Raw genomic sequence first — 57,671 nt, 5'->3', positions numbered from 1 at the left:
CAATGCCTGACTCTGTGATCAATGACATTGAAAATGCTGGCCATAAGATCACAATAACAGACCAACTTGAAGGTAATTTAGATCGCGCAGATATACTCTATCTGACGCGTATTCAAGAAGAACGCTTCCCTTCTCAAGAAGAAGCGAATAAATACCGCGGTAAGTTCCGTTTAAACCAAAGTATTTATACACAACATTGCAAATCAAACACAGTGATCATGCACCCGTTGCCACGAGACTCTCGTGAGCAAGCGAATGAATTGGATAACGATTTAAACGATCATCCAAATCTGGCTATCTTTAGACAAGCCGATAACGGTTTGTTGATCCGCATGGCACTGTTTGCACTGACGTTAGGTGTTGACTCTCAACTTGAGCAATACGAACGTCCAGTTAATTGGTATTCACGAAAAGCTGATATTTAACTCGGCGATAGACTTTTAAGGATTAAAAATGACTCGTTCCGACGAACTATTTGAACAGGCTAAAAAAACCATCCCTGGTGGCGTTAACTCGCCAGTACGTGCATTTTCAGGTGTGGGTGGATCGCCACGCTTTATCGAGAAAGCTGATGGTGCTTATATTTTTGATGCCGATGGCAAAAAATATATCGATTACGTGGGTTCTTGGGGCCCTATGATTTTAGGCCATAACCACCCAAAAATTCGTCAAGCGGTATTAGATGCTGTTGAAAACGGCCTGTCTTTTGGCGCGCCAACTGAACTTGAAATCACGATGGCCGAAAAAGTTATCGAGATGGTTCCGTCAATTGAACAAGTACGTATGGTCAGTTCAGGTACTGAAGCCACCATGAGTGCTATCCGTTTAGCTCGTGGCTTCACTAGCCGTGACAAAATCCTTAAGTTTGAAGGTTGCTACCACGGCCACGCTGACTGTTTGCTTGTTAAAGCAGGTTCCGGTGCACTAACACTAGGCCAGCCAAGCTCTCCAGGTATTCCTGAAGATTTCGCTAAGCACACCCTAACGGCAACTTATAACGATTTAGATTCAGTTAAAGCGATCTTCGAGCAATACCCAGAAGAGATCTCTTGTATCATCATCGAGCCTGTTGCAGGCAACATGAACTGTATCCCGCCAATCGACGGCTTCTTGCAGGGCCTACGTGCTATCTGTGATCAGTACGGCGCATTGATGATTATCGACGAAGTCATGACGGGTTTCCGCGTATCTAAGAGCGGTGCACAGGGTTATTACGGCGTAACACCCGATCTGACTACACTAGGCAAAGTTATCGGTGGCGGTATGCCAGTGGGCGCTTTCGGTGGTCGTAAAGATGTGATGCAGTTTATCGCACCAACGGGCCCAGTTTACCAAGCGGGTACTCTGTCTGGTAACCCAATTGCAATGTCAGCAGGTCTTGCACAGATGGAAGCGCTTTGTGAAGAAGGTGTTTACGAGCAACTGGCTGCTAAGACTGAGTACATTGCTGAAGGCTTTAAAGCTGCGGCTAACAAGCACGGCATTCCAATGGCAATCAACTACGTTGGCGGCATGTTTGGTTTCTTCTTTACTGATGAAGAAACTGTAACTAACTTCGCGCAAGTGACTAAGTGTGATACGGCACGATTTGCTGAGTTCTACCACCTAATGCTAGATGAGGGTGTTTACCTCGCACCTAGCGCTTATGAAGCCGGTTTCCTATCACTTGCTCACGGTGAAGAAGAGCTTGAAGCCACACTAGCGGCTGCGGATCGCGTTTTTGCTAAGCTAGCAAAAAGCTAATTCAAAAAACCAGCCCTGAGTGGGGCTAAGGTTTGATTAAAAGGAACACTTTATAAGTGTTCCTTTTTTATATCCGCTTTAAATAGCGGGGACCTTAAACTCAGTGCCTTGTATTGCAAGCACCACATCTCTTGGCCTTATCTCCACAATTGTCAGCTTGCCTTGAATACTGTCGCCCTCTTGCAGCTCAGCACCATCAACGTTTAACCAACGGTTATCAGCCACACTAGAGTAAACATGGGCACTAATATTAAATTCTGGCACTTGTAGCTGAAGTCCCGCCGGAAGCTGACCATATTTAGGGATGGCATCAGACTTTGCCGTAGTCGGGATAGGATCCAGCTTCTCTTCTGTCACAGGTGTCGCTACCGAGTTGTTGCGCTCAACATCTTTAAGCGCTGCTTCAAATGCTGCTAATAAATTATTCTTGTTTTCAGGCTCACTACGCTCTAACCCGACATCATTAGCGGCATTCTCGACTTGATACTTAAGTGACTCAAGCAGCTCGTCACCACGCTTATTGCTATTAGCCCCTAGAATAATCGGCTCCTCTGCATTAATTTGCATTGAGCTAGCCTCTTTAATCTGTTCTTGTCCACCTTGATCGACACTTTTTTGAGCCTTAATTAATGCTGCCATCAAATCATCAGATTGCGGATCAGAAACCGTCGTTATTTTAGCTGGGTATGCGCTTGATGATTGGCCGCCATAACTCGCTCTGGATGCGCTAACTTGAGGCGCCAACGTTTGAGCCATTGGCAAGGCCACCTTTCCAGCTAAACGAATTTCTGCGGCCGCTGACTGCTGGCCACTTGGCTGTTGTTTCATCGTCTCCGTGTCGGTGGTAACGTGTTCTACCGACTCTTGCTTGCGCGTAAGGTTAGCTTGAGCAATTTGACCATCCTCAACAAGACCTGTATCCACAGGGTAGAGTATGCGGCTTAATAGCCAGGCAGCCATGACAGTAACCAATAATGACAAGACAAATATCACCACATACTTTACGCCATTACCTGTTGCTTGCTGCGCTTTATATTGCGCCCTTGGCGTTAACACTACGTCATGTGTTATCGCTTGAGACTGCTGGGTATTTTTAGTCACCGCATCGAGTAAAATCGACATTAATACAACCTCTTGCTTTGGCCTAATCGCGGGCCAGCATCACTTAAATATAAGTTAAGCTGCACAAGAGTTTGCGAGCCTGCAATTCCATCAGCAATCAAACCATGTTGGCGTTGAAATGCTTTTAGCTTTTGCTCAAGCTCAGGATCAAAACTGTTTACCAGTCGTGGAGGCGCGTCTGTAACACGTGCTAAGCTATTTTCTAACCATTGAATTTGCGCTTGATTAGCCGATTGCCCTATCTCTTTAGGTTGATTCTTTGGTGCTTGCCATAGGATCTCAAAGGTTCCGCTAAAGTGGCGGTTAAACCAATCTCGACTGACCCACAGTTGCTGCTCATTAAGCTGTAACAACACTTGCTCCCCCTGTCTTGATACGATAGTGCCGTAAAAAGCCTGTTGGTTGTCATCCACCAAGTACACAACAGCGGGGTAATTTAAGCGAACCAAGGAGTGCCAGTTACCTTGCTGTTGAAAGCAATCAAGCCCCTGCTGCTTAGCAGACTGGCAGGCTGTGAGTCCGATATAAGGCACCTTGCCCCACAGACCTAAAATACTGGCATAAGCCGTATCAATATCACGACTTTGGGCAATGGCCGCTGCGAGTATGCGCTGACCACTGCTTAACGCATTTATCTTTGGCTCTTGTTTAGCACTGCTAGCTTGGCGTGCAGGTTCACTTTTAACCGTCTCAACGCTTGGGTTGGCAGATAATCTCTCTGGAGCTGTAAACAGGTAAAATGCAATGCCAAAAGTAGCCACTAGCGATGCCGCGATCCCCACGGGTAATAACACGCTCTTCTTCTCTGGCTCTTCGCCCAGTACCTCAGCCGAGGCTAAGCGCACCATCTTGTTATCAATAGGTACCTTAGATTGCGCATAACTTGCCATCAATGCTCGCTCACACATCAGGTTAATTAATCTAGGAATACCGTCACTGTATTTATGTAATGCTTTAATCGCACTCTTGTGAAACAGGGGTTCATGACGCCCTGCCACCTGCAGCCTGTGCTGGACATATAGCGCGACTTCTTCAAGGGTTAGCGGCAATAGATGATAACGGGCTGTAATTCGCTGAGCTAATTGACGTAGTTCTTGTCTTTTAAGTAATTGTTGTAGCTCTGGCTGACCGATAAGAATGACTTGCAGTAACTTTTTAGTATCGGTTTCTAGGTTAGTCAGCAATCTTAATTGCTCGAGCACTTCAGCCCTAAGGTGCTGTGCTTCATCGATGATCAATACCGTGTTGCGGTCTTTACTGTGATTTTCAAGTAAAAACTTACTGATTAAGTCTGTAAGCTGCTTCAGGCTCGGATTGTCACCATAGACAATACCTAGCTCATCACACAAGGTGGCCAGTAATTCAGACTCCGTTAATGACGGATTTAAAATAAATGCGGTATCGGTATTGTCTGGCAACTGCTTTAATAGGCAACGTGAAACCGTGGTTTTACCTGTACCAACCTCACCGGTTAGTAATACAAAGCCACCTGTTTCTCCTAGTCCATAGGTGAGGTGTGCCAAAGCTTCTCTATGACGATCACTCAAAAACAAATAATGAGGATTCGGTGCGATAGAAAACGGATTATCATTTAAGCCAAAGAAAGCCTTATACATGCGAGCTTTTATCCTTTTAAAACCAGTAAACCAACCGCAACTGAAGGGCTGGATTGTTTATGCACAATAAATACACTCAAAAGAGTTTGTTTAAAGAAAAGTTGCCAATCAATACCTGTCATTTTCATTAGTGAACACACGCTAGCCTTTCTGTCTAATCTCAAGCGCAAATCTAATGGCAAATCTTAGTATCATGGCTCACGTTAAAGCCAAGGGCTATGCTTGTCAAAATTTGCTGTAACTTATTCTGCTAAAGTAAGCTCAATATCAAATTGAGCTGAATATATTGTCTGTAAAAGCCTCATATTCACAATCATAATCCCTTATGACAAAATCGTTCCGTGCTACACTCGCATTTAAGTTATTAAGCGGAAAACCTTGTGAAAATTTACCTAGTTGGCGGCGCGGTCCGTGACAGATTACTCAACCTAGAAGTTAAAGACCATGACTACATGGTGGTTGGTGCGACTCCAGAACAAATGCTTGCGCTTGGCTACAATCAAGTAGGTAAAGACTTTCCGGTATTTTTACACCCTAAAACACAACAAGAGCATGCTCTTGCACGCACCGAACGAAAAACCGCAGCGGGTTACGGCGGTTTTAGCGTTGATGCTGCGCCTAACGTAACGCTAGAACAAGATCTGTTACGCCGAGATTTAACCGTCAATGCTATCGCCCAAGATGACAACGGCAAGTTATACGATCCATATAATGGCGTAGCTGACATAGAAAATCGCATTTTAAGACACGTATCAGATGCATTTGTCGAAGATCCATTACGAGTGCTGCGCGTTGCACGCTTTGCCGCTCGATTCCACCCTCTTGGGTTCACCATTGCGCCAGAAACAATCAGTTTGATGGCCAACATTAGCCAAAGCGGTGAGCTTGAGGCCTTAACGGCTGAGCGAGTCTATATTGAACTCGATAAAGCATTAGCAACCGATTGCCCACAAGTATTCTTCCAAGTATTAAGACGTTGCGGCGCGCTAAAAGTGCTGTTCCCTGAGATTGACGCCCTATTTGGCGTTCCTCAACCAGAAAAGTGGCACCCTGAAATCGATACCGGCATTCATACCTTAATGGTGCTTGAGCAAGCTGCTAAGCTGAGCAAAGATAACGCTGTACGATTTGCCGCACTCGTACATGATTTAGGTAAAGCCTTAAGCCCAAAAGAGCATCTACCTAAGCATCATGGACATGGCCAAAAGGGGTTAGCTCTGATTAAAGCACTCTGTTTACGCATTCGAATACCTAATGAATATCGAGACCTTGCTCTTTTAGTTAGCGATCAGCATCAAAATATTCATAAGATCACTGAGCTTAGAGCCGATACGATAGTCAAACTATTTGATAAAGCCGACTTTTGGCGTAAGCCACAACGTCTTGAGCAGCTCCTTATTGCTTGTGAAGCTGATAGCAAAGGTCGTACGGGACTCGAATTAACTCCTTACCCTCAAGCTAATTGCCTTAGGTTATGTTTTACAGCAGCTTCAGCCGTTGAGGTCAAGTCAATCATAGCTCAAGGCCATATAGGCGCTGCTATCCGTGAACAATTGAATATCGCTAGAATTGCTGCCGTTCAGGCGTTCAAAGAGAGACAATCAATTTAATACAAAAAACTCATCAAAAGTTCATACTTTTGGTCTAGTATTAGATCAGTGTAAGATATGTATAATTTACACTTAGCTTGCAATTACAAATATTTTCGTTAAGTTATTCAGACCTTAGCGTTAAAATGCATAGCAAAATTTTTTGTCTGTGACATAATTAACCAGTTCAGTTGTAATATGCGGCTGTACTTATTTAATCCAACCTACATAAAGGGAATTCCCGATGAATAAAAAAGTACTTTTGATTGCTGGTGTAGCAATGACTGCCCTTCTAGGTGGCTGTGCAAACACTACTGCTCTTGAAGAAAGCGTTGCAAACCTAGGTAACAAAGTTGACCAGCTTTCAGCTGAAGTTAGCACTCTAAAGTCAGACCACGCTAAAATGTCTGCAGACATCAACGATGCTACTGCAGTAGGCGTTGCTGGTCTTGCTGAAGCAGAACGTGCTAACGCACGTATCGACAACATCGCTTCTTCTTACAAGAAGTAGTATGTTTAGGAATTTAGCCTAGTTTTCAGGCAGGCTAACTCCCAAGGCTTGGTTTCAGGTATTACACTTGGCCAAGCCTTAAATTTATCTGCTGCATTTTGCCCAATTAAACTTTGCTACTTTGCTACTTTGCAATCAGCCACTATCCATATACCTCGTCCCTAACGTAAAACGTCACATCGAGCTTGCGATAAAAATGCGGGCATAAAAAAGCGCCCAATATGGACGCCTTTAAAATAATAAACAAACTGATTAGCTTTGAATGTTCACCGGGATCCCTGCTTGGCTCAGCAGCGCATCATTCGCTTTGGTGTAATCAACTTCATCTTTACCAATAAACTCAACCACACCACGCTTCATCTGCCTAACCGTGCCAGTATCATCATCAGCGGTAGAGAGTGACGAGTGCACCTCAATCAACTGTCGTCCGTCAGGCTCTGTCGATGTTTTAACGGTTTCGTTAATAATTGTAACTTGCTCGCCGTATTTTACTTTATCGAACAACCATTCGATGTCATCTGGATTGAGACGAATACAGCCAGCGCTAACGCGCATACCGATACCAAAATCTTTGTTTGTCCCGTGGATAAGGTAGCTGCCGTCACCATAAGAAAGCTGAATTGCAAACTTGCCTAATGGGTTATCGGGGCCAGCAGGAACCACGCGTGGCAACTCTTCGCCACGTTCCTCTAAGTGCTCTTTTCGAATGCTTGCTGGCGGGGTCCAACTTGGATTAGGAATACGCGACTTGATCTTAGTCACCATCTCAGGGGTTTCACGACCAATACGCCCAATACCAACAGGGAACACATGCACTTCTTTACCGCTTTTTGGGAAGTAATATAAACGCAGCTCGGCTAAATTAATCACCACACCTTTATGAGGTACGTCAGGCAGTAACATTTGAGTTGGGATCAATAAACGGCTGCCTGGTGTTGGCAAAAATGGGTCAACACCAGGGTTGGACTCTATTAGCTCCAAAATACCAATATTGTATTGCTTCGAGATCGTCTGGAAGTAATCGCCCTTTTGGACGACGTGCTCTTGCAACTCCCCGATGAGGCGACCACCATCTTGAGGAATTGAATAAACATTGGCAAATGAACTCAATGGTAAAAAAGCCAAGATGAACAACAGCAAATTACGCATCATCAGTTTTTCGATTTCCGTTTAGTTGAATAAGCAAAGGTTACCCTGAGCGCAGATTATTTTCTAGTCATCACGTTAATAACAAAGTCGATTTCTAGTGTATCAAACTGAGCATGTTGGATTTGATGACGTACCTTATCATTTGCACGCCATGCGTAAGGTGTCATTTCAAGCAATGCAATGGCCTGTTCACCTGACACACTTACCGTAAGAGATAAGCGCTCACTATGCTGTAACTCAAGCTCTTTGGGTAAATTATCACTAACCGGCTTTTCAGATAAATCAGGGTAGATAAACTCACGTATTTGCCATAAATGCCTTGGGCCAGCTGCAACTTGCAACAACACGCCATCTTGCTTTAATACTCGAGTAAGCTCTTTGCCTTTTAATTGCTTGTCGACCAAAGTGATCAAGTCAAAGCTTTCATTAGCAAAAGGTAAATGTTTCAGCGTTGAAACGATATAGGTAGGGCTAGGCTCCGCTTTGGCTGCGGCGAAAATTGCATTTTCAGCCTCACAAATACCCGTTTGGGTTAATGTAAGCTCAGGCTTTATCTCTGCCAGAATGCCCTTTACCGTACGTAAGAAGTAACCATCACCACAGTCAAAATCAAGTTGAGATAACGCCTCTGCCGAGGTGACTTGAGGTAACTCAGCAATAACCTTAGCTATCGCTTGTGCTAGCGGGATATAGATCCCAGACTCAAGCACATAGCGCTTAGCGCGCATAACCGCACGAGAGTCTGCTTTCGGTTTTTTAGGTTGGCTAAACACCCAGTAACCCTGCTCATTGATGTCAAAGTGGTGCTTGTTCTCACAATGCAGTCCTTTTGACTCTTCATGCACCATAAACGGTGACTGACACACAGGGCAAAGATAAATACTATTCATAACACTCTCATCAATTCGCTTGAATACTTAAATTTTAGTAAAACAATTGCTGTTTATAGGAAGATAAAACCACATAACACCGCGCCTAATGCGAGGCGATAAATGACAAATGGGGTCATTCCCATCTTACTAATAATTTTCAAAAAGTAATGAATACAGATATATGCCGCGACAAATGACACCACGATCCCCAATCCCAGAGCCTGATAATCGATAACTTGGCCGCTATCTAGCAGATCTTTGGTTACCAAAATCGCGGCGCCTAAGCTCACAGGTACCGACATCAAGAAAGAAAAACGCGCTGCCGCTTCGCGGCTTAATCCTAACATTAATGCGGCAGTAATCGTTGCACCAGAGCGCGAAGTCCCTGGTATTAACGCCATCGCTTGTGCAATACCAATCACCAACGCTTTTTTCCAGCCAACTTGAAACTCACTAAAACCTTGGCGTTGCATTCTATCTGCCCACCATAGTAATAGACCAAAAATAATCGTGGTTGCGGCAATAACTTCCATATTACGAAGATGCGTTGAAATAAAATCTTTTGCCGTAAAACCCACAATAACGGCTGGAATCGTCGCTAAAATAATCCACCAAGAGAGCTTACTCTCTTGGGTTTGCTTACGCGTAACAAGACTGCTCGTCCAAGCGGTAAACATAGATACCAACTCTCGACGAAAGTACATCACTACCGCTAATAACGAACCGGTATTAACAGCAACATCAAACGATAAACCTTGGTCTTCCCAACCTAAAAGCTGAGCGGGCAAAATAAGGTGAGCTGAGCTCGAAATCGGTAAAAACTCAGTAAGGCCCTGAATAAGAGCCAATATAATCACCTGAAAGGTATCCATAACTATCCTAAATCAAATAAGGTTTTACTTAGTCCAGCTGAACTCAACTGGCCATAATGATTGCTGACTCTTGTCGTAGTCATCCCAAAGGGTTTGATACGACTGTTTGACAACTGGGTGGGTTAAAGAGGGGGCTATTTCTGCCAACGGCCATAAAACAAAGGCATTATAAAGGATCTCAGCCCGTGGTAACTCAATGGGCTGCGTGCTAACGGTGTCGTCATACAACAACAGATCTAAATCTAAGGTTCTAGCGGCAAACTTCTTTGCTCCCTTCACTCGGCCGTGATCCTGCTCAATCTGCTTAAAAGTGCTAACCACATCGGCTATCGACATTTCAGTCTCTGCAGCGACCACCATATTAAGAAAATTGGTCCCCTCAAAACCTACAGCTTCACTTTCAAATACTGATGACAGTTTGAGGCTATCAAAATGATAATCAAGATCGGTTAATGCAGCCTTAAGATGGCGCTCAGGCTCGATATTACTGCCAAGGCTGATAAAAATCGTCGCCATCTACGCATGTCCTCTCTCAATTTCGACACCGACAGCGGATGCCGTCGGTACAGCACCAGGCTTCATCACTTTGACTTTGACCCATGGCACATTGAATTGAGTCATCACACAGGTTGCAATCATCTCAGCGACAGTTTCAATCAGTTCAATCGGCTTTTCGGTAATCAACGCCGTTAATTTGTTGGAAACGGTTTCATAGCAAAGTGCATGTTGGTAATCATCACTCGCTGCAGCAAGGCGGTTATCCCAAGCCATATCTAAATCTATAAGTAAGCTCTGGTGGATCTGTTTTTCCCACTCATAGATCCCGATTACGGTCTCAATTCTCAGTTCTCTAATCAGTACTTTATCCATGATGTCTCCAAAACGTTAATCTATGACTCTGAGGTCAGATAAGCTAAAACGGATAAAAGAGATATAATCCGCCCCAAAGCTGAAATATTACGCTAACGCTCTTTCTAACAAGAGCAAACCAAAGTAGGATAACTCTCGCTATATAAAGAATTATTAAAAAATTGTCGCTTTTAAAGCAAGGCTGCTAATAAAGCATTTCAGACAATATTTTATGCACTCATTATGTGTTTAACTCATCGATAACGAACAAAACACACCAGCACATTTTTTATGTGGCGCGATGATACCCTAAGACGGATAAGGAAACCAATTTGACCATAACAGTACTCACAATAATAATGATCTTGGGCGCCTATTTGGCAGGCTCAGTGTCGAGTGCGGTTTTGGTGTGTAAACTTCGCGGTCTTCCAGACCCGCGCACTCAAGGCTCAGGTAATCCAGGGGCCACTAATGTACTGCGCATCGGCGGACCCAGTTCAGCCGCACTAGTGCTATTTTGCGATATGCTAAAAGGCGCCGCTCCCGCATACTTGGCCTTCAGGCTTGGAGTTGATCCTATCGCCTTGGGCTTAATTGCTATTGCCGCCTGTCTTGGACATATTTTCCCAATCTTTTTCGGTTTTAAAGGCGGCAAAGGCGTTGCGACAGCCTTTGGGGCGATGGCCCCCATCGGTCATGACTTAGCACTTTGGCTAATGGGCTCTTGGATTGTCATCCTTCTGCTCACCCGTTACTCCTCTTTCGCCGCAATTTGCACCGCCTTGCTTGCTCCAGTTTATACTTGGTGGCTCGATGACAGATTTACGATTCCGGTCGCCATGCTGTCGACACTCATCGTTATTCGTCATAAAGACAATATTAAACGCCTACTTAAAGGCGAAGAGTCTAAGGTTTCTCGAAAAAAAACATAGCGGCACTCACCAGAAAACATAAAGATTAATAAGCTAGCGGGCATAGTCCTCTTCTCGCTTAACTGATAGTGTTTTTCCACCGACTCCTTCCAAGGTTTAATTCTTCATAAATTGCTATTTAAGCAAGGCTACCTATACTTGCAGCGATTGCTTTTTATCAAACGCGCATTATAATCGCGCCGATTTTGACTGAGTAGCAAACGTTACCAAGATGCTACCCGTTCTGACACTACCTCGAATACAGCGCTCATTCTCTTTGAGCCTGCCAGTAAAGCTATCGTGTTCTCTTTTTTTGAGTACCTTTGTTATGGTTCCACAATTAAGTGAAGCTGTGATGGATACCATTGCCGATGCATTGGTTGAAACCGGCTATATCGTTCTACCCGATACACTACCGTCATCTGTATGTGAGCCGTTATTACAGAGTTCTAAAAATGCCAGTTGGGACGATTTTCGCCCTGCTGCAATTGGCCGTGGTGGCGAGCAGCAGCTCGTTGAAAGTATCCGCAGCGATCAAATTCGCTGGCTGTCAGAGCAACAGACCGCCGACAAGCGTTATCTAGACCTCATGACACAGTTACGCCTAGGCATGAACAAACGCCTGTTTATGGGACTGTTTGATTTTGAAAGTCACTATGCTATTTATGAGCCTGGTGCATTTTACCTAAAGCATTCTGACGTATTGCAAGGCACCCGAAACCGGATTTTAACCTCAGTGTTATTTCTCAATCACGACTGGAAACCTGAGCACGGCGGTGAGCTCATTGTTTACGATGAAAATGATAAGCCAATCGAGACCATTGCACCTGAATTTGGCAAATGGGTGGTGTTTTTAAGTGAACGCTTCCCTCACGAGGTGTTACGCACCGAAGTGAACCGTTACAGTATTGCCGGCTGGTTCCGCGTCAGTAACGCCAATCACGGCTTCTAGAGCATCGCACTAGCAATGGTTCACACAAGAAATAGCAAGATTTAAGACAACAAAAACGGCGCTGATTTAGCGCCGTTTTTATGTCTTTAGTTAAACCAGTATGACTAGTCGACTGGCTCTAACGTATCAAGTGGCCACCTAGGCTGACCTTTCACTTCTAAGCCTTCTACTTGCCCAGCTTTTAAACGCTGTAAACCCGCATAAGCTATCATGGCACCGTTATCGGTACAAAACTCTCCACGCGGATAATATACTTTACCACCAAGTCCTTGCATCATTTCTCTCAGTGATGAACGCAAACGAGTATTGGCACTTACCCCACCGGCAATCACAAGATTTTTATAACCGGTTTGTGTTAGTGCTCGCTTACATTTGATTGCTAACGTATCGACCACCGCCTCTTCAAAGGCACAAGCAATATTGGCGCGCGTTTGCTCATCTTTCGGCTCAGCAGCAATAGTATTTGCCGCGAAAGTTTTAAGGCCGGAAAAACTCATATTAAGCCCAGGCTTGTCGGTCATCGGCCGAGGGAATCGATAGCTATTAGCAACACCTTTAGCGGCAAGTTTTGACAGTCTTGGGCCGCCAGGATAATCCAATCCCATTAACTTAGCGGTTTTATCAAATGCCTCACCGGCAGCGTCATCGACTGACTCGCCAAGTACTTCGTAGCGACCAATTCCTTCAACACCAACCAGCAACGAATGACCGCCAGAAACTAATAGTGCAAGAAACGGGAATTCAGGTACGTCATCTTCAAGCATTGGAGCTAATAAATGACCTTCCATATGATGGACGCCAATCGCAGGCTTATCCCAAGAAAAAGCCAAAGCACGACCAACACAAGCACCCACTAATAACGCACCAATAAGACCAGGGCCCTTGGTGTAGGCAATACCATCAATATCTTCGATGGTCATATCCGCATCAGCTAACGCTTGACGTATTAAAGGTACAATTTTGCGAACATGGTCGCGAGACGCCAACTCAGGTACGACTCCACCATAATCAGCATGCAATTTAACCTGACTGTAAAGCGCATGCGATAGCAGGCCCTTTTCATCATCGTAAACGGCAATACCTGTTTCATCACAGGATGTTTCTATACCTAAAACCCGCATTATTTCTCGTCTTCGGTTAACATAATTAGCGCCAATTCTACCTTCTGTGCTTTAATTACTCCATAGTGCCGTCGCGGTTTGCAGATAATATCGTCTATTACGCCTCATTCTGATCGCTATAAGGGGTTTACAAGAGGGGGTAAGTCGGTATAGAATTCCGCACCATTTTTAAATAATCTGAGTCAAGTAATTGTCTCAATACAACCTACACCTAAGGGGTGATGGCGTATGCCAATTATTAAAGTACGTGAAAACGAACCATTCGACGTAGCTCTACGTCGTTTCAAGCGCTCTTGTGAAAAAGCTGGTATCTTAGCTGACGTTCGCGCTCGTGAATTCTACGAGAAGCCAACAACTTGCCGCAAGCGTGCTAAAGCAGCTGCGATCAAGCGTCTAGCTAAGAAGCTTTCTCGCGAAAACGCACGTCGCGTACGTTTATACTAATCTCATTATGAGCCTAGTTGATCAGCTAAAAGACCAAATGAAAGAAGCCATGCGCGCGAAAGAAAAGCTGCGTTTGGGGACGATTCGTATGGCACTAGCCGCCGTTAAGCAGATTGAAGTGGATACCCGCGAAACTCTGACTAACGACCAAGCTATAGCGGTCTTAACCAAAATGGTAAAACAGCGTCGTGATTCTATTGCTCAATATGAAGCAGCAGGCCGTGACGAACTAGCGCAAAAAGAAGCAGAAGAAATTCTAATTTTAGAAAAATTTCTGCCTCAACCTCTTTCAGAAGAGGAAATTATTGCGTTAGTTGATGCTAGCATCTCTGAGATGGGCGCATCCACCATGGCGGATATGGGTAAAGTAATGGGAGCATTAAAACCTAAAGTAATGGGTAGAGCTGACATGGCGGCAATTGGCGCTATGATCCGTGCAAAACTCAAGTAACTTTAGTTTTTTTGCATGAATGAGCCGTGCTTCTGCGCGGCTTGTTTGTTTTCGAAATTCCCAAATTTGATTTCACGTAACTTTTGATCTCACGTAATAAGGCGGCATTTTACAACTCTAATGGCGATACCTCGTGATTTTATTAATGAGCTAGTAGCTCGCACTGATATTGTCGATCTAATCGACCCTAAAGTGCCCCTAAAGAAGGCGGGTAAAAACCACTCTGCCTGTTGTCCTTTTCATAGCGAAAAATCTCCCTCTTTTACTGTCAGCAGAGACAAACAGTTTTATCATTGTTTTGGCTGCGGAGCACACGGCAACGTCATCGATTTTGTCATGGAATATGACCGACTAGACTTTGTTGATGCCATTGAAGAACTCGCCGGACAACTGGGACTCGAAGTCCCACGGGAACAAGGCACTGGAAAACCACGCGATCAGGAATTAAGTCGCGATTTATATCAGTTGATGGAAGAAGCTAGCTTATTCTTTCAAAGCCAGCTAAGACAGCATACAGACAAACAAAAAGTCCTTGATTATCTTGAACATCGAGGTCTTTCAAAAGAAGTGATTGAACACTTCAATATCGGTTTTGCACCCGATGGATGGGATGGTTTGCTAAGCCGTTACCGCCAAAATAAAGATTCACAAGACAAGCTCCTTACCGCCGGTATGGTCATCGAGAATGACAGTGGCAAACGCTACGATAGATTCCGTGACCGTTTGATGTTCCCAATCCGGGATCGACGCGGACGAGTTATCGGCTTTGGCGGCCGAGTATTAGGAGACGGTACACCGAAGTACTTGAATTCTCCAGAAACGCCCATATTTCATAAAGGCCATGAGCTTTATGGTTTATACGAATTAAAACAACGTCACCGCGAACCGCAAAGAGTCTTAATTGTTGAAGGCTATATGGACGTTGTGGCGTTGGCTCAGTTTGATGTTGATTATGCAGTCGCCTCTTTAGGCACATCGACCACGGCTGAACAGTTTCAATTATTACTGCGTAGTGCAAAAGAAGTCATCTGCTGTTATGACGGTGACAAAGCGGGCAAAGAAGCTGCCTGGCGCGCCCTAGAAACCGCACTACCACTGTTAAAGCCTGGAAATCAGGTTCGATTTATGTTTCTACCTGAAGGGGAAGACCCCGACACCATGGTAAGGAAAATTGGCAAACAACAATTTGAAGCCAATATTGAACAAGCTATGGCACTGCCTGAGTTTTTGTTTGATAACTTAACAAAAACTTACGGTAACGAAGATAAGAGTGTATTGGCTAAGAATGCCATTAAACTGATAGAAAAAGTACAGGACACCGTTTTACAGAGCCTGTTACTCGAAGATTTAGCACATAAGCTAAGAATGAACGGTGCAGATGAACTTAAGCGAAAATTTAATTTTTCGACTAAGACGGCCGCAACGCCGAATCAGCACAAAGCGTTAAAAGGACGTGGTACACCTCTGCGATTAGCCATCGCATTGCTAGTACAACACCCGCGTTTAGGTGAAAAACTACCTGAGCTACCAGCGCTACAACATATACAGATGGCTGGCATTGATTTGCTGACCCTTGTATTAGATTTAACTCGCGGCAAAGTAATGAGCAGCGCACAACTACTTGAACAGTTTAGGGGCGATAACCAATTCAGCACCCTAAAAAAACTGACCCAATGGGATCATCAAGTGGCGGATGAAAACTTGCTCCGAGAGTTAAAAGGAACACTCGTGTGGCTAAATAACCAGTATATTGAACAACGTTATCAAGAACTGAGTTTAAAACAAAATCACACGAAAGAAGAACGGTTGCAGCTTAAAAAGCTCATCGCAGTAATCCAAAAGCAAGCTTAAAGACAATTTCTGTCTCAAAAGTAAACACTTGGACTAGCAGAGCGAAGCACCGAAGGCTATAATTGACGACTTGTATGGCTGTTTTTTGCCCGTCGTTTTAACAGTTTCCCAACTTGGATGATATCTATGGATCATACTCCGCAGTCGCAACTTAAATTGTTGCTCGCCAAAGGTAAAGAGCAAGGTTACTTAACCTATGCAGAAGTGAACGATCACTTACCTGCAGACATGGTCGATTCTGACCAGATTGAAGATATTATCCAGATGATCAATGACATGGGTATTCGAGTCTATGAACAGGCTCCGGATGCTGATGATATCATGATGTCTGAAGACAGCACCGATGATGATGCTGCAGAAGAAGCAGCTGCTGCACTTGCAACAGTTGAAGCTGAATTAGGTCGTACAACTGACCCTGTGCGTATGTACATGCGTGAAATGGGTACTGTTGAACTTCTAACACGTGAAGGCGAGATTGTTATCGCTAAGCGTATCGAAGAAGGCATCAACACGGTTCAAGCATCTGTTGCGGAATACCCGCAAGCGATTGCGATGATCCTAGAGCAGTTCGATCGTTATGAAGCTGAAGAGGTTAGACTTTCTGACATTATCTCTGGATTTATAGATCCAAATGCAGAAGATGTTGCGCCAACAGCGACTCACGTAGGTTCAGAATTATCTGATAATGAATTAGATGATGAAGATGATGATGACGATGATGACGATGATGACGAAGAAGAGGAAGGCCCGAAAGGTCCAGATCCTGAAGAAGCTAAAGAGAAATTTACAACGCTTCGTCTAGCTCATGAAAATGCATTAAGAATTATTGCAGATAAAGGCCGTGGTCACCCAGAGTCGACTGTAGCACTATTTGAAATTGGCGAGATCTTCAAAGAGTTCCGTTTGATGCCTAAGCAGTTTGACCGCTTAGTTAAAAACATGCGCTCTATGATGGACAAAGTCCGCGTTCAAGAACGTTTGATCATGAAGCTTTGTGTTGATCAAGCCAAAATGCCGAAGAAAAACTTCGTCAAAGTTTACACTAGCAATGAAAGCAGTATTGAATGGTTCAACGACGAACTCGCATCAGGCAAGCCATATGTAGAAGGTCTACAAGTGGTTGCGTTTGATGTACAGCGTTGTCGTGCCAAGCTTGACGCTATTGAAAAAGAAACCGGTCTTGCAATCGGTGCGATTAAAGATATCAACCGTCGTATGTCAATCGGTGAAGCGAAAGCTCGTCGTGCTAAGAAAGAGATGGTTGAAGCGAACTTACGTCTAGTAATTTCTATCGCGAAAAAGTATACCAACCGTGGTCTACAGTTCTTGGATCTTATCCAAGAAGGTAACATCGGTCTGATGAAAGCGGTAGATAAGTTTGAATACCGTCGTGGTTATAAGTTCTCGACTTATGCAACATGGTGGATCCGTCAGGCGATCACTCGCTCTATTGCTGACCAAGCAAGAACGATCCGTATCCCTGTGCATATGATTGAGACTATCAACAAGCTTAACCGTATCTCTCGCCAAATGTTGCAAGAGATGGGTCGCGAACCTTCTCCTGAAGAGTTGGCAGAGCGCATGATGATGCCTGAAGATAAAATCCGTAAGGTACTAAAGATTGCTAAAGAGCCAATCTCAATGGAAACCCCTATTGGTGACGATGAAGATTCGCACTTAGGTGATTTCATCGAGGATACCACTCTTGAGCTACCATTGGACTCTGCAACAGGCGAAAGCTTGAGAAATGCAACTCACGAAGTGCTAGCAGGTCTAACGGCCCGTGAAGCTAAAGTACTGCGTATGCGTTTCGGTATCGACATGAATACTGACCACACTCTAGAAGAAGTGGGTAAGCAGTTTGACGTAACACGTGAACGTATTCGTCAGATTGAAGCTAAAGCGCTACGTAAGTTGCGTCACCCTTCTCGCTCAGAGATTTTAAAGTCGTTCCTAGACGAGTAATCGTCAAACACTTTAACTCAAATAGAAAAGCTGCCTAAGGGCAGCTTTTTTTTTGCTAAAAAAGAGTGATACCCAACCGCAGGTCCATCACTAAAAAGCTATCATTTGAGTATCAGCGTAAAAGTTGAGAGCCCTATACAATACTGCGACAGCTTGCTATCACGTTGAATTTTGCTAAAAAGTTAACCTTCATCATAAGCACAATGATTAAAACTCACCAATATTGATTAACAGATAAGCAGTCGTGCGTGTATAAGCGTATTTCGAGCAAATTCTCTGGTGACAAGCGCTTACAAACCTCGTATACTTCTCAGCGCTTTCGATAGTGACGACTATCTTAAGTCGGCCCCTTAGCTCAGTTGGTTAGAGCATACGACTCATAATCGTCAGGTCCCCAGTTCGAGTCTGGGAGGGGCCACCAATTTATGATGAGCCGCTTGAAGAAATTTAAGCGGCTTTTTCATGTCTGAGGTATTATCGCCATCAATTCATACTGTTAAAGCTACGTATAACCGCAATTCAAACAGAAAAACTAGCTAATACAAGGCGTATTTTAAATACCTAAAAACTCAATTTTGTCTAGTTTTTAGGTTTTGAACTTAGAAGCCATCGCACACCTATCGGCTTGGCCTCATTTATAAAGCACTTTTATTGCCAGTGATTAACATCACTACAGCAAGCATTTTTTATCCGTTCTGCACTCTCTATCGGCCATCATCCGCCCAATCATTATTGCTAATTAATATTAATATCAGCATCTTTGTGATCATACATATCTGGTGTGGTATGCAGATTTCCAGCATAACCCGCTTTCTCTAACTCCTTGCGCACCGCTTTAACTTGCTCTGCGGTTACCGGCTCTTTTCTATCACCTAAATAATGGCGAACAAAAGTGATTAGCTCCGCTAGCTGGGTATCAGTAAGTATGTTTTGGAAGCTAGTCATCGGCATAAAGTTACGGCCCTCTTCCAAATATGTCGGTGATAAGCCACGAATAGTCACGGCTATGGTATTAAAGGGGTCGCTATGCATGATAATGCCGTTATTTAATAGCGTTGGTGCTATGGGCTCTCGGCCTTTACCGTCCTCACCGTGACAGGCACCACAGGTCTCAGCATATAGACTATAGGAGTTTAACTGCTTATCCTTGTATACCTCCGGCGTAAAGCCACTTGGGTTGAGTGGCTTGGTGTCATTAGGGATAGTGTTATGCTCATCACCCACCAGCAAATAGCGAGCAATAGTTTCAATATCATCACGAGTCATTAAGCTGGTACTATTTTTTACCACATCAGCCATTCCCGCGAACGCTGAGCCTTTTGATGAATGGCCAGTGTGCAAAAAATCGGTTAGCGAATCGATATCCCACTTATCTTGGTAAAGTTCTTTAGCGCTAATATCTGGTGCATTCCAGCCATCAATCAAGTTACCTTGAAATATTCGTTCAGGGATCAACGCTTGGGCAACATTACGGGGAGTATGGCATTCACTACAATGGCCCAAACCCATTACCCAGTATTTGCCACGCTGCCACTGCGCTAACTCCTGTTTATTGAGGTCGACATTTTTTGGCGGTTCATAAGACAGCGGTTTAGTATCCATAAAGACTAAGTTCCAAGCCAGCAAACCTGTGCGAATATTAGAGGGGAATATCATCTCGTTCTTATCATCTTGCCTTGATACCGCGGTGATGGACTGCAGGTAACTCCATAAGTCTTGGGTATCTTGTTCTTTTAAATATTGATAAGAGGTGTAAGGCATTGCGGGATACAAGTAGCCATGTTTGCCTTTACCATCAAACAAAGCCGCCTTAAAGTTCGCATAATCATCACTACCAATACCAAAGATTACGTGAGGGGTGATATTAGTTGAATAAATCGTTCCAAATGGCGTCTTAAACGGCAGTCCACCAGCAAAACGCTCTCCGCCCTCAGAGCTGTGGCATGCTACACAGTCACCAGCGTTAATGAGGTACTCTCCACGTTTAACGGACGCGGGGTCGAGCGCTGCAAGCTTGGCATCATAATCAAGGCGCTGCTCAGTGATATAGGCACCAATAGCTAATATTTCGTCCTCAGTAAGCTGCCCTTCAAATGCTGGCATCACGTTGTTAAGGCCATACTCGATAGTGAATATAATCTCTTCAATACTACCGCCATGTAACCAAATAGCATCGTTTAACAAGGGGGCACCAATTTGAATATTTGCCACAGTGCCATCACCATGACAACTTGAGCAATTTTCGGCAAAAATATCTTTGCCTAAATCAATTTTAATTTGCGGTGCGTCCAGGTTGCGACGCAGCGGTTGCAGTGATGCTATGTAATAGGCCATCTTGGTAATTTGGTCTTCAGACAAAATACCTTTCCATCCGGGCATGGCTCCATTTCGGCCTTTTTTAATAGAATGTAAAATGTCACTTTGAGAGCCGCCATAGAGCCATTCATTATCAATAAGGTTTGGAAAGCTCTTTTGCCCCTGTGCATTAGTAATATGGCAAGCGGCGCAGTGGTTTTCAAACAATGATTTACCACTAATAGTCACCGTTTTATTACTCGCAAGGGCCAATAAACTTTTATCCGTTAACGGCACCATTTCGATTTCTAAGTCTGTGGTTGGCGAACTAAGCGCATCATCACTTTGCTTCCACCCCATCGCCCCTTGCCAATTACCTAGGCCTGGGTACAAAACTAAAAAAACAGCTGCAATAGCAAAGGCTGCTAAATAAGCGATAAAAAGTATACGGGGGGGCGGCGCATCGTTTTCGTCAATGCCATCGAATGTATCAATCGTTTTATCTTTGTCAGCACTCTTATTGTTGCGCCAGTACTTAAAGATCACGAATCCCATGATGCCAAGAAATAACAATGTTAACCCAACGGCCCAAATGTTCCAGAAAGCAGTCATGTTATCGCTCCTGATCGCTGGCAGTATCTTGTCCTAGGCTTTGCAAATACTGAATTAAAGCCTCCCCTTTAGTCACACCTCTCACCGCTATACGAGCGCCTTCTATCTCATTGTCAGTGTAAGGCACACCTAGAGTTTGCAAGGTGCGCATCTTGCCTTCAATCGCATCTCCACTCAGTACTTGTTCAAATAACCAGGGATAAGCAGGCATGATGGATGTAGGAACGACTCTTCGAGGGTTAATAAGGTGAAGTCGTTGCCATTGCGCTGAATACTTGCGCCCAATATTGGTGAGATCCGGTCCCGTGCGCTTTGATCCCCAAAGACTTGGAAATTCATAAATGTCATCGGCTTCCTTATTGGCTCTACCATCTCGTTTCACTTCAGGCGCTATATCACGCACCATCTGGGTATGGCACACATGACAACCTTCGCTAATGTACACATCTCGCCCTGCTGATTGCACGGCCGTTAAGGGTTTAGCTAATGACTCAGCCCGCAGCTCATCTGTACGCGCTAAGCTAGGGACAATAAGTACGAGTATAGAAAAACTCGCCACCAAGGTTGTCGCTAAAATGAGGATGACCACAGATTGAGTAAAGTCCTTACTGAACATGTTCATGACCCTCCACCTTTGTCGACACCGTTTTATATAGATTCAACGCCATCAGTAATAAGCCAAGTACAAAGCAGGCACCACCAATAAATCGCATGAGCAACCAAGGTGCTTTAAAGTCCATAGCCTCTACAAAGCTATAGGCTAATGAGCCATTTTCTAGCTGGGCTAGCCACATATAACCTTCACCAATACCTGCCACCCATAAGGCGATGGCATACAAAGCAACCCCAAGGTGAGCAAGCCAGAAGTGCCACTTAACCAATCGACTGGACCACAGTTCACGCTTATTCCATAGCTTTGGTATAAAGTAATAGAACACCGCAATCGCTGACATGGCGACCCAGCCAAGGGCACCTGAATGAACGTGACCAATCACCCACTCGGTATTGTGGGCCAACATGTTAAACCAACGTATGGCTAAAAGTGGGCCTTCGAATGTCGCCAAGCAGTAATAGAAAATCGCTGACATAAAGAACCACATTATGTAATCCTTTTTTAGCTTTGCCTTGTTTTGCAATAACGTCATGGCGCTATTAAATGCCCCTGCCCATGACGGTAAGAACAAAATGAGCGACATGACTATGCCAATATTTTGCACCCAAACCGGTACAGATGAATAGATAAGGTGATGGGTGCCAGCCCAGGTATAAAAACCGACTAAGCCCCAAAAGTGAATAATGGAAAGGCGATACGAATAGATAGGTCGCTCTGCAACCTTTGGAATAAAGTAGTAATTCATTCCGATGATGCCAGCAGTTAATAAAAAGCCGACTGCGTTATGTCCCCACCACCACTGAACTATCGCGTCCTGCGCTCCGGCGTAAACGGGATAAGACTTCATAAAGGATGCAGGCAACGCCAAGTTATTAATGATAAAAATCAGAGCGATGACAATAATGAAAGCGCCATAAAACCAGTTGGAAACAAAGATATGCTTTACATTTCGTATCGCTATTGTGCCAAAAAACAACACGGCATAGAGTACCCATACCAGTACGATAAGTAGATCGATAGGCCACTCTAGTTCGGCGTATTCTTTAGTGGTGGTGTAGCCAAGAGGCAGAGTGATAACGGCTAATAATAGGACTAATTGCCAGCCCCAAAATACCATCCAAGAAAGACTTCGATTGAATAATTTGGTCTGACCGGTTCTTTGCACTATGTAGAGTGAGGTTCCCATCAAAACATTAACGACAAAACCGAAAATAACGCCCTGAGTGTGCACTGGACGTAACCGACCAAATTGAAAATATTCAGAGTCAAAGTTAAGTGCAGGCCAGTAAAGCTGAGCGGCTAAGACCAAACCAATGAACATGCCAAAAATTGACCACGTAACAGAGGCCACAATAAAGTAACGGACAACTTTTACATCATAGTTTGCATCATAAAGCTCAGTGCTAGCTTGCATTGCCTACTCCTTTCCCTTTTGTGTACCCAACACGGAGTAATAATATGAAATATCCTTTTTATCCTGTTCGGTGAGAGTATCTGCTTGCTGCTGCATCAAAATAGCCAAACCACTGGTTCGCTGTTTTGTTTGATAATCATTCAATGCTGAAATTAGATACTGCATTTTTTGACCACGTAAATTGGGATACAGATCGATAGTTGAGATCCCATCCTCACCATGGCAAGTCATACATACTCGGGATTTCTCTTTACCAATAATAAAATTTGGGTCATAGTCCGCAGATGCGGTTACAGTCCAAAATACGAGTATTAGTAGGAGGGGTAGTCGGTTCATAAGCAGTCCCTTATCTTCTATAGCACCTTATTGAAACTAGTCGGTCTTGCTTGATTTTCCACCAAATCCATAAATATTATTGCAAAGCCATTACGGACTTTGTTGCCAAAAAGTTCACTCGCTAATCATAAATGCACAATGCCATTAAACCTGTAACCCATATTTAAAAGCGTTTACCTAGCGCTAACCCACATCGAGTTGCAAGCATAAAGTACAAGATTAACAATAGTTAAGGCTTATATTTTTGTGAACTGAATCAAAACCACCGGCTAATTTCTGTGGGATATTTATGCGAACGTATCAGCTTGTATCAACTGTTTTTTAGAGGTCTTTATGGATTTTATAAGACATGTGCCTGCACTATTTTCAATGTTCGTAGGCATCGCAATCGTTGAGTTTGCAGTAGTGGCTTTTGGGTTAGTGGTCAATCGAGTTCAAAACATCTTAAGCAGAGGCTGACAAATAGAGGCTGAGCAAAAATAAAGCCTTGTTACATAGGCAAGGGCTTACATAGGGGGGTACAAATATGAGGGATTACATAGGCTGAGTATTTGCTCACTAGCGTACAGCGCCTATATTTAAAGTAGCAAGGATTTAGCGTGACGTAATAAGCGGTGTAATCCATGCTTTTAACGCTATCACTTTATAATTTATACCTGTATTAAACCTGTATTAAACAGGAGAATGTTATGCGAACAAAACAGATCCTTTGCCCAACCGACTTTTCAGAAACAGCATCTCATGCAATAGGCTATGCCATCGAAATGGCCAACTTTTATCAAGTTGGACTCTGTCTTTTGCACGTTGTCGATAAACCTTTTGGCGATAAATATACTCGTGTGTTAGCGGTATCACCTGATGAATTAATCGAGAGAATGGAAAAAGAGGCTGCCGAGAAGATGAAGCAATATATCGCGACACTCGATGATAGTCTCACGATCAATAGCTCGATTTGCCACGGCCACCCCGTTCAGCAGATTTTAGCAAGTGCTAAAAACATGAATGCCGGCATGATTGTTATGGCGAGCCACGGCCGAACAGGACTAGATCACTTTCTCAATGCCAATACCGCTGAAGAGATCGCCTGCAAAGCCCATTGTCCGGTGTTGATTGTAAAATAATAGTCATATCAATGCGTAGGCTGTTTTGGTACTAAGCCACATAAATCCCGTGCCGTATTAAAACCGTATAAAGTGAAATATAAAAAATCCGAGTTCAGAAACTGGAACCAGAAACTGAAACTCGGATTTTTAGTCGCTATATTGACTGATTGTAACTTAAGCCACTTTTAATACCGCTTTAAAACAAGCTCGTATGATCTCTAGCCCTTTATCGACTTGCTCATCTGGCGCGGTAAGCGGCACCAAGATCCGCAGTACGTTACCGTAGGTGCCGCAAGACAATAGGATAAGTCCTCTATCGCGTGCCTCTTTAAGCATTTGTGCGCAGTACTCTGGTGCTGGCATACCGTCTTGCATAAGCTCAATCGCTATCATGGCGCCAAGGCCGCGCACATCAACGATTTGCTCATGATCCATCGCCATAGCTTGCAGCGACTCCTTAAGCTTAGCTCCAAGCGCATTAGCACCTTGTAGCAGCTTTTCCTCTTCAAACACCTCAATTACCGCAAGCGCGGCAGCACAAGCTAGCGGACTACCGCCATAGGTTCCGCCTAGGCCACCAGCACCAATGGCGTCCATCACTGCTGCTCGCCCTGTTATACCTGACAGCGGAAAGCCCCCTGCGATAGACTTAGCAAAAGTGGTAATGTCCGCACTAACACCCATCTGCTCCATCGCAAAAAAGGTGCCAGTTCGCCCAGCGCCCGTTTGAACCTCATCGGCGATAAGCATGATGCCATGCTTGTCACATAGTTGACGTAAACGCTGCATAAACTCAACTGACGTATGGTAGAAGCCGCCCTCACCTTGTACCGGTTCGATGATGATGGCAGCGATATCATCAGGCTCGGCATCATTTTTAAAGATACGCTCTATTGACTCAATAGCGTCATCATCACTCACACCATGCAGCGCACAAGGAAACTCGGCTCTAAACACGTTGGCGGCCATCAAGCCCATACCTTTACTGTAAGGCGCGACTTTACCGGTTAAGGCCAATGCCGCCATAGTGCGGCCATGGTAGCCCGAGGTAAAGGCGATAACACCGCTGCGCTTGGTGTAAGCCCTAGCCACTTTGACGGCATTCTCAACCGCCTCTGAGCCACTGGTAAATAGCGCTGTTTTCTTAGCAAAATCCCCAGGCACAAGCTGATTAAGCTTCTCGCACACCTGAATGTAATTCTCATAGCCAAGCACCATAAAACAGGTGTGAGAAAACAGCTCAAGTTGCTCTGCCACTGCGGCTTTAACTTTAGCGTGCAGGTGGCCGGTATTTAGCACCGCAATACCACCCGCAAAATCAATAAATTCACGCCCTTCCACATCCCACACGGTGGCGTTATCCGCTCGCTGAGTATAGATAGGATGAATTTGGCCAACACCATTAGCAACCGCGGCTTGGCGGCGCACCATCAGTGACTCATTGGTTGTCATAATAATTTCCTTTTATAGCTGTCCTGCTAAATAGCACATTTAGGCAGGTAGCAAACAAACCGACATTAAATAAGTAAGCACTAAACTGACATGCAGATGTACTTCATTTCCAAATACTCTTCGATGCCAAACTTAGACCCTTCGCGGCCAAGTCCCGATGCTTTTATGCCTCCAAATGGCGCCACTTCTGTCGAGATAAGCCCGGTGTTAACACCGACCATGCCGTACTCAAGGGCTTCAGATACTTTCCACACCAGTGAGATATCACGACCATAAAAATAAGCCGCTAAGCCAAACTCAGTATCATTGGCTTGCTTGATAACATCATCAACATCAGAGAACTTAAACAGCGGTGCTAGCGGGCCAAAAGTTTCCTCTTTGGCGACTAACATGGTTTTATCGACATTCGTGACAATCGTTGGCTCAAAGAAATTGCCACCAATACTTGCCAACTTACCACCAGCCATAAGCCTAGCGCCTTTAGAGAGTGCATCATCGAGATGACGTTGAACTTTAGCGACGGCATCACTGTTAATCAGTGGCCCAGTGGTAACGCCTGCATCGGTACCGACGCCCACTTTTAAGTTGGCCACTGCTGCTGCGAGTTTTTCTGCAAACAGGTCATACACACCGTCTTGTACATAAATACGATTAGCACAGACACAAGTTTGGCCTGCGTTGCGATACTTGGCTATCATCGCCCCTTCTACTGCGGCGTCAATATCGGCATCGTTAAATACGATAAAGGGCGCATTACCACCAAGCTCAAGAGACATCTTCTTAAGTGTCGGCGCACATTGCTGCATCAGCTTAATCCCCACTGGCGTAGACCCCGTGAAAGACAGTTTTCGCACGATAGGATTAGCACAAAGCTCGTTACCAATGGCAATCGCATCGCCTGTAACCACACTAAACACACCTGCTGGAATGCCCGCACGTTCGGCAAGTTCTGCAAGCGCCAATGCCGTAAAAGGCGTTTGCGGCGCAGGTTTAACGACCATGGTGCAGCCCGCCGCTAATGCTGGTGCAGCTTTACGGGTGATCATCGCTGCAGGGAAGTTCCACGGCGTTATCGCTGCGGTAACGCCAACGCTTTGCTTTATCACCAGTAAGCGCTTATCACCTTGGTGCCCAGGAATGGTATCGCCGTAAACCCGCTTAGCTTCTTCGCTAAACCATTCGATAAAGGATGCGGCATAAGCGACCTCACCTTTGGCTTCGGCCAATGGCTTACCTTGCTCGGTAGTCATCATTAGCGCTAGGTCATCTTGATGCTCAAGTAACAATTCAAACCAGCGATTTAATTTAGCGCCACGTTCTTTTGCGGTTAATGCACGCCAAGCTGGAAGTGCTTTTTCAGCTGCCGCTATCGCCGCTTGGGTTTCACTGGTGCCCATCACAGGTACACAGCCAATAACCCGCTCTGTCGCCGGATCGGCAATCTCAATAGTTTCACCGCTATCGGCATCACGCCACTCGCCATTTATATAACATTGCTGGCGTAGCAAACTCATATCATTTAACTGCACGCGTTACTCCTTAATTTACTTAACCGCTTATTACCTAAGAGGTTTGACTCTTTTAAGTTAGATAGGTTTACGCTAAATAGATTTAAACACCTAGCTTGTCACGCATGGTGTAATACCAAGCACCAATCGCGCTAAACGGCACCTTAAATGCGTGCCCACCCGGGAACGGATAATGAGGCAAGCCCGCAAAAGCATCGAAGCGAGTCGCTTGTCCATTAATCGCTTCGGCTAAGATCTTACCCGCTAAGTGTGTATAGGTTACACCGTGACCACTACAACCTTGTGAATAGTAGATATTACTGCCGATACGACCCACTTGAGGTAAACGCGACAGGGTCAGCAGGAAATTACCCGTCCAAGTATAATCAATCTTCACATCTTTAAGTTGTGGGAAGGTCTTGAGCATCTTAGGCCCAATAATCGATTTAATGTCGGCGGGATCGCGCGCACCATAAACCACACCGCCACCATAGATTAAGCGGTTATCACCCGATAGGCGGAAGTAATCGAGTAGATAGTTGCAATCTTCGACACAGTAATTTTGCGGCAATAAACTTTTAGCTAGCTCATCGTTCAAAGGCTCAGTGGTGATCACCTGCGTACCGCAAGGCATAGATTTTGCCTGTAGCTTAGGCATTAAACCGCCTAAGTAAGCATTACCCGCCACCACCACAAACTTAGATTTCACGCTACCATGACTGGTATGTACAACAGGGTTTTCGCCCTCGACAACCTTAATCACCGCCGAGTCTTCAAAGATCTTGCCGCCTAACGACTCCACCGCTTGTGCCTCTCCTAAAGCGAGGTTTAGAGGATGAATGTGACCGCCACTCTTGTCGAGTAGCCCACCAACATAGGCCTCAGTGTTGACCACTTTTCGAATATCATTTTTATCGAGTAGCTCAAGGTGGTTCATATGACCGTGCTTCTCCCACAAGGCTTTTTGCGCTTGCAGGTGGCCCATCTGCTTATCATTTAGCGCGGCAAACACGCCGCCATCTTGCAGGTCACACTGAATGTTATATTTTTTGATCCGCTCTTTAATGATGCGCGCACCTTCAAATGCCATCTCGCCAAATAACTTCCCCGTCTCTTTGCCAACGGTTTTTTCGATAGAGTCGATATCACGACTAAAACTGTTAACTATCTGACCGCCATTTCGGCCCGATGCGCCCCAACCAATGCGAGCCGCTTCCAATACCGTAACCTTGTAGCCCATCTCCAGTAGATGTAATGCTGTCGACAATCCAGTGTAACCCGCGCCGATGATACACACATCGGTTTCAATGTTGTCTTGCAGCATTGGGCGTTCGGTTTTATCGTTGGCTGATGCCGCGTAGTATGAATCGGTGTGGGGGGTATGGTTCATGGTTTCCGCCTGTCTTTCATCGGTTATTATTGACATAACTTCTGTCCTTTTATGTTCTTTATGTTCTTTATGTTCTTTATTCTTTGCGCTAAAGCTTCAACTTTTAGATCTCGAAAGCAAGCATTTGACGGCTCACTCTCGCTTATAAATAGCTTGTTTATAAATAGAAGCTTGAAAACTGAGTGATGCGAACCCGTTAGCCCGTTCACATCACTCAAGTTGTGATGACGCTAAGTTAAACTAAGCTGAGCTTGAACGCTGCTTGGCGTCGGCTCGTCGAGCGAAATACCAAGAGACAAATGCAATTAATGACACGATAAGAATAATCAAGGTCGCGAGCGCATTAATCTTAGGCGATACCCCCATACGAACAGAGGAGAACACCACCATCGGCAAGGTAGTTGCACCCGGGCCTGAGGCAAAGCTCGCAATCACTAAGTCATCTAGCGACAAACTAAACGATAATAACCAGCCTGCGACTAATGCAGGTGATATCATAGGTACCGTAATCGCGAAGAAGGTTTTAAATGGCGTCGCACCAAGATCCTGCGCGGCTTCTTCTATCGAACGGTCAATCTCACGTAAACGCGATGACACCACCACAGCCACATAAGCGGCGCAGAAAGTCGAGTGAGCGATCCAAACGGTCAACATGCCGCGCTCAGCTGGCCAACCGAAGGTGTCAGCCATCTGCACAAATAGCAGTAGCAAAGACAAACCAGTGATCACCTCTGGCATTACCAGCGGCGCGGTGATCATGTTCGATAGCGTTAATTTCCCCCAACCTCGGGCAAAGCGTGTCATCACAAAGGCCGCCATGGTGCCTATAATTACCGCCATGGTTGAGGCGTAAAATGCCACCTGTAAACTGGTCCAAACCGCATCTAAGATCTGCTGATCTCGAAGTAGCTCGCCGTACCACTTGGTCGAAAAGCCGCCCCAAACCGTCACCAGCTTTGATTCATTGAATGAATAAATCACCAAGATAAACATTGGTGCGTACAAGAAAAACATCCCAGCCCAAAGCATAATGGTAGAAAAACTTAACTTCTTCATGCGCCTTTCTCCATCTCTTTAGCTTGATAACGGTGGAATAGAGTAATCGGAATAATCAATAGTCCGAGCATGACAATCGCAAGCGCTGATGCCACTGGCCAATCGCGATTATTGAAGAACTCCTGCCATAACACCTTACCTATCATTAACGAGTCTGGGCCGCCCAGTAGTTCTGGAATAACAAACTCACCCACAACAGGAATAAACACCAACATAGAGCCGGCAATCACCCCACCTTTTGACAAAGGCAAAGTCACCTTCCAGAAAGTATTGAGGCTGCGAGAGCCAAGGTCGGCGGCGGCCTCAAGTAAGCTGACATCAAGTTGAGATAACGTCGCGTACAGCGGCAAAATCATAAACGGCAAGTAACTATAAATAATGCCGATATAAACCGCAGTATTGGTATTCAAAATCTGCAAAGGCTCAGAAATAAGCCCTGTCCACATCAACAAGTTGTTAATCACACCGTTGTTACTCAAAATCCCCATCCAAGCGTAAACACGAATAAGAAATGAGGTCCAAGACGGTAGCATTACCAGCAGTATTAACATGGTTTGATTGCGTTTAGGTGCTCGAGCAATGGCGTAGGCCATTGGGTAGCCTATCAGCAAACAACCTATGGTTGAGATGGTCGCCATTTTAAGCGAGCCTAGGTAGGCGTGGTAATACAGAGAGTCATCTAGAATAAGCAGGTAGTTGCCTAAATTCAGCATGATCTGCAGAGACTCTTCAGCATACTGGAACAAAGGTTCGTAGGGCGGTATCGAGATAATCGGTGTAGAAAAACTTATCTTAAGTACGATGGCAAAAGGTAGTGCGAAGAACATCAGTAGCCAAAAGTATGGGACACCTATGGTCCAACATTGGCCTTTGGGTAATCTAAATTTTAACGGCTTTTTCATGATCGATTCCTTATGCTCTAAGGACCACTCCGCTGGTGGCCTCCCAGCTAATGAAAACCGCTTCTTCCCATGTAGGAGGGTCGGAGCGACGATCTCGGTTAGTCATGATTGTTTGAATAAGCTGTTTGTTAGGTAGACGGATGTAGTACACAGAGATGCCCCCCAAGTAAGCGATATCTTCAACTACACCACTAGACCAGTTATGCTCACCTTGAGGTTGTTCTCGGGTGATACGCGTCTTCTCTGGGCGCACCGCAACCCAAACCGTTTTATCTTCAACACTGGTCGAAACGCCGTGAGCAATAAAAATCTGCTGCGATAAACCTGGGCTTTCAATCATAATATGGTCAGCCCTATCTTCAACAATTTCTCCCTCAAACAGGTTCACGCTGCCAATAAACTCAGCCACCATACGGCTATTTGGGCTTTCATAAATATCGGTTGGCGACCCCGTTTGTGCAATCCAACCTTCATTCATGATTGAAATACGCCCAGCCATGGTCATGGCCTCTTCTTGATCATGGGTTACCATCACACAGGTTACGCCCACAGCCTCAAGAATATCCACCACCTCAAGCTGCATCTGAGTACGCAACTTTTTATCTAGCGCTCCCATAGGCTCGTCAAGAAGCAGTAACTTAGGACGTTTTGCTAACGATCGCGCTAAAGCTACACGTTGACGCTGACCACCGGATAACTGATTAGGTTTACGTCTGGCGTAAGATTCCATGTGCACCAGCTTTAACATCTCTTGTACACGGGCTTCAATTTCAGCCTTGGGTAACTTGTCTTGTTTAAGACCAAAGGCGATATTTTGCGCCACGGTCATATGAGGGAATAGTGCATAAGACTGGAACATCATATTGATAGGACGCTCATGGGGCGGCATATCGGTAATGTCTTCACCATCGAGAAAAATGCGCCCTTCTGATGGTTTTTCAAATCCTGCCAAAATACGCAGTAACGTGGATTTACCCGAACCTGAACCGCCGAGTAATGCAAATATCTCCCCTTTTTTGATATTGAGCGTGACATCATCTACTGCACGCACTTCATCAAATAGCTTACTCACCCTGTCTATCTGAAGTAGCACTTCGCCCTGCGTCTTTGTAATGGTGTTATTGGTGACGTCTAAGGTACTAGCCATATTACTTCTCCAACAAAGGGCTTTTGCTCAAAGCCCTTTCTTTATCAATTTATCTGTTAGCTCTAGATCAAAAAGGGCAAGGCGATGCCTTGCCCTGCTTTGATTAATAGCCCGATTTCACTTTGGTCCATACACGAGTCAATGAGCGTTGTGACTTCATTGGACGAACATCACCGACATACAAACGATCTAGCACTTCTTTTGTTGGATAAATTGAAGTGTTAGTACGGACTTCTTCATCAACGAGAGGTAACGCAGGTACGTTCGGGTTGGCGTATGCCACGTAGTTACTGATTGGTGCAATCACCTCTGGACGAAGTAGATAATTGATAAAGGTATGCGCATTTTTAACGTTTGCCGCATCCGCTGGGATAGCTAACATATCAAACCAAAGGTTTGAGCCTTCCTGAGGAATTGAATATTCGATAACATTGCCATTTTCCGCTTCTTCAGCACGTGCCGCCGCTTGGAAGATGTCGCCTGAATAACCAAACGCAACACAGATATCGCCATTTGCTAAGTCAGTAATATAACGTGAAGAGTGGAAATAAGTGATGTAAGGGCGTACTTTCGCCAAGACTTCACCAGCCTTCTTAAAGTCATCTGCTTTAGTGCTGTTTGGGTCGAGCCCTAAATAAATCAGTGCCATTGGGATCATCTCATCTGCACTATCGAGTAGAGACAGACCGCACTGAGAAACCTTCTCGGCGTACTTAGGGTTAAAGATAAGCTCTAGCGAGTCAACTGGTGCATCTTCACCCAGTACCGCTTTAACTTTATCGACATTGTAACCAATACCATTGGTGCCCCAAAGGTATGGCACTGAATACTGATTACCCGGATCGGCAGATTCAAGCTGAGTCATCAGCTCTGGGCTTAGATTCTTATGATTTGGTAATTGATTCGAATCTAACTTTTGAAATGCACCCGCTTTAATTTGCTTAGCCAAGAAACTGTTTGAAGGAACAACAATATCGTAGCCAGAGCGGCCAGAAAGCAGCTTAGCCTCTACCACTTCATTACTATCAAACACATCGTAAATGACACGAATCCCGGTCTCTTTATGAAAGTTTTCTAACGTATCTTCAGCAATATAATCAGACCAGTTATAAACGCGAACCACTTCTTCTGCATATACGGTAGTCGATGCCAGTACACTTGCAGTGACGAGGGCAAGAGTTGTCACCTTTTTAAAAAGTTTCATGCTTTCTCCTATTTAGCGTAGCAGCAGATAATGCAACTCTGCTGTCCATTCATTGTGTTGCCGTATTGTCGGCTTTCTTATTGTTCACCAATGCTACACCTGAAAAACCGCATCGGCAGTGTGGTACTGCTTTACAGCTTTCATATAGATAACACTCTTTAAAATGCTATCTATATGAGTAACTTCCTTTAAATTATTCCATCACTTTAGGGCAGAGAAACATCCCCAAACATCACTCTGCCACAATGCGTTATACCGTCAGCAATAAGAATTTTCGCTCCCATGAGCTAATCACTTGACGATAATTTTCTAAGTCCGCTTGCTTGACGGCGATATAGCCATTAGTAAAGGTGTCACCCAAATACTCACGACATGCAGAGCTTTCAGCCATGACAGCCAAAGACTCCTCTAGCGTTAACGGCAGCGCGATACCGCTACGGGTTTCATTGGCTCGACCTTGCACTGGAGTTGATGGCTTAACGTCTTCAACCATTCCCATGTAACCACATAAAAGGCTGGCGGCAATCGACAGATAGCTGTTGGCATCGGCGCCAGCTATACGGTTTTCAATGCGTAGGTTTTGTGGTGAAGACTCAGGAATACGTAGGCCACAAGTACGGTTTTCTTCGCCCCACTCAAGGTTTACAGGTGCAGATGCACCCGGTAAGAAACGGCGAAATGAGTTAACGTTTGGCGCTAATAGCGGCAATAGCTCAGGGATGAACTTCTGCAAGCCACCTATGAAGCTGTAAAACAGCGGGCTTTTAGTGCCATCTTCATTGGAAAAGATATTCTTGCCTGACTTGGTATCTACAATGCTCTGATGCAGGTGCATCGCGCTGCCAGGCTCATTGGTGATTGGTTTTGCCATAAACGTGGCGCAGACGTTGTGCTTTAGGGCAGCTTCGCGCAGGGTACGCTTAAACACAAAGACTTGGTCCGCTAAAGACAGTGCGTCACCATGGGAGAAGTTAATCTCCATCTGCGCGGTGCCTTCTTCGTGGATCAAGGTATCAATATCTAGACCTTGTTCCTCACACCAGTCATACATATCTTCAAATAACGGGTCATACTCATTTGCCGCATCGATAGAAAAAGACTGACGACCAGACTCTTGGCGACCAGAACGACCAATAGGTGGAATAAGCGGTTGATCCGGATCTTCATTGATACGCGTTAAATAGAACTCCATCTCTGGTGCTACGACAGGCTTCCAGCCTTTATCCTCGTACAATTTAAGTACTTTTTTAAGTAAGTTTCGTGGAGACAATTCGATAGGATTGCCCATCTTATCGTAGGTATCGTGGATCACCTGAGCAGTGGCTTCAATGGTCCAAGGTAACTTAAATACCGCGTTTTCATCGGGTACACAGACAAAGTCGATATCCGCTTCATCAAGCAGGGCATCATAGGACTCATCATCCACATAATCACCGGTAACGGTTTGCAGTAATACACTCTCAGGTAAGCGCATGCCTTTCTCGTCAATAAACTTACCTACCGGCGCAATCTTGCCACGGGCAATACCTGTCATATCACAGACGACACATTCAACTTCGGTAATTTTGTGTTCTTTTAAATAACTGACTAACTTTTTCATATTTATTTCACTCTGCTTGCTGCACGGCGCTGGCATGCTTGATTAAAAGCTTCAAAAATGGCGGTATAAAAAGGACTATTAAGTACTTTCCATTCCGGATGCCACTGCACGCCTAGTGCAAAATTCTTTGCATTGTTGACAGAAAATGCTTCTATCAACCCATCGTTTGCATATGCTTCTGGCCGCAACCCAACACCTAGGCGATCTACACCTTGGGTATGGACAGAGTTCACCTCTGCAGAGCTGCGGCCCCATGCATCGTGAAGCAGTCCCCCAGGTTCTATTTGAACCTCGTGGGAAATACCATATTGCACGTCTACCGACTGCGTTTTGTCTTCTCTATGTTCAATAAACCCGTCCAGCTCATGCAGCTTTTGGTGTAAACTGCCGCCGTAAACAACGTTCATTTCTTGAAATCCGCGGCAAATGGCAAGTACAGGTACGCCTGCGTCAATGGCCGCCTTTAACAGCGGTAAGGTTGTCGCATCGCGCTTGGGATCATGGTGAGTCCCTTCATCACTTGCGGGACCTTGAAAATGGTGAGGTTCTATATTTGATGGGGAGCCCGTAAAAAGTATTCCATCTAAACGAGCAAGAATGGTTTCTGCTGGGCAATGCCCTAGCGCAGGAATCACTAATGGCCAAGCTTGTGTCGCATCTGCTATCGATAATAAATACTTCTCACCCACTATATTAAAGGGGTGCAAGCCTAACTGCTGATTACATGCCGTCACACCGACAACTGCGAGCCCTACTTCCGACATAAAACACCTTCAATCCTTCATCTTCGTAATTTTTAGAATTATTTTGAATAGTTGTTATCTTGATTTACGAAATATCGAATAATGAACAGTTATTGTGCGCATGTTCATTTTTTCACACACTACACGGAATCAATAAGGGAGGCAATAGGCTAAGTTGGAGTAATGTTAAAAAATGTAGATTATTTTAACAACCCCTTTATTATCACAGAGTTATGTAAGCGGCGTTTTATTTTCATTTGTATCTAGATGCATAAAGATAGCGTTTTTATGCGTAAAAAGCATAACTAACACGTTTGATAAAGCTCACATTCACACATAACGAATGCTTTATATTATTTACATGGGAGCATAAAAACAGCATTAGCTTGCCTAAGCTAGCCAGTAATGTCAGATAAGCGAAAAATAGCAGGATAATGATGTAGATAGCGAGTGAGTGAGTTAGCTAGCGACCGTCAAGAGTCATGCTCTCTCCGGTAAGCTAGCGTTACAGCAAAGACAGTGGAAATGATCTAAAAATTAGCGGGAGTTGTCGCACTGATAATTCGACATGACTCTTCAAATGGATTACGGAAACGATGGGGCAATTCGCTGTTAAAATAATAACTATCACCCTCTTTTAGCTCAAACACTTCTTCACCCACAGTCAACTCTAATCGCCCTTCTATCACCATTGCAGCTTCTTGGCCTTCATGTTTAAGCATCTCAATACCTGTGTCTGAACCTGGCGGATAGGTTTCACTCATCACTGACATGGCGCGATTTGGAAAGTCTCGACCGATTAATTTAAAGTCCAACATACCATCACCGATATCTAATAGCTCATCACTGCGGTACACCACTTTTTGCTCGGCGGCTGACGTATCTTCGATAGAAAAAAACTCCACTAAAGACAAAGGTAAGCCAGAAAGCACCTTTTTCAACGAACTGACCGAAGGGCTAACGCTATTTTTCTCAATCATGGAGATGGTGCTGTTAGTCACACCTGCGCGTTTTGCAAGTTCGCGTTGAGACAAGCCCTTCTCTTTTCTAACCCTTTTAAGGTTTTCTCCAATATCCAAAATCTTTCCCCTAATTGAAGTAATCGTTCTTTGTCTCCAACAACGTGTAGAGCAATACAACGTATTCTCGGCAGGACTAGAACCCGCTTTTAGTAAACAACAAAGTGAATGCCGCCGAGTGAGTTTGTATTCTACAGGAAAGCATGTTAAAAATAACGAACATCTGTAAATAATTTATTCACATAACATAGAATATATCGTCACAAGTCCAATTTACAATAAAAACATACATTTGGAGAAAAGATGTCAACTAAAAATCCGGTGCATAGCGATCAATATCCCGCATCCTATTACTTCGCAACCGCTAAAGAACTGCATAAATCGCCTCGATTAGAAGAGGTATTAGATGTCGATGTCTGTGTAGTTGGCGGCGGATTTAGTGGCATTAATACTGCGATAGAATTAGCGCAAAAAGGCTTTAGTGTCGTGCTATTAGAGGCCAAACGTATAGGCTGGGGGGCATCGGGTCGTAATGGCGGCGAGCTTATCCGCGGCATTGGCCATGACGTTAGTCAATTTAAACATATTATTGGTAGCGAAGGCGTAAAAGCCATAGAACAGATGGGCTTTGAAGCGGTCGATATCGTTAGGCAACGTGTAGCTGAGCACAATATTGATTGTAACTTACAGATGGGCTACTGCGACTTAGCTATTCGTCCTCGCCATATGAGGGAACTTGAAGAGGATTTTGAACATTTAAACAATATAGGTTACGGCCATAACATGTCCTTACTCGACAAATCTCGCATCGGTGAGGTGATTGGATCGGACTTTTATCAAGGCGCGCTGGTCGATATGGCCAGTGGCCATCTACACCCACTAAACTTGGCATTAGGTGAAGCAAAAGTTGCCCGTAGCTTAGGCGTAAAAATGTATGAATACAGCGCCGCACAAAAGATCATTAAGGGCGATAAGCCCAAAGTGATTACCGAGCATGGCGAAGTTAATTGCCAGTACCTAGTGTTGGCTGGCAACGCCTATTTAGGCCTAGATCTAGAGGAAAACATTGGCAGCAAAGTGTTACCCGCGGGTACCTATATCTTAGCCACTGAGCCGCTAACGCAGGAGCAATGTGATGCTATTATTCCGCAAAACATGGCCTTTGCCGACTTAAGAGTCGACTTGGATTACTACCATTTATCTGAAGATAACCGACTGCTATTTGGCGGCCTATGTACCTACTCTGGCAAAGATCCCAAAGATATTGAAGCCGCACTTAGGCCGAATCTTGAAAAAGTATTTCCACAGCTCAAAGGCGTTCGAATCGACTATGAATGGGGCGGCATGATGGGCATAGGCGCCAACCGTTTACCACAAATTGGTCGTTTGCCTGATGCCAAAAATATCTTCTATGCTCAGGCTTATGCAGGCCATGGCGTTAACACCACTCATATGGCGGCAAAGTTAATTGCCGAGGCGATTACCGCCCAAGCCGAACGTTTCGATATCTTCGACAAAGTCCCCCATATGACCTTTCCTGGCGGGCCGCACCTACGCTCGCCAATGTTAGCTATGGGCATGCTTTATCATAGATTTAAGGATATCTTCTAGGCTGAAAACTCAACCAGCGGTAAGCTGCTAGTTAGCTTAAAAGCACAAAGCGGACATCATGTCCGCTTTTACTCGGCTATATTGCCAACAACGCCTCTTGTAGCTGGCGATATGATTGCAACTCTAACATCTGCTCACTTAAGCCTAGCTCCTTAGCTAATCCTATCAATTCACGTCTATAGCGGCTCAATGCAAATTCATCATCAGTCATAATGGCAATTTCGGCAAAGTCGCCAATCCCCGCTAAGTGATCCACTGTGATATGAAACTTGCCGACGAAGTAGATACTGCGTTGCTTCTTCATCTCTAGACACACTTCATAGCCCATATTTTTCAGCATGCTCTTAGCACTGTGAGCATCTGTAATATTGGTCGCTTCACAGCGATCGGCTTGCGGCCCTTTTACTATCCAAAGCTTGATACCCGATGGCTCACACTCTCGTATGCAGACACTTTTATTCTGGGATAAAAGCCACTGTTCTTTAGTATCGAAATAACAATCTGACTCGATGTTATCTTCAAACATGACTTCATGCTCTATCGAACTCAATACCTCTAAGAATGCGGCCTTGCACGCCAAGCGGTACTTTAGCTCGACTTCAAACTGACCTTTAAAATGCTCGTGACTCATGGGTTGCGGCTCTCGTATCATCTACTTACAGAAATAATATCTGTTTTCTTTTCAGCAATTAGCGATAGAGTTAAAACTTTCAGCATTATTGAAGATAATGGATAACTAAAGACAGCGCTATACCTTTAATATTATTACCAATATTCAGCTTTATCTAGGGCTGCCACACAACGAGTGTTACCGCTAATAGCCTGTAGTTGTTCGCCCTTTAGAGATTGAGCTATCCAGCCTTCAGGATAAGTCAGAGGCTGAGGCGCCTTAACCAAGTCTTCGCTAACAAGTTGAAAGCCCACTTTTGAGTAGTAGTTTGGATCGCCATAGGTAAACGCAAGTTCTACACCAGCCTCCACTAAGGTTTCTAAGCCAAATCTAATCAGTTTTTGACCCACGCCCTGACGTTGAAAGTCTGGATGAACTGCTACTGGTGATAAAATAAAAGCATTGATCTCATTTTCAAAGGTTAACCTTGAAAACAGTATGCTACCAACTAATTTATCCTCTTCTTTTGCAACAAAGATAAACAGGTCATCACTAGCTGTGGTGCTCATTAGCTCTGTGGTTAACTCACCAATGACCTTACCTTCATCAGCGCCTTCGGAGGCGCTAAAGGTTTCATTGAAAAGATGCGAGATCTCTTTGGCGTTATCTGTGTTGCACTGTAAAAACTTCATCTCTATTTTCCTAATAATCTTATAATCGGGAGTTATTAAATCTTCTGTAAAATCAACATTTGATAGTCAAACTCATCCTGCCGCTTAGCCGCTATTTCGATCTCTTTGTTAATGTCTACCAGCGCCTTTGAGTTCGGCATTAAAGGCGCTAACTCATCAATACGGGTTTGAAGCGGCTGATAATATTCACTCCAAGCTTGCTCACTGAGTGCAAAGCTATCAATCAACTCATAGCCAGCCTGTTTAGCCTGCTCAATACGCTGGTTTGCAGTGACCATATCTGGGTATTCTTGTTGCCAAAATGCTCTCAATTCATCGCTGGGAGTATCTGTACTCCAAACTAGATCGCTGATGACTAAATACCCCTGGGGCTTGAGCAATGGTTTCCAATTTTTAAAAGCTTGCTCTACCCCCATGATATAAGCACTACCTTCGCTCCAGATAACGTTAAACTCGGCTTTTGTAAAAGGCATTTCAGTCATGCTTGTACACACGGTTTTCACACGTTGAGCGAGCCCTTGACTCAAGCTCTGCTTTAAACTGCTCAGGCTAGACTCATCATTATCTAGCGCAGTGATGACAAATTCAGAATGCTGAGCCAACACCCGAGTAGCTACACCTTTGCCACAGCCAACCTCTAACAGTTCCCCCGAGTTAAGCGAAACAGCCTTTAGTGCTGTTAATGAGTCAGTTTCTGCACCTGGGCCGAATCTTGTTAACCCGTCAAAAATCAGCTCAAAATCTGCCATATACTGCTCATGTTCATTCATATCTTTTGATAACCATTTCAATCTCAAAGCCTGTTTTTCATCGAAGCCCTGCTTCATCAACCACTCTAGATGTGCATCAGGAGCCTGCATTTCTGTCGCTTGATGCCACTCTCGCATCGACCTCATGCCGAGCATCGCACCAAGTAACTCTCTGGCCTGCTGTTTCTGAGCGATCTCATCATCCAACACCTTTAGGCGTTGAAGTAGTAGCTCCCTGTCGATGCGGCTTTCTAAGCAGCTTAGACACTCTTTTAGGGTCAGTCCTCCCGCCTGTAGCTGCTGCAATAGCTTTAAACGCTGGATATCCTGCTCAGAGTAGCTTCGGTAGCCATTGGCTTGGCGCTTCGCCGAAATTAACCCCAGCTTTTCGTAATACAGTAGGGTCGAGCGGCTTAAACCAACTTTGAGTGCTAGCTCAGAAATTCGGTACATGGGCTTTCCTCTATTTGATGAGTGCACCATAAACTATGAAGCCTTAGACAGGTCAAGACAAACGTGTCTGACATTATCTATTAAGACTGATTTTCAAGGGGTGTAAATCAGGTTGGCACAAAAGAGAATTTGGTCATAACAATCTGTCTTAGCACGCATTAATTAACAGCCTAAGACCCAAATCACACTGCTGTCCTAGACTGGTATTTTTACTAGTGCTAAGCCATAGATACAACTTCTATCCTTACACCACAAAAATAACAGTAAGGAAATGATGAATGAAACTCACCCGCTTAGCGAGCTTAATAGCCTTAAGCTTAGCAATCACAGCTTGTGGTAGCGACGACAACTCCAATCCAACGCCTCCCGTGACGCCTGAGCCACCACCGATTGTCAAACCTGACAGTGTCTTTGGTGGTCCATTAGCCGATGAGCAAAAGGTTAATAAAGTCATTCAAATATCAATTGTTAAAGGCTTTAGCCCAATAGATGGTTCGAGTGACACCCGCGCTAAGCCGATTCAAATCGAAGGTGTGGTGAAATCTAAGTTGGAAGAGGAAGCCGCAGCCCTTGGGCTAAAGGTTGATTACCTACTGCCACCAACAGCAATTAATATGTCTGGCGTTAATATCGACACTATGCGTCCTGATCTGTTCCAACCAGGCCGCGGCTCAGTCATGGATCTACTAGTTTGGGCTGGCGAGAAATATGGCATAGATATCAAGATTGATAAAAATGAAGCCCTAAATACCCACTTTATTACCGCTATTGAAGGGATTAAAGGCCTTCCAGAAGCTGTTGACCAAGAAAGTCTCGGTCAGACAGAAGGGCAAGGTTGGAAATACTTAGTCGCTCCAAGCGTATGGGAAGATAAGGACGCCGGAGATTTTGACACTAAGGGTTTGTATTACAAAGAGGAAGAGATTTACTTCCGCATGGATCATCACCCTCTAAAGAACGAGATGAGTATCGTACTCATGCCAGCAGAGCCTGGTGAAATGGAGATCCGTAAGAAGAAGTACCAGAAAGAGATGGATCGCATGGCGCAAAATGGCGGCAAAGTGATCATCCCAGAAATGGTCATCGACTTTAAACCAGCACAATACTCTGCCACTGGTGAGGTACTGGTTCCAAATCAACGCGTCGTATTTAAGAACGTTGAAGTAAAGGCCCATAACCTACGTACCGACATCTACCAACCTGGCGTGATCACCGAGCTCGACGCATGGTTATCACTTGATGAGCAACGCGAAGACTTAACCATCGACTATAGTTACTGGCCTCGTCTAAGTACCAACGCTAACGTACAGGGCTATGTTGCGACAGCGATCACCTTTAACGGCCGCGATGATCTTGGAAACGTCGTTAACGAGCGATACACTAACAACGGCTCTTGTGGCTTTGTGCACACCACGGGAGAGTGGGAAAACTACATGGATTCGGGTCGCCAGAATGGCCTGTATCAATGGGTGATGTGTGGCTCTCGAACCGATATGGGTGAAGAGTATCGCGAAGCCTGTTATGGTAATATTCCAGGTGTTCTCGGTTATCGCGCCCATAACTATGGCCCTGGTGAGAAGTTTGAAAACCATAATCCTGCTGGCCGCGGTTACATAAAATTCGGCCTGCCATTCGGTGGTAACGATCCGCACTTAACTGGCGATGCGATGATCATTTACAGCCCTGAGTATATCAACTATGTGGGCGCCGCATTTGGTAATGGTTATGGCGATCAACAAGCTACTTCGGGTTGTGATACAGATGCGCCAGAGATTGATGCAAGCTTAATCAAAGATATCAGCCAAGCTAGAGCGCCACTAACCGAGACGCACTTTGGCTGGAAGATCCCAGATTGTAGTACTTGCCACGATCCGAGTAATAGCCATGTGGTGGAAAAAATGGCTCCTTGGGAATGCGCAGAGTGCCATGGTAACAACGGTGCCCCTGATAGCCATGGTGAGTTACTGACCTGCGGCTTCTGTCATGCTCAAACGCTAGAGAGTCATGGCGATGCCTACACCACCAAGAATGATTACTTTGGACTAGAGACTCAGTTTAAAGAGCCTGAAAGCTGTTTAACTTGTCACGTCGAAAAGCATTAACTCGCGCTAAATATTGTTGAGTGATTACCGGGCTGCTCGCGCGATAATCACTGTAAGCTCAGGGATGAGCTTACTCATAAGGCAAATAAGCGATGTAGATTAACTAAGAGAGTGGCTAGGCTCTCTCTTTTATTAAGGATGTGTCAAATAATGCCAGCTAAACCGAGTCAATTGGTAAATCACTTCATTATTGAAGACTTTAAAAAGCAACTCTCTCACTTTGGCTTTACTCGCTTCTACTATTGTATCCTGCCATGTGAAAGTGACTCAGAATCCCAAGAAACTCGCGAGCTGCTAACTTTCTCTAAAGCCGTCAATATTAATAAAATGCGCTTTGCGGTAGCTTCTGACTCCGAGGTCCTTCAGTACCGAGAAGAGTTTCTTTGCCGATTTTCAAAAAAAGATAAAGGCTTTGCCTGCTGCGCCCCCTCAATTCGTAAATCTCATAACCCTTATTTGTGGCCGAGTAATAGCGTCCCACAACGCCAACAAGCCAACTTTGAGCAGCTACTCAACCGCTATCAAATTGCTAGTCGACTGACATTTTATCTGCCACTGAAAAACCAGAAGAGCTGGCTTGGTATGTATAACCTATTTTCCCCACTCTCATATGAAGAGATCAGTTCGCGTCTAACTCGCGATGGTGAGAACTTTGAGCAGTTGTTAGTTGAGTTTGCGGACACCTTTAACTCCTTGGCACTGAAATCTATCAACCCTTTGATTAATTTCAGAGTACTATCACCAACCTGTATTCAAATATTAGACTTAGTCGCACAGGGTTACTCTAGTGAAGAGATAGCGAAACAAATATTTATGAGCGAGCGAGGAGTTAACTATCATCTTGACCGTGCGCGCACCACTTTAGATGCCAAGAATCGTACAAACTTAGTGAGTAAAGCCTATCAATACGGCGTGCTTAACACCGTTATCTAACGCCTAAAATAAACAGCCACCTAGATGAGCAGGACTCAAGCTGGTGGCTGTTAGTGTAGATTGCGCTAAGTTTATTCTAACACCAACCAAGTAGCCTTAATTTCGGTGTACTTATCAAATGCATGTAGCGACTTATCTCGGCCGTTACCCGACTGCTTATAACCACCAAATGGCGCTGTCATATCACCGCCATCATAGTGGTTTATCCACACCATGCCACTGCGAAGTGCTTTCGCGGTTTTGTGCGCCTTATTAATGTCTGATGTCCACACACCTGCAGCGAGCCCATAAATGGTGTCGTTAGCGATCTCAATCGCCTGCTGCATGCCATCGAAAGTGATCACTGATAACACAGGTCCAAAAATCTCCTCTTTAGCTATGGTCATCTTATTATCAACATCCGAGAAGATAGTCGGCTCAATATACACGCCGCCAGTGTCTTGCATCACCTGAGAGCCGCCATGATTTAAGGTCGCGCCTTCATCGATTCCCGACTGAATATAGCCCAGCACATTATCTAGCTGCTGCTTATCGACAACGGCACCTGAAGTGGTAGTAGGATCGAGCGGATGCCCCGGCGTCCAGCCCTTAAGCTCCTCGGCTATCAAGGCGATAAGCTCATCTTTTACGCCTGACTCCACCAGCAAGCGCGAGCCCGCGGTGCAGACTTCACCTTGGTTAAAGGCAATTGCACAGGCCGCGGCCTCGGCGGCCTTTTTCAGATCTGGCGCATCATTAAAGATAATATTCGGGCTCTTACCACCCGCCTCTAACCAGACGCGCTTCATGTTTGACTCACCCGCGTAGATCATCAACTGCTTAGCAATCTTAGTCGAGCCGGTAAATACTAAGGTATCCACATCCATATGCAGTGCCAGCGCTTTACCTACGGTATGACCAAAACCGGGCAGCACATTTAACACGCCTTTTGGAAGTCCGGCTTCAACAGCAAGTTGCGCCATGCGAATAGCGGTAAGGGGAGACTTTTCTGAGGGTTTTAATACCACGCTGTTACCTGTCGCTAAAGCTGGACCGAGCTTCCAGCACGCCATTAGCATCGGGAAGTTCCACGGTACTATCGCCGCGACAACACCCACAGTTTCTCGAGTGATCATGCCTATCTCATTGTGCGCAGTTGGGGCTATCTCATCGTAAATTTTATCAATTGCCTCGCCAGACCAACGGATAGCTCTAGCTGCGCCAGCTACATCAACCGCCTTAGCGTATTGGATAGGTTTACCCATATCTAAGGTTTCAAGTAGCGCGAGTTCATCGGCATTTTGCTCTAGCAATTCGGCAAAACGTATCATCACTTGCTTGCGTTTAACGGGCGCCTGATTTGCCCACATACCTGCCTCAAAAGTTTCTCTGGCATTGTTAACTGCAATATTGGCATCGGCCTCATCGCAACTTGCAACTTTAGCCAAGACCTTGCCATCAATCGGACTGATACAGTCAAAAGTTTGCTTAGACTGCGCATCAAGGTACTCGCCCGCAATAAAGGCTGAACCGTTTATCGACATAGAATCTGCTAACGCTTGCCACTGACTACGACTTTCTGGTGTGCTCATGAAGACCTCTTAACACTGAATATAATAATTAGAATGAGGGTTAATGTGGTTAACACGCCATCTATAGGCAAATTACCACAAAAAGGTGTGGCTAAAGATTACGCTTATTAGCATCATAATTTCAATATATTTTACAAAAACTTCATTTTTGCTACAAATAAATGCACAAAAAGCTTTCATGTTCATTATTTCTGACATAGCATAGCAAATATCGACCGCTTGCCCAAAAAAGCAACAGATAACAAAAACAATAATGAAACTGAATCAAGGTAGATGATATGGCAGATCCACAGATGCACAATCAACGCGATACGCAGTCATTAGAACATTACTGGATGCCTTTCACGGCAAATAGGCAGTTTAAGTCGAGTCCAAAAATGCTCGCCCATGCCGAAGGTATGTATTATAAAGACGTTGCAGGTCGCCCCATATTAGACGGTACAGCAGGTTTGTGGTGCTGTAACGCCGGACACGGCCGTAAAGAAATTTCAGAAGCGGTCAGTAAACAAATTCATCAGATGGACTATGCGCCATCATTTCAGATGGGCCACCCTTTAGCTTTTGAACTAGCAGAGCGCTTAGCGCAAATTAGCCCTAAAGGATTAAATAAAGCCTTCTTTACTAACTCTGGTTCTGAGTCGGTAGACAGTGCCTTAAAAATTGCCCTCACTTACCACCGCGCTAATGGCCAAGCCACTAGAACCCGCTTTATTGGCCGCGAGCTTGGCTATCACGGTGTGGGCTTTGGCGGTATTTCTGTTGGTGGCATAGGTAATAATCGTAAGACTTTTAACCAGCAGCTGCTACAGGGTGTCGATCACCTACCTCATACCTTAGACATGAAAGGCAATGCCTTTTGCCGTGGTATGCCTAAGACCGGTGCAGAAAAAGCAGAAGTACTAGAGCAACTCGTTGCCCTGCACGGTGCTGAAAACATCGCCGCAGTGATTGTTGAGCCAATGTCTGGTTCTGCTGGGGTTATTTTGCCACCAGAGGGATACCTACAAAAGCTTCGCGAAATCACCAACAAGTACGGTATTTTACTTATTTTTGATGAAGTCATTACAGCCTTTGGCCGTGTAGGCGACGCCTTCGCCAGTCAGCGTTGGGGCGTGATACCCGATATGATCACCACAGCCAAAGCACTCAATAACGGCGCAATTCCAATGGGCGCGGTTTTGGTTGATGACAATATTTACGATACCTGTATGCAAGGTCCTGAAAATGCCATTGAGCTCTTTCACGGTTATACCTATTCCGGCCATCCAGTTGCGGCCGCAGCAGCGATTGCCACCCTTAATATCTATGAAAATGAGAAGCTGTTTGAGCGAACCAAGGAGCTAGAAGGCTATTTCGAAGATGCCGTGCATAGCTTAAAAGACCTACCGAATGTGATTGATATTCGCAACACAGGTCTTGTTGGAGGCATTCAGTTCGCCCCTAGCGATAAAGGCATAGGTAAGCGCGGGTTTGGCATCTTTGAACATTGCTTTGAAGCTGGCACCTTAGTGCGTGCCACTGGCGATATTATCGCTATTTCACCGCCACTTATTATCGACAAACAACAAATTGATCAAATCGTTAATACCCTTAGCGATGCAATTAGGGCAGTCGGTTAATCTCTTTGCCTATTGCCGAGCTTTGCACAATTGCAGCGCAAAGCAATAGCCAAATCATTACCCATAAACACAATGATCTCCCTTTAGGGAATAAGAATTAGGATTTTGCGTTATGCATACGATTAACCATTACATTAACGGCGCTCACTCGGCGCCAAGTCAGCGCACTCAGGCTTTTTTTGAACCTGCAACGGGTGAGCAACGTGGCACGGTCTCCCTTGCCAGTGCAGCCGAAGTGGCTGGCGTGATTGAACTGGCTAAAAAAGCCCATGAATCATGGTCCAAAGTGACGCCACTTAACCGCTCTCGTGTACTGTTTAAGTTTAAAGCTTTAGTCGAAGCCAACATTGATGAACTAGCAGAGCTGATCACTCGTGAGCACGGCAAGGTGCTCGACGATGCCAAGGGCGAAATCATTCGTGGCCTTGAAGTCGTAGAGTTTGCCTGTGGTATTCCGCACCTTTTAAAAGGCGAGCATACCGAGCAGGTTGGTGGCGGCGTTGATGCTTGGACGCTCAACCAATCACTTGGCGTCGTTGCTGGTATTGCGCCATTTAACTTCCCTGTAATGGTGCCTATGTGGATGTTCCCCATTGCAATTGCATGCGGCAACAGCTTTATTATGAAGCCATCGGAGAAAGACCCAAGCTCTGTGATGCGCCTAGCCGAATTACTGACCGAAGCTGGTCTACCTAAAGGCGTGTTTAACGTCGTTAACGGTGACAAAGAAGCCGTTGATACTCTACTCACGCACAAAGATGTGCAAGCGGTGAGTTTTGTTGGCTCTACACCAATAGCAGAATATATCTATTCAACTGCATCGGCACACGGCAAGCGCGTTCAAGCGCTCGGCGGCGCTAAAAACCATATGCTACTGATGCCAGATGCCGATCTTGATCAAGCTGTAGGTGCCTTAATGGGCGCAGCCTATGGCAGTGCGGGCGAGCGTTGTATGGCAATCTCAGTGGTGCTTGCAGTCGGGGATTCTGGTGATGCATTAGTTGAAAAACTACTACCACAGATCAAAGCTCTTAAAGTCGGCAATGGCGTCACACCAGAGATGGATATGGGGCCGCTGATCTCGGCTCAACATTTAGAGAAAGTAAGCAAGTATGTCGAGACTGGCGTGGCTGAAGGTGCACAGCTCCTTGCCGATGGACGACAACTCTCTGTTGCCGATCACGAGCAAGGTTATTTCTTAGGTGGCTGCTTATTTGATCATGTCACCCCAGAGATGACCATCTATAAAGAAGAGATTTTTGGCCCAGTGCTCGCCATTGTTCGGGTAAAAGATTATGCCGACGCACTGCAACTGATAAATGATCATGAATTTGGTAACGGCACTGCCATCTTTACTCAAAGTGGTGAGGCTGCGCGTCACTTCTGCCATAACGTCCAAGTAGGCATGGTCGGAGTGAATGTGCCGATTCCAGTGCCGATGGCGTTCCATAGTTTTGGCGGCTGGAAACGCTCACTGTTTGGTCCACTGCATATGCACGGCCCTGATGGGGTGCGTTTTTATACCAAGCGCAAAGCCATTACAGCACGTTGGCCGCAGTCGACGCAAAAAAGTGCAGGTGGCGCTAAGGCTGACTTTGTGATGCCGACGATGAAGTAAATATAAAGAGGCGTGGCTTAGGCCGCGCTTTTTTCGTTTAGCTTTAGCTGTAATTACCAACTGTAAATGGAAGCACTAATGGTTCAACACATAGATTCAATCGTTAATTTTACCCAGCTCAATACCGCGATAGAGCGCTATAAACTCGAAGCAGAAAAAGTGCTGGCGGGAGACCCGGGGCAAGAGTTGCAAAACCACTACTCAAGCGATTGTGACCAGTTTCATGCCGGGGTTTGGCAAGGCGATATAGGCACTTGGAAAGTTGCCTATAGCGAACATGAATATTGTGAGATTTTGTCGGGAGCCAGTAAGGTCACCGATAACAATGGTCACAGCATAACGGTGAAAACGGGTGACAGATTTGTCATTCCTGCAGGGTTTGAAGGCACCTGGGAGGTGCTAGATAACTGCCGTAAGGTATATGTGATTTTCGAAGCTAGCACGCAGTAATACCGATAGGTATAAGGCACTAGAAAATCGCTTATCAGCCATGAGGTCGTAGCATTATGCTGCTGTTTGGCAAAACCAAAGATGCTTAACACCACCCCTCCGAAAAGGATTGGTATAAGACTTAAAATAGAGCATCAAAGTCAACATAGTAAAATGGAGAAACTACCGTGTATAAAAAACTCAATAACAAACGGATCGCCCAGATTGTCGGCCTAACGCTTTCAACAGCGCTACTGGCTCCTATGGCTCAGGCCGAGTTTTCTGGCGAGATAGGTGTTACTAACGATTACCGCTTCCGCGGTGTGTCACAAACTGCGGGTGACTTCGCGGTCCAAGGCAGCTTAGATTACAGTCTAGAAAATGGTCTTTTCTTTGGTGCTTGGGCGAGTAATGTTGATAAAGATAGCTATGACGCCGATGTAGAGATTGATATTTATGCCGGTTACTGGGGCGCGTTCGGAGCCGATGAAGAGTGGGAATACGACGCAACGCTAACTTACTACAGCTATCCAGGACAAGATGAAAACACTGGTTACTTAGAAGCAAATGTTGGTATCTACTATAGCGGCTTCCACCTCGCTCAGTGGTACACCAATAACTATGGCAATGCCGATCTATCACTAAACTACACCGAGCTTAACTACTCATACGAGATCTTTGAGAACTGGAGCATCGATGCCCACGTGGGTTACAGCTACGGTGAAGGCGTCAATGATGTAGAAATGGGTGACTGGGGTGAAGATTATGTCGATTACTCTATCGGAGTCTCTACTGAGCTTGGCGGTGTAGGTCTGTCACTCGCTTGGCTAGATACCAACTTAAGCAGTGACAACATCATCGACTCGAAAGAGCCATGGAGAAACGACGGCACAGTGCTAGCCACTGTAAGCTATGCATTTTAAGCTAAACCGTTAACGCTAGCCTAGACAGCTTCCCTCCCAATAAAAAACCGCCTGATGGCGGTTTTTCATTTTAATACTGATAAGGTTAATTTAAGCAGCACTGCCACTTTAAAGGATTCGCTACCGCTTCATCGGGGCTGATTTGCTCGCCAACCGTACGCCACCGCTCATTTAACTCGCTGTGAGCCTGATTACGTTCGGGAAAGGTGCGACTTAGTTTTTCGAGCAATTTAGCCTGTGTTTCGCAGATCTCAATCCATCACTCAGCACTCGATATCGACATAATGTGTTTTCCTTAACATCCATGACTGCCATCCATTTGGCTTATTCAACATAGTCTGGATCACGGAAAATTATCAATCAAGTGATCTAATACACTTTAAAATATGACCTAGCAGGAGTATCTTAACTTTAGGGCTTATTGTTAATAGAAATAAAAGGAAAGCGCATGACTCCAACCCTACTTAAAATTGTGTTTATTGCTATTGCCATTTTCATTGTTTACAAGCTTATCTTCAGTGGTAAAAAAGGATTAACCTTGTTTGAAATGCACTTTAAAGAAGGTCGATTAGTTTCCCATACAGGCAAGATCCCAGAAAAGTTTGCTAAAGAATGTCGCGCTATTGCGAAATCAAATAAGCTGACTTGTACAGTGAGAGCTGAAAAACTGGGTGATGTGCGTTTACATATATCAGCCAATGTCAGCGATACCATTACTCAGCGTATTAGAAATGTATTTCCGTTTGAGTATTACGATAAAAAGCAGGTCGATAACAGCCGTAAAGCCTCATAAACGAATCTTATACCTGTAGGCCTTCACACTGTTAAATGAAGGCCTTAACTATATGTAGCTTAGCTATACCACTTAGCTATACCACTTAGCTATACTACTTAGTTATAGCCGCTTAGTTGTAGTCGCTAAATTGTAATGGTTTAGCTATAGTGGCTTAAATGCAATCGCTTCAATGTAGTAGAGCGCCCCTGCAAATTCAGCCCTCTCAGCTATATTTTCACCCTTGGTGGCAGCACTAGTTATCTTGCTTTTCGCTGTTCTTTTTCTGCTCGGTTTCTTTAACTAACTCATCATTTATTATTGGTGTATTGTCAGACATGATTGGCGCTTGTCTCGCTGACATCACATCATCACTTGAGCTTGCTGATACACTATAACTGGCATTTGCCCCACAACCACACAGCGCAAACAGACACACACTAAGAAGCATTTTCATCATTTATCCCTACTTCATATCATAAAATCCTTTCAACTAAAGTAGAGTAAACTCAAGCCATACTCAATCCCGTACTAGAATTAGAACGAGTACTACAGCTGCACTAAGCCGCAATTATTGAGTCTCTCAATTAAGTAGATATCACTAGCGTCACCTCTGCCACAGTCACTCCGAACTTGTTTATATCACTGCGATTAATAATCCATAGCAACAATCACGTTAGCACGGATAATTCGGCGATAGCTCTATTTCTAGCAAACTTGTGCTCGACTATAGGCGGTACATAAACGGGTGACACATAAACACTATTATCAACAATCTGCACAGATAATGGTATTTTAAGCTTATGAATTAATTTCAAATCCACGCCATCTAACTCAGGTAAATACTTACGGATGAAAGCGCCTGTTGGATCAAACTTTTCGCACTGAGAAATAGGATTAAACACCCTAAAATAGGGCTGAGCATCACACCCTGTCCCCGCAGACCATTGCCAGCCGCCGTTATTCGCCGCTAAATCACCATCGATCAACTTTTGTTTAAAATACCCCTCCCCCCAACGCCAATCGATAAGCAGATGCTTGGTTAAAAAACTCGCAGTGACCATACGTAAGCGATTATGCATCCAGCCCGTTTGATTGAGTTGCCGCATAGCCGCATCAACCAGTGGGTAACCGGTGCGCCCATCACACCAGGCTTGAAATTCTTGCGGATTATTACGCCAAGCAATGTTATTGGCGAGAAGGTTGAAATTGCCCTGCTTGGATAGTCTTGGAAAAGCCACCAGCAGATGACGGTAAAACTCACGCCAAATGAGCTCATTGAGCCAACATCGAGCGGGACTTTCATCGTGAACGAGGGCATCTGGAAAATGGCTCAGCAATACTTGCACACATTGGCGCGGGCTAAGCACGCCTATCGCCAGATATGCGGAGATTTGACTGGTTCCATCAAGCGCGGGAAAGTCTCGTGTCTTTTGGTAGTCGACCAACTTGTGGTTTGCAAATTGACGTAACTGCTCTTGAGCTGCTTCCTCACCCGCAGTCCATGCTTGGCTTGACTGTTTTTCACAATGCAAGTTTAAGTGATTAGGTTTAGGTAGCGCTGCCGATACCGCTTGTGGCTTAGCTAAAGTCGTTATCTGATCTTGTGCCGCAATTTGACGCCACTTTTTAGCGAACGGGGTAAAAACCTTATACATCGCCCCCGATAGATTAAGCACACTAAGTGGTGCCAGCAGGCAATGCTGCTGGTAAAGCTCAATATTAATCCCGGATGCTGCGACAGCAAGATCTCGTTGCTGCTCGTTAAATTCTGGCTCACTGCTGGCAAAGACTTTTTCAATCTGCCAATCATTGATGTACTCGCCTAACCATTGAGGGATCTCATCGAAGGTCTCTAGATGACAAACATCGAGAGGGATCCCAAGCTTGGCGAGCTCAACAGCAAGCGAGTTAAGCTGCCTTTCAATAAAGTCTAATTGGATCGGTGCAACATCATGGGCTTGCCACTGCGTTGGTGTGGCTAAAAATAACGCTCTGACACTGGCACTGCGGCTGCTTGCATACTCACAAGCAGCCATTAAGGCTTGGTTATCTTGTAAACGCAGATCATTTCTAAACCAAATCAAGGCGTGACCAAATGGTTGCTGATGCTCGCTCATTAGCCTCTCCTGTGTTCAAATATCATCTCTAATAGGCATAGCGTAATTTTAGCTCTTGAGGGTGCGGGTTTAGATAGACTTGGTTTTCAATATAAGGCGTTGGAAACTCTCTTAGATAATGATTAATAAGCGTCATCGGCACCAAAATAGGTTGTAAGCCTTGGTTATATTTAAGGATGGATTCGCTCAGCTCAGACTTTTGAGCACTCGATAAATGCTTCTTGAAGTAACCTTGGATATGCTGCAGCGCACTCGTGTGATTTTTACGGGTCGCTCTGATCTTTAAGATCTGCATAAAGCCAGTAAAGTAATCGTTGGCGATTTGCTCAAGGTCGCCAGTCAAGTCGGCTAGTAAAGGCCCCAGTTCTCGATATAGTTTGGGATTATGTGCCATTAGCATATATTTATAACGAGCATGAAAATCGAGGAGATTACTTTTGGTAAAGCCTGATACTTTTAAGCAATGCCAGTCATGATAGGCATAAACGCGAGTGAAGAAGTTTTCACGGATCCGTAAGTCATGCAGCCGCCCCTCCTCTTCAACAGGCAATAATGGGTATCGCTCCATTAACTTTCTAGCGTAAACACCAATGCCAGATTTCCAGCCTTTATTCGTTCCATATTTATATTCAGTCACCCGCTCCATACCACAAGTCGGTGACTTAGCGCACAGGATATAACCGCCCAAAAAATCCAATTGTTCAACTTTTTTCTCGCTAAATGCGTTCAATTTGTCAGTCACATCCACCGAACCATCTGCGCTTTTTACAAAGATGACGTCACCGTCTTTTTCAAGGCGAATCGATTTTCTTGGCGCCCCCATACCAATCGCCATTTCAGGGCAAACAGGCACGTAATGAAAATGCTCTGCTATCTCTTTACAGCAATAGCTCGACGCTTTATGACCACCATCGAAACGTACTTTCTCTCCGAGTAAACAGGCACTAATTCCGATTTGGATCTTATCTGGATTAAATTGGCTCATGGTCAAACTCCTACATTAAGAAGTACTTATATTTCCAACTTACACAAAGTTCACTTTTGCTACAATTTTATTTATAAGGACACATAAAAACGCCAGCTATTATGCTGGCGTTTCAAGTACTTACTTAACTGGCTGTCTGCTTAACGGCTCTTTTGTGCAAAACGCTCCAAGCCCCATACCAATAAAATACCAGCAAACATGGCGATAACGGCATAGATCACCAACGAAGGTTGACCGGTAACATGTTCATACTGCATTGGCGAAATGATACGCTCATCAAGAGGCACCATTTGGCCTTTTGAGTTTTCGCGAAAAGTCAGCACCTCTTTCCAAGGCCAAATTTTACCTAAGGTACCCAGCATCAAGCCCGTTAAAAATACCAACGTGGCGTCATGATACTTTCTCAGCAGCGCTGACAATACGTGACTAAAACTGAGTATGCCGATTGCCGCACCTGCGGCAAAGGTCGCCATAATCGCGATGTCAAAGTTCTTCACTGCGCCAATCACTGGCGTATATAACCCCAAGAGTAACAATATAAAGCTGCCAGAAATCCCTGGCAAAATCATTGCGGTAATCGCAATACAGCCACCAAGAAAGACATTCAGATAAGTCATTTCAAGCGCTATAGGGTTTAGCATGGTAATACCCCACGCAAAAACAACGCCTAAAACAAATAATACTAAACGTCCTAGGGTGATCCCCCGTACCTGCTTAAGCATGTGCACAACAGAGATAACGATAAGACCAAAGAAAAACGACCAAACAGGAATTGGATGAGTATCTAGCAGATAAGTGATCAATTTAGCCAAGGTAAGGATGCTGGTTAAAATCCCGCCAAATACACACACCAAAAACGGCCCGTTAATGTGCATAAATGCCGCTTTAACACCTTGCTCTTTAACCACAGCCAATAAAGATGGCCTAATCTTTTTAATGCTTTCAAGTAGCGGGTCTAAAATCCCAGTAATAAAGGCGATAGTACCGCCCGAAACGCCAGGAACCACATCGGCGGCCCCCATTGCCATCCCTTTCAGGTAGGTCTGTAAATAATTCACTTTAATCCTTAATTCACTGAAATCTTTTTTATCGAGCGAAATTATACGTCTCATTTCTATTAAAAAGGAAATGAATTGCAGTTTATCTTTCTAACTCTACCCAAGTGGCTTAGATATTAAGATTAATCTGCTACTGGCAATTGATGTTAATTCAATGTTAACCTCATCCGACCAGTCAGGATCATAGATGCAATAGGACAAGGAAACGATGAGCAATCTAAATACTAATAATAAGCCCACCAAAGTCATGTCACTGTATAACCGTGTCACTCGACTCCCTTTTGGCAACAAGATTTTTTCGTTAATGGTTAGCCGAATGGCACCTTACTTTGCCACAGTAAAGCCCATCATCAGTGACTTAAAAGTCAATCGTTGTGTCTGCCAGATAAAAAAACGCAAAGCGGTACATAACCATATTCAAACCGTACATGTTATTGCGATCTGTAATGGTTTAGAGATGGCTATGGGCGTAATGGCCGAAGCATCGATTCCGCACCATCTTAGATGGATCCCCAAAGGCATGAGTGTTGATTACACAGCAAAAGCGGGTAGCGATATTACATGTGTTGCCGAAGTTAAACCTGAGCAATGGATTGCCGGCAACATGCTAGTGCCTGTTACAGCCTATGATTCAGAGGGTGTTGTGGTTGTGCAAGGCACCATTAAATTATGGATCTCAGAAAAACCCACCAAGAAGTAAGCCACTATCACAACAGATTTGCGGACCGATAAAAATAACACTTGTCGGTCAGTGTATTCCTGCTATTATTTCGAATAATACCGAAACGAATTTATTGTTTGTGAGTAAGCATATGAACACCGAAGTAGCAGCAAAAGCCTTAAAAGAATTAGGTCATCCGACTCGGTTAACGCTATTTAGATGCCTAGTAAAAGCGGGCCGTAAGGGGCTCCCCGTCGGCCAATTACAAGAGTCATTACAGATCCCAAATTCCACCTTGTCTCATCATCTTTCTAGTTTGATGTCAGCAGGCTTAGTCAAACAGCACAGAGAGGGGCGTGTACTGCACTGCATCCCACAATTTGACTGTTTAGAAGGCTTGATTCAGTTCTTACAAGAAGAGTGCTGCTCAGACGAGTCTTGTTAACTCGTTTACAGTAAACGATTTCACTGACCACAAGAGCGATTGGCAAAGCAAAAGCGGGAAGTAAAAAGCACGAGTTAACCAAACACTTGGCCGTAAATAGAAGCAGATAGAACTCGATGACAAAAGCTAACATAACCCTTGGCACAATAGACAGTTGGGATGATGCAAAGGGCTTTGGTTTTATCCAAATTCCAGAGCAAAAACAGCAGGTATTTTTACATGTCTCTGCTTTAGCCAATAAGAGCCTACGGCCACAAGCGGGCAATCGAGTCCAGTTTCATCAGATTAAAGATAAGCAAGGAAAGTGGCGCGCCGAAAAAGCCAAATTACTCAGCGGCGGCGCGGTAACATCGAGCCGGAAAATCGCCAGTTCACGCAATCGATTCAGCATTGGGCTCGCGTTAGGCTTTATCAGTATCTTGAGTATCGGCTACTCACAGCAACATATTCCCCTCTGGCTATTGCTCTATTTTATCTCTGCGAGTCTAGTGACATTTATCGCTTACGGCTGGGATAAACGCGCTGCACGTAAGAATCGCTGGCGCGTCAGTGAATATAAACTGCATCTGTTAAGCTTAATTGGCGGCTGGCCCGGCGCACTGCTCGCCCAGCAGTGGCTAAGGCATAAATCGGCTAAAGGCCGTTTTAAACTCGTCTTATGGTTAACGGTCAGCTTGAACATAGCGCTGATTTATTTCGTTCATACACCTGAATTTAGCTCGCTATTACACTAGCAGAAACATAAAACGCAGCCTAACACTAGACTGTCAGTTGACTCTTGGTAAGTTGCAGATACGCTCGCCGCATCGGCTGGGCTTGCGCCCATCCCCTCCCCAGCTCTAGCATTACCGGTTTAGATGGTGATCCTCTGTGGGTTATCACTTTTCCTGTTTGCATCTAAAGTCACATCTACCACGGTACTATCTGAAAAGTGAGCATTGGCGTAAAACTGCTGTGTATTTTCCAAATAGACGCTATCAACTCTTGGCGTGATTTACCTCTAGATAGCGATTCGCTATCATAGACCGTCCAATAAAAATAAGGTGACTCAAAAATGAAAGTGGTTTTAGCTGTTGTGGTAATTGCTTGTGTTGTGTTTTACTTTTTCTCCTCGATGAACAACCAAAAAGCGGCCAAAGAAAACATCGCTATCGGTAGCGCCTTTTTAGCCGAGAACAAACTAAAAGAAGCTGTGACAACGACCGCATCGGGCTTGCAGTACCAAGTACTTGAACCCGGTACCGGCACAGTGCATCCAAAAGCCAGTGACACAGTTACCGTTCATTACCACGGTACGTTAATTGATGGCAGTGTTTTCGATAGTTCAGTTGAACGTGGCGAGCCCATCGCATTTCCGCTTAATCGCGTAATCAAGGGCTGGACTGAAGGTGTACAGCTAATGGTTGTGGGTGAGAAAGCACGTTTCTTTATACCAAGTGAGTTGGCATACGGTAATCGCAGTGCAGGCAAAATTACAGGTGGCTCAACCCTAATTTTTGATGTTGAGCTAATCAGTATCGATTAATCGAACTGGCTATTTGTCCGAGAAAACAAAGCCCGAATAGTTAGCTATTCGGGCTTTGTGTTTGAAATTAATTTGAAACGTTACGCTTCGTGGCCAAATGGGTCGTCAATTGAGTGAGCTGGCTTTGTAAACCACACTGGGCCATTCTCAGTCATATACTCTTGTATAAATAGAGGGTCTTCATGGCGCACGCCAAACTTACCCGGTACACATAACCCTTGCGACATAAAAAAGACGCCTCATTACTTATAACGAGGCGTCTTTGATGACTCTTTGATAATCTAGCTTAGCAATTTACGCTTCGTAGCCAAATGGGTCGTCAATTGAGTGAGCTGGCTTTGTAAACCACACTGGGCCATTCTCAGTCATATACTCTTGTATAA

General features: G+C 44.8%; 55 protein-coding genes and 1 tRNA gene (1 of these 56 running past the window's edge). 25 read left to right on the top strand and 31 right to left on the bottom strand.

Annotated features, from left to right (window positions below; genetic code table 11):
* Nucleotides 1–425: the 3' portion of an aspartate carbamoyltransferase gene (locus ACVBIL_RS09270; protein WP_447166693.1), read on the top strand. 595 nt of this gene lie to the left of the window's left edge; 425 of the gene's 1,020 nt are visible here — the last part of the coding sequence; its start codon lies beyond the left edge, outside the window; it ends in the stop codon at nt 423–425.
* A gap of 28 nt (nt 426–453) precedes the next feature.
* Nucleotides 454–1,743, top strand: a complete 1,290-nt coding sequence (gene hemL / locus ACVBIL_RS09265; protein ID WP_447166692.1) for a glutamate-1-semialdehyde 2,1-aminomutase — start codon at nt 454–456, stop codon at nt 1,741–1,743.
* 78 nt (nt 1,744–1,821) lie between these two features.
* Here the strand turns inward: hemL and ACVBIL_RS09260 are convergent, their stop codons facing one another.
* Nucleotides 1,822–2,865: a general secretion pathway protein GspB gene (locus ACVBIL_RS09260; RefSeq protein WP_447166691.1), complete on the bottom strand. Its 1,044-nt coding sequence runs from the start codon at nt 2,863–2,865 to the stop codon at nt 1,822–1,824.
* Nucleotides 2,865–4,481, bottom strand: a complete 1,617-nt coding sequence (locus ACVBIL_RS09255) for an AAA family ATPase (RefSeq protein ID WP_447166690.1) — start codon at nt 4,479–4,481, stop codon at nt 2,865–2,867. Before ACVBIL_RS09255 ends, ACVBIL_RS09260 begins: the two co-directional genes overlap by 1 nt.
* A 380-nt stretch (nt 4,482–4,861) precedes the next feature.
* On the opposite strand from ACVBIL_RS09255, the gene ACVBIL_RS09250 reads away from it, so the two are divergent.
* Both ACVBIL_RS09250 and ACVBIL_RS09245 read left to right on the top strand, forming a co-directional pair.
* Nucleotides 4,862–6,091: a multifunctional CCA addition/repair protein gene (locus tag ACVBIL_RS09250; protein ID WP_447166689.1), complete on the top strand. Its 1,230-nt coding sequence runs from the start codon at nt 4,862–4,864 to the stop codon at nt 6,089–6,091.
* 223 nt (nt 6,092–6,314) lie between these two features.
* Complete coding sequence (locus ACVBIL_RS09245; protein ID WP_447166688.1) at nt 6,315–6,581, top strand: Lpp/OprI family alanine-zipper lipoprotein; 267 nt, start codon at nt 6,315–6,317, stop codon at nt 6,579–6,581.
* A gap of 252 nt (nt 6,582–6,833) precedes the next feature.
* Here ACVBIL_RS09245 and ACVBIL_RS09240 read toward each other — a convergent pair whose 3' ends face one another.
* The 5 genes from ACVBIL_RS09240 to folB are packed head-to-tail and all read right to left on the bottom strand — an operon-like array spanning nt 6,834 to nt 10,344.
* Nucleotides 6,834–7,733 carry a L,D-transpeptidase family protein gene (locus ACVBIL_RS09240; RefSeq protein WP_447166687.1) on the bottom strand — a complete coding sequence of 300 codons (900 nt, stop codon included), beginning with the start codon at nt 7,731–7,733 and terminating at the stop codon, nt 6,834–6,836.
* A gap of 53 nt (nt 7,734–7,786) precedes the next feature.
* Nucleotides 7,787–8,620: a putative RNA methyltransferase gene (locus ACVBIL_RS09235; RefSeq protein WP_447166686.1), complete on the bottom strand. Its 834-nt coding sequence runs from the start codon at nt 8,618–8,620 to the stop codon at nt 7,787–7,789.
* A gap of 53 nt (nt 8,621–8,673) precedes the next feature.
* A complete protein-coding gene (locus ACVBIL_RS09230; RefSeq protein ID WP_447166685.1) occupies nt 8,674–9,474 on the bottom strand; it encodes an undecaprenyl-diphosphate phosphatase in 801 nt (266 codons plus the stop codon).
* A gap of 24 nt (nt 9,475–9,498) precedes the next feature.
* Entirely contained in the window at nt 9,499–9,990 is a 492-nt protein-coding gene (gene folK, locus ACVBIL_RS09225; protein ID WP_447166684.1) for a 2-amino-4-hydroxy-6-hydroxymethyldihydropteridine diphosphokinase, read from the bottom strand.
* Nucleotides 9,991–10,344, bottom strand: a complete 354-nt coding sequence (gene folB / locus ACVBIL_RS09220) for a dihydroneopterin aldolase (protein WP_447166683.1) — start codon at nt 10,342–10,344, stop codon at nt 9,991–9,993.
* A gap of 311 nt (nt 10,345–10,655) precedes the next feature.
* Here folB and plsY point away from each other — a divergent pair, with 311 nt between their 5' ends.
* Together plsY and ACVBIL_RS09210 are read left to right on the top strand one after the other, a co-directional pair.
* A complete protein-coding gene (gene plsY, locus ACVBIL_RS09215; RefSeq protein WP_447166682.1) occupies nt 10,656–11,255 on the top strand; it encodes a glycerol-3-phosphate 1-O-acyltransferase PlsY in 600 nt (199 codons plus the stop codon).
* A 307-nt stretch (nt 11,256–11,562) separates the two neighbouring features.
* Nucleotides 11,563–12,186, top strand: a complete 624-nt coding sequence (locus tag ACVBIL_RS09210; protein ID WP_447166681.1) for a 2OG-Fe(II) oxygenase — start codon at nt 11,563–11,565, stop codon at nt 12,184–12,186.
* Nucleotides 12,187–12,290: 104 nt separating this feature from the next.
* Here ACVBIL_RS09210 and tsaD read toward each other — a convergent pair whose 3' ends face one another.
* Nucleotides 12,291–13,307, bottom strand: a complete 1,017-nt coding sequence (tsaD, locus tag ACVBIL_RS09205; RefSeq protein WP_447166680.1) for a tRNA (adenosine(37)-N6)-threonylcarbamoyltransferase complex transferase subunit TsaD — start codon at nt 13,305–13,307, stop codon at nt 12,291–12,293.
* A 228-nt stretch (nt 13,308–13,535) separates the two neighbouring features.
* Here tsaD and rpsU point away from each other — a divergent pair, with 228 nt between their 5' ends.
* From rpsU to ACVBIL_RS09180, 5 genes are all read left to right on the top strand, one after another.
* Nucleotides 13,536–13,751 (top strand): 30S ribosomal protein S21, encoded by a 216-nt coding sequence (rpsU, locus tag ACVBIL_RS09200; RefSeq protein WP_447166679.1) that lies wholly within the window; start codon nt 13,536–13,538, stop codon nt 13,749–13,751.
* 7 nt (nt 13,752–13,758) lie between these two features.
* A complete protein-coding gene (locus ACVBIL_RS09195) occupies nt 13,759–14,202 on the top strand; it encodes a GatB/YqeY domain-containing protein (protein ID WP_447166678.1) in 444 nt (147 codons plus the stop codon).
* A gap of 120 nt (nt 14,203–14,322) precedes the next feature.
* Entirely contained in the window at nt 14,323–16,053 is a 1,731-nt protein-coding gene (dnaG, locus tag ACVBIL_RS09190; RefSeq protein ID WP_447166677.1) for a DNA primase, read from the top strand.
* A gap of 126 nt (nt 16,054–16,179) precedes the next feature.
* Complete coding sequence (rpoD, locus tag ACVBIL_RS09185; protein WP_447166676.1) at nt 16,180–18,018, top strand: RNA polymerase sigma factor RpoD; 1,839 nt, start codon at nt 16,180–16,182, stop codon at nt 18,016–18,018.
* Nucleotides 18,019–18,362: 344 nt separating this feature from the next.
* Nucleotides 18,363–18,439 (top strand) — tRNA-Ile (locus tag ACVBIL_RS09180).
* Nucleotides 18,440–18,753: 314 nt separating this feature from the next.
* On the opposite strand, the gene ACVBIL_RS09175 is transcribed toward ACVBIL_RS09180, so the two are convergent.
* From ACVBIL_RS09175 to ACVBIL_RS09160, 4 genes are read right to left on the bottom strand one after another with little or no spacing between them, the layout of a single operon-like run.
* Nucleotides 18,754–20,925: a c-type cytochrome gene (locus ACVBIL_RS09175; RefSeq protein ID WP_447166675.1), complete on the bottom strand. Its 2,172-nt coding sequence runs from the start codon at nt 20,923–20,925 to the stop codon at nt 18,754–18,756.
* A gap of 1 nt (nt 20,926) precedes the next feature.
* Nucleotides 20,927–21,547, bottom strand: a complete 621-nt coding sequence (locus ACVBIL_RS09170; protein ID WP_447160348.1) for a cbb3-type cytochrome c oxidase subunit II — start codon at nt 21,545–21,547, stop codon at nt 20,927–20,929.
* On the bottom strand, nt 21,531–22,952 hold the full coding sequence (ccoN, locus tag ACVBIL_RS09165; protein ID WP_447166674.1) for a cytochrome-c oxidase, cbb3-type subunit I: 1,422 nt from the start codon (nt 22,950–22,952) through the stop codon (nt 21,531–21,533). Before ccoN ends, ACVBIL_RS09170 begins: the two co-directional genes overlap by 17 nt.
* A gap of 3 nt (nt 22,953–22,955) precedes the next feature.
* Nucleotides 22,956–23,288, bottom strand: coding sequence for a c-type cytochrome (locus ACVBIL_RS09160; RefSeq protein WP_447166673.1), 333 nt, complete (start codon nt 23,286–23,288; stop codon nt 22,956–22,958).
* Nucleotides 23,289–23,621: 333 nt separating this feature from the next.
* Here ACVBIL_RS09160 and ACVBIL_RS09155 point away from each other — a divergent pair, with 333 nt between their 5' ends.
* Together ACVBIL_RS09155 and ACVBIL_RS09150 are read left to right on the top strand one after the other, a co-directional pair.
* A complete protein-coding gene (locus ACVBIL_RS09155) occupies nt 23,622–23,747 on the top strand; it encodes a hypothetical protein (RefSeq protein ID WP_447166672.1) in 126 nt (41 codons plus the stop codon).
* Nucleotides 23,748–23,977: 230 nt separating this feature from the next.
* Nucleotides 23,978–24,409 (top strand): universal stress protein, encoded by a 432-nt coding sequence (locus ACVBIL_RS09150; RefSeq protein WP_447166671.1) that lies wholly within the window; start codon nt 23,978–23,980, stop codon nt 24,407–24,409.
* A 156-nt stretch (nt 24,410–24,565) separates the two neighbouring features.
* Here the strand turns inward: ACVBIL_RS09150 and gabT are convergent, their stop codons facing one another.
* The 10 genes from gabT to ACVBIL_RS09100 form a co-directional block, all read right to left on the bottom strand.
* Nucleotides 24,566–25,846, bottom strand: a complete 1,281-nt coding sequence (gabT, locus tag ACVBIL_RS09145; RefSeq protein ID WP_447166725.1) for a 4-aminobutyrate--2-oxoglutarate transaminase — start codon at nt 25,844–25,846, stop codon at nt 24,566–24,568.
* Between the two features lie 77 nt (nt 25,847–25,923).
* Nucleotides 25,924–27,372: an NADP-dependent succinate-semialdehyde dehydrogenase gene (gene gabD / locus ACVBIL_RS09140; RefSeq protein WP_447166670.1), complete on the bottom strand. Its 1,449-nt coding sequence runs from the start codon at nt 27,370–27,372 to the stop codon at nt 25,924–25,926.
* An 82-nt stretch (nt 27,373–27,454) separates the two neighbouring features.
* Nucleotides 27,455–28,741, bottom strand: coding sequence for an NAD(P)/FAD-dependent oxidoreductase (locus ACVBIL_RS09135; RefSeq protein WP_447166724.1), 1,287 nt, complete (start codon nt 28,739–28,741; stop codon nt 27,455–27,457).
* 240 nt (nt 28,742–28,981) lie between these two features.
* Nucleotides 28,982–29,797, bottom strand: coding sequence for an ABC transporter permease subunit (locus tag ACVBIL_RS09130; protein WP_447166669.1), 816 nt, complete (start codon nt 29,795–29,797; stop codon nt 28,982–28,984).
* A complete protein-coding gene (locus ACVBIL_RS09125) occupies nt 29,794–30,699 on the bottom strand; it encodes an ABC transporter permease subunit (RefSeq protein ID WP_447166668.1) in 906 nt (301 codons plus the stop codon). The genes ACVBIL_RS09130 and ACVBIL_RS09125 overlap by 4 nt, the downstream gene beginning before the upstream one ends.
* A gap of 10 nt (nt 30,700–30,709) precedes the next feature.
* Nucleotides 30,710–31,846 (bottom strand): polyamine ABC transporter ATP-binding protein, encoded by a 1,137-nt coding sequence (potA, locus tag ACVBIL_RS09120; RefSeq protein ID WP_447166667.1) that lies wholly within the window; start codon nt 31,844–31,846, stop codon nt 30,710–30,712.
* 103 nt (nt 31,847–31,949) lie between these two features.
* The gene (locus tag ACVBIL_RS09115; RefSeq protein ID WP_447166666.1) at nt 31,950–33,050 is read right to left on the bottom strand and encodes a polyamine ABC transporter substrate-binding protein; all 1,101 of its coding nucleotides are present in this window, start codon (nt 33,048–33,050) and stop codon (nt 31,950–31,952) included.
* Nucleotides 33,051–33,300: 250 nt separating this feature from the next.
* Nucleotides 33,301–34,650 (bottom strand): glutamine synthetase family protein, encoded by a 1,350-nt coding sequence (locus ACVBIL_RS09110; protein WP_447166665.1) that lies wholly within the window; start codon nt 34,648–34,650, stop codon nt 33,301–33,303.
* 2 nt (nt 34,651–34,652) lie between these two features.
* Complete coding sequence (locus ACVBIL_RS09105; protein WP_447166664.1) at nt 34,653–35,414, bottom strand: gamma-glutamyl-gamma-aminobutyrate hydrolase family protein; 762 nt, start codon at nt 35,412–35,414, stop codon at nt 34,653–34,655.
* Between the two features lie 509 nt (nt 35,415–35,923).
* Nucleotides 35,924–36,472 carry a cupin domain-containing protein gene (locus ACVBIL_RS09100; RefSeq protein ID WP_447166663.1) on the bottom strand — a complete coding sequence of 183 codons (549 nt, stop codon included), beginning with the start codon at nt 36,470–36,472 and terminating at the stop codon, nt 35,924–35,926.
* Nucleotides 36,473–36,715: 243 nt separating this feature from the next.
* Here ACVBIL_RS09100 and ACVBIL_RS09095 point away from each other — a divergent pair, with 243 nt between their 5' ends.
* Nucleotides 36,716–38,023, top strand: coding sequence for an NAD(P)/FAD-dependent oxidoreductase (locus ACVBIL_RS09095; RefSeq protein ID WP_447166662.1), 1,308 nt, complete (start codon nt 36,716–36,718; stop codon nt 38,021–38,023).
* A gap of 76 nt (nt 38,024–38,099) precedes the next feature.
* Here ACVBIL_RS09095 and cyaB read toward each other — a convergent pair whose 3' ends face one another.
* The 3 genes from cyaB to ACVBIL_RS09080 all read right to left on the bottom strand — a co-directional run bounded on the left by cyaB (nt 38,100) and on the right by ACVBIL_RS09080 (nt 40,527).
* On the bottom strand, nt 38,100–38,654 hold the full coding sequence (gene cyaB, locus ACVBIL_RS09090) for a class IV adenylate cyclase (protein ID WP_447166661.1): 555 nt from the start codon (nt 38,652–38,654) through the stop codon (nt 38,100–38,102).
* Nucleotides 38,655–38,788: 134 nt separating this feature from the next.
* Nucleotides 38,789–39,325, bottom strand: a complete 537-nt coding sequence (locus ACVBIL_RS09085) for a GNAT family N-acetyltransferase (RefSeq protein WP_447166660.1) — start codon at nt 39,323–39,325, stop codon at nt 38,789–38,791.
* A gap of 35 nt (nt 39,326–39,360) precedes the next feature.
* Nucleotides 39,361–40,527, bottom strand: a complete 1,167-nt coding sequence (locus ACVBIL_RS09080) for a MerR family transcriptional regulator (RefSeq protein ID WP_447166659.1) — start codon at nt 40,525–40,527, stop codon at nt 39,361–39,363.
* A 278-nt stretch (nt 40,528–40,805) separates the two neighbouring features.
* Here ACVBIL_RS09080 and ACVBIL_RS09075 point away from each other — a divergent pair, with 278 nt between their 5' ends.
* Together ACVBIL_RS09075 and ACVBIL_RS09070 are read left to right on the top strand one after the other, a co-directional pair.
* The gene (locus ACVBIL_RS09075) at nt 40,806–42,629 is read left to right on the top strand and encodes a cytochrome c3 family protein (protein ID WP_447166658.1); all 1,824 of its coding nucleotides are present in this window, start codon (nt 40,806–40,808) and stop codon (nt 42,627–42,629) included.
* 150 nt (nt 42,630–42,779) lie between these two features.
* Nucleotides 42,780–43,562 carry a response regulator transcription factor gene (locus tag ACVBIL_RS09070; protein ID WP_447166657.1) on the top strand — a complete coding sequence of 261 codons (783 nt, stop codon included), beginning with the start codon at nt 42,780–42,782 and terminating at the stop codon, nt 43,560–43,562.
* Nucleotides 43,563–43,633: 71 nt separating this feature from the next.
* On the opposite strand, the gene ACVBIL_RS09065 is transcribed toward ACVBIL_RS09070, so the two are convergent.
* Nucleotides 43,634–45,133 carry an aldehyde dehydrogenase gene (locus ACVBIL_RS09065; protein WP_447166656.1) on the bottom strand — a complete coding sequence of 500 codons (1,500 nt, stop codon included), beginning with the start codon at nt 45,131–45,133 and terminating at the stop codon, nt 43,634–43,636.
* Between the two features lie 278 nt (nt 45,134–45,411).
* Here ACVBIL_RS09065 and ACVBIL_RS09060 point away from each other — a divergent pair, with 278 nt between their 5' ends.
* The 5 genes from ACVBIL_RS09060 (at nt 45,412) to ACVBIL_RS09040 (ending at nt 50,515) form a co-directional block, all read left to right on the top strand.
* Nucleotides 45,412–46,752: an aminotransferase class III-fold pyridoxal phosphate-dependent enzyme gene (locus ACVBIL_RS09060; protein WP_447166655.1), complete on the top strand. Its 1,341-nt coding sequence runs from the start codon at nt 45,412–45,414 to the stop codon at nt 46,750–46,752.
* A gap of 112 nt (nt 46,753–46,864) precedes the next feature.
* Complete coding sequence (locus ACVBIL_RS09055; RefSeq protein ID WP_447166654.1) at nt 46,865–48,370, top strand: CoA-acylating methylmalonate-semialdehyde dehydrogenase; 1,506 nt, start codon at nt 46,865–46,867, stop codon at nt 48,368–48,370.
* A gap of 78 nt (nt 48,371–48,448) precedes the next feature.
* On the top strand, nt 48,449–48,820 hold the full coding sequence (locus ACVBIL_RS09050; protein ID WP_447166653.1) for a cupin domain-containing protein: 372 nt from the start codon (nt 48,449–48,451) through the stop codon (nt 48,818–48,820).
* A 167-nt stretch (nt 48,821–48,987) separates the two neighbouring features.
* Entirely contained in the window at nt 48,988–49,722 is a 735-nt protein-coding gene (locus ACVBIL_RS09045; RefSeq protein WP_447166652.1) for a TorF family putative porin, read from the top strand.
* A 448-nt stretch (nt 49,723–50,170) separates the two neighbouring features.
* A complete protein-coding gene (locus ACVBIL_RS09040) occupies nt 50,171–50,515 on the top strand; it encodes a DUF3634 family protein (protein WP_447166651.1) in 345 nt (114 codons plus the stop codon).
* A 235-nt stretch (nt 50,516–50,750) separates the two neighbouring features.
* Here the strand turns inward: ACVBIL_RS09040 and ACVBIL_RS09035 are convergent, their stop codons facing one another.
* From ACVBIL_RS09035 to ACVBIL_RS09020, 4 genes are all read right to left on the bottom strand, one after another.
* Nucleotides 50,751–50,951 carry a hypothetical protein gene (locus ACVBIL_RS09035; protein WP_447166650.1) on the bottom strand — a complete coding sequence of 67 codons (201 nt, stop codon included), beginning with the start codon at nt 50,949–50,951 and terminating at the stop codon, nt 50,751–50,753.
* 214 nt (nt 50,952–51,165) lie between these two features.
* The gene (phrB, locus tag ACVBIL_RS09030) at nt 51,166–52,614 is read right to left on the bottom strand and encodes a deoxyribodipyrimidine photo-lyase (protein WP_447166649.1); all 1,449 of its coding nucleotides are present in this window, start codon (nt 52,612–52,614) and stop codon (nt 51,166–51,168) included.
* Nucleotides 52,615–52,642: 28 nt separating this feature from the next.
* A complete protein-coding gene (locus tag ACVBIL_RS09025) occupies nt 52,643–53,599 on the bottom strand; it encodes a YbgA family protein (RefSeq protein WP_447166648.1) in 957 nt (318 codons plus the stop codon).
* Between the two features lie 140 nt (nt 53,600–53,739).
* Nucleotides 53,740–54,657 (bottom strand): DUF368 domain-containing protein, encoded by a 918-nt coding sequence (locus ACVBIL_RS09020; protein ID WP_447166647.1) that lies wholly within the window; start codon nt 54,655–54,657, stop codon nt 53,740–53,742.
* A 208-nt stretch (nt 54,658–54,865) separates the two neighbouring features.
* Between ACVBIL_RS09020 and ACVBIL_RS09015 the strand changes: the two genes are divergently transcribed.
* From ACVBIL_RS09015 to ACVBIL_RS09000, 4 genes are all read left to right on the top strand, one after another.
* A complete protein-coding gene (locus tag ACVBIL_RS09015; protein ID WP_447166646.1) occupies nt 54,866–55,357 on the top strand; it encodes a hotdog fold domain-containing protein in 492 nt (163 codons plus the stop codon).
* 112 nt (nt 55,358–55,469) lie between these two features.
* Nucleotides 55,470–55,763, top strand: coding sequence for an ArsR/SmtB family transcription factor (locus ACVBIL_RS09010; protein WP_447166645.1), 294 nt, complete (start codon nt 55,470–55,472; stop codon nt 55,761–55,763).
* A gap of 116 nt (nt 55,764–55,879) precedes the next feature.
* Nucleotides 55,880–56,497, top strand: coding sequence for a DUF1294 domain-containing protein (locus ACVBIL_RS09005; protein WP_447166644.1), 618 nt, complete (start codon nt 55,880–55,882; stop codon nt 56,495–56,497).
* Nucleotides 56,498–56,817: 320 nt separating this feature from the next.
* Nucleotides 56,818–57,288 (top strand): FKBP-type peptidyl-prolyl cis-trans isomerase, encoded by a 471-nt coding sequence (locus ACVBIL_RS09000; protein ID WP_447166643.1) that lies wholly within the window; start codon nt 56,818–56,820, stop codon nt 57,286–57,288.
* 80 nt (nt 57,289–57,368) lie between these two features.
* On the opposite strand, the gene ACVBIL_RS08995 is transcribed toward ACVBIL_RS09000, so the two are convergent.
* Nucleotides 57,369–57,515: a hypothetical protein gene (locus ACVBIL_RS08995; protein WP_447166728.1), complete on the bottom strand. Its 147-nt coding sequence runs from the start codon at nt 57,513–57,515 to the stop codon at nt 57,369–57,371.
* Nucleotides 57,516–57,671: the final 156 nt, after the last annotated feature.

The organism is Shewanella sp. 125m-7 (genome assembly GCF_052977045.1).
Note: the sequence above shows the minus strand (reverse complement) of the source record. Positions and strands in the feature narration are given on the sequence as shown.

Bases quoted from the DNA above. Each gene is read 5' to 3' on its own strand.
- ACVBIL_RS09060 (WP_447166655.1), top strand. From the start codon at position 45,412: ATGGCAGATCCACAGATGCACAATCAACGCGATACGCAGTCATTAGAA.
- ACVBIL_RS09235 (WP_447166686.1), bottom strand. From the start codon at position 8,620: ATGAATAGTATTTATCTTTGCCCTGTGTGTCAGTCACCGTTTATGGTG.
- phrB (WP_447166649.1), bottom strand. From the start codon at position 52,614: ATGAGCGAGCATCAGCAACCATTTGGTCACGCCTTGATTTGGTTTAGA.
- ACVBIL_RS09155 (WP_447166672.1), top strand. From the start codon at position 23,622: ATGGATTTTATAAGACATGTGCCTGCACTATTTTCAATGTTCGTAGGC.
- ACVBIL_RS09080 (WP_447166659.1), bottom strand. From the start codon at position 40,527: ATGTACCGAATTTCTGAGCTAGCACTCAAAGTTGGTTTAAGCCGCTCG.
- ACVBIL_RS09025 (WP_447166648.1), bottom strand. From the start codon at position 53,599: ATGAGCCAATTTAATCCAGATAAGATCCAAATCGGAATTAGTGCCTGT.
- hemL (WP_447166692.1), top strand. From the start codon at position 454: ATGACTCGTTCCGACGAACTATTTGAACAGGCTAAAAAAACCATCCCT.
- ACVBIL_RS09085 (WP_447166660.1), bottom strand. From the start codon at position 39,325: ATGAAGTTTTTACAGTGCAACACAGATAACGCCAAAGAGATCTCGCAT.
- ACVBIL_RS09230 (WP_447166685.1), bottom strand. From the start codon at position 9,474: ATGGATACCTTTCAGGTGATTATATTGGCTCTTATTCAGGGCCTTACT.
- ACVBIL_RS09135 (WP_447166724.1), bottom strand. From the start codon at position 28,741: ATGAACCATACCCCCCACACCGATTCATACTACGCGGCATCAGCCAAC.
- ACVBIL_RS09150 (WP_447166671.1), top strand. From the start codon at position 23,978: ATGCGAACAAAACAGATCCTTTGCCCAACCGACTTTTCAGAAACAGCA.
- ACVBIL_RS09260 (WP_447166691.1), bottom strand. From the start codon at position 2,865: ATGTCGATTTTACTCGATGCGGTGACTAAAAATACCCAGCAGTCTCAA.
- ACVBIL_RS09175 (WP_447166675.1), bottom strand. From the start codon at position 20,925: ATGACTGCTTTCTGGAACATTTGGGCCGTTGGGTTAACATTGTTATTT.
- potA (WP_447166667.1), bottom strand. From the start codon at position 31,846: ATGGCTAGTACCTTAGACGTCACCAATAACACCATTACAAAGACGCAG.
- ACVBIL_RS09040 (WP_447166651.1), top strand. From the start codon at position 50,171: ATGACTCCAACCCTACTTAAAATTGTGTTTATTGCTATTGCCATTTTC.
- rpsU (WP_447166679.1), top strand. From the start codon at position 13,536: ATGCCAATTATTAAAGTACGTGAAAACGAACCATTCGACGTAGCTCTA.
- ACVBIL_RS09170 (WP_447160348.1), bottom strand. From the start codon at position 21,547: ATGAACATGTTCAGTAAGGACTTTACTCAATCTGTGGTCATCCTCATT.
- ACVBIL_RS09160 (WP_447166673.1), bottom strand. From the start codon at position 23,288: ATGAACCGACTACCCCTCCTACTAATACTCGTATTTTGGACTGTAACC.
- ACVBIL_RS09055 (WP_447166654.1), top strand. From the start codon at position 46,865: ATGCATACGATTAACCATTACATTAACGGCGCTCACTCGGCGCCAAGT.
- ACVBIL_RS09070 (WP_447166657.1), top strand. From the start codon at position 42,780: ATGCCAGCTAAACCGAGTCAATTGGTAAATCACTTCATTATTGAAGAC.
- ACVBIL_RS09065 (WP_447166656.1), bottom strand. From the start codon at position 45,133: ATGAGCACACCAGAAAGTCGTAGTCAGTGGCAAGCGTTAGCAGATTCT.
- ACVBIL_RS08995 (WP_447166728.1), bottom strand. From the start codon at position 57,515: ATGTCGCAAGGGTTATGTGTACCGGGTAAGTTTGGCGTGCGCCATGAA.
- ACVBIL_RS09015 (WP_447166646.1), top strand. From the start codon at position 54,866: ATGAGCAATCTAAATACTAATAATAAGCCCACCAAAGTCATGTCACTG.
- ACVBIL_RS09095 (WP_447166662.1), top strand. From the start codon at position 36,716: ATGTCAACTAAAAATCCGGTGCATAGCGATCAATATCCCGCATCCTAT.
- cyaB (WP_447166661.1), bottom strand. From the start codon at position 38,654: ATGAGTCACGAGCATTTTAAAGGTCAGTTTGAAGTCGAGCTAAAGTAC.
- ACVBIL_RS09010 (WP_447166645.1), top strand. From the start codon at position 55,470: ATGAACACCGAAGTAGCAGCAAAAGCCTTAAAAGAATTAGGTCATCCG.
- ACVBIL_RS09245 (WP_447166688.1), top strand. From the start codon at position 6,315: ATGAATAAAAAAGTACTTTTGATTGCTGGTGTAGCAATGACTGCCCTT.
- dnaG (WP_447166677.1), top strand. From the start codon at position 14,323: ATGGCGATACCTCGTGATTTTATTAATGAGCTAGTAGCTCGCACTGAT.
- folK (WP_447166684.1), bottom strand. From the start codon at position 9,990: ATGGCGACGATTTTTATCAGCCTTGGCAGTAATATCGAGCCTGAGCGC.
- ccoN (WP_447166674.1), bottom strand. From the start codon at position 22,952: ATGCAAGCTAGCACTGAGCTTTATGATGCAAACTATGATGTAAAAGTT.
- ACVBIL_RS09115 (WP_447166666.1), bottom strand. From the start codon at position 33,050: ATGAAACTTTTTAAAAAGGTGACAACTCTTGCCCTCGTCACTGCAAGT.
- ACVBIL_RS09240 (WP_447166687.1), bottom strand. From the start codon at position 7,733: ATGATGCGTAATTTGCTGTTGTTCATCTTGGCTTTTTTACCATTGAGT.
- ACVBIL_RS09210 (WP_447166681.1), top strand. From the start codon at position 11,563: ATGGTTCCACAATTAAGTGAAGCTGTGATGGATACCATTGCCGATGCA.
- rpoD (WP_447166676.1), top strand. From the start codon at position 16,180: ATGGATCATACTCCGCAGTCGCAACTTAAATTGTTGCTCGCCAAAGGT.
- ACVBIL_RS09105 (WP_447166664.1), bottom strand. From the start codon at position 35,414: ATGTCGGAAGTAGGGCTCGCAGTTGTCGGTGTGACGGCATGTAATCAG.
- ACVBIL_RS09075 (WP_447166658.1), top strand. From the start codon at position 40,806: ATGAAACTCACCCGCTTAGCGAGCTTAATAGCCTTAAGCTTAGCAATC.
- ACVBIL_RS09005 (WP_447166644.1), top strand. From the start codon at position 55,880: ATGACAAAAGCTAACATAACCCTTGGCACAATAGACAGTTGGGATGAT.
- ACVBIL_RS09125 (WP_447166668.1), bottom strand. From the start codon at position 30,699: ATGAAAAAGCCGTTAAAATTTAGATTACCCAAAGGCCAATGTTGGACC.
- ACVBIL_RS09035 (WP_447166650.1), bottom strand. From the start codon at position 50,951: ATGAAAATGCTTCTTAGTGTGTGTCTGTTTGCGCTGTGTGGTTGTGGG.
- tsaD (WP_447166680.1), bottom strand. From the start codon at position 13,307: ATGCGGGTTTTAGGTATAGAAACATCCTGTGATGAAACAGGTATTGCC.
- ACVBIL_RS09110 (WP_447166665.1), bottom strand. From the start codon at position 34,650: ATGAAAAAGTTAGTCAGTTATTTAAAAGAACACAAAATTACCGAAGTT.
- ACVBIL_RS09130 (WP_447166669.1), bottom strand. From the start codon at position 29,797: ATGAAGAAGTTAAGTTTTTCTACCATTATGCTTTGGGCTGGGATGTTT.
- ACVBIL_RS09050 (WP_447166653.1), top strand. From the start codon at position 48,449: ATGGTTCAACACATAGATTCAATCGTTAATTTTACCCAGCTCAATACC.
- folB (WP_447166683.1), bottom strand. From the start codon at position 10,344: ATGGATAAAGTACTGATTAGAGAACTGAGAATTGAGACCGTAATCGGG.
- ACVBIL_RS09195 (WP_447166678.1), top strand. From the start codon at position 13,759: ATGAGCCTAGTTGATCAGCTAAAAGACCAAATGAAAGAAGCCATGCGC.
- ACVBIL_RS09255 (WP_447166690.1), bottom strand. From the start codon at position 4,481: ATGTATAAGGCTTTCTTTGGCTTAAATGATAATCCGTTTTCTATCGCA.
- ACVBIL_RS09000 (WP_447166643.1), top strand. From the start codon at position 56,818: ATGAAAGTGGTTTTAGCTGTTGTGGTAATTGCTTGTGTTGTGTTTTAC.